At 63.1% G+C, this 57,010-nt stretch carries 57 protein-coding genes and 2 pseudogenes (1 of these 59 only partly in view); 41 read left to right on the top strand and 18 right to left on the bottom strand.

The genetic code is table 11. The features are described from left to right. On the top strand, positions 1-1,311 hold the 3' portion of the coding sequence (locus tag AB0H22_RS21940) for a glycogen debranching protein (RefSeq protein ID WP_180749550.1). It extends 30 nt beyond the left edge of the window; the window shows 1,311 of its 1,341 coding nt (coding positions 31-1,341); its start codon lies beyond the left edge, outside the window; its stop codon occupies positions 1,309-1,311. Here the strand turns inward: AB0H22_RS21940 and AB0H22_RS21935 are convergent, their stop codons facing one another. Then, positions 1,312-1,785, bottom strand: a complete 474-nt coding sequence (locus AB0H22_RS21935; protein ID WP_180749549.1) for an Lrp/AsnC family transcriptional regulator — start codon at positions 1,783-1,785, stop codon at positions 1,312-1,314. A 168-nt stretch (positions 1,786-1,953) separates the two neighbouring features. Here AB0H22_RS21935 and pdhA point away from each other — a divergent pair, with 168 nt between their 5' ends. The 8 genes from pdhA (at position 1,954) to AB0H22_RS21895 (ending at position 9,933) form a co-directional block, all read left to right on the top strand. Continuing rightward, positions 1,954-3,039 carry a pyruvate dehydrogenase (acetyl-transferring) E1 component subunit alpha gene (gene pdhA / locus AB0H22_RS21930; RefSeq protein ID WP_180749548.1) on the top strand — a complete coding sequence of 362 codons (1,086 nt, stop codon included), beginning with the start codon at positions 1,954-1,956 and terminating at the stop codon, positions 3,037-3,039. Between the two features lie 11 nt (positions 3,040-3,050). Next, positions 3,051-4,022 (top strand): alpha-ketoacid dehydrogenase subunit beta, encoded by a 972-nt coding sequence (locus AB0H22_RS21925; protein WP_180749823.1) that lies wholly within the window; start codon positions 3,051-3,053, stop codon positions 4,020-4,022. Between the two features lie 16 nt (positions 4,023-4,038). Further along, positions 4,039-5,322, top strand: coding sequence for a dihydrolipoamide acetyltransferase family protein (locus tag AB0H22_RS21920; RefSeq protein WP_358148933.1), 1,284 nt, complete (start codon positions 4,039-4,041; stop codon positions 5,320-5,322). A 109-nt stretch (positions 5,323-5,431) separates the two neighbouring features. Next, positions 5,432-6,112, top strand: a complete 681-nt coding sequence (locus AB0H22_RS21915) for a sensor domain-containing protein (protein WP_180749546.1) — start codon at positions 5,432-5,434, stop codon at positions 6,110-6,112. 79 nt (positions 6,113-6,191) lie between these two features. After that, positions 6,192-6,929, top strand: a complete 738-nt coding sequence (locus tag AB0H22_RS21910; RefSeq protein ID WP_180749545.1) for a glucose 1-dehydrogenase — start codon at positions 6,192-6,194, stop codon at positions 6,927-6,929. Then, on the top strand, positions 6,926-7,555 hold the full coding sequence (locus AB0H22_RS21905) for a TetR family transcriptional regulator (protein ID WP_180749544.1): 630 nt from the start codon (positions 6,926-6,928) through the stop codon (positions 7,553-7,555). The genes AB0H22_RS21910 and AB0H22_RS21905 overlap by 4 nt, the downstream gene beginning before the upstream one ends. Positions 7,556-7,594: 39 nt before the next feature. Continuing rightward, positions 7,595-8,884 carry an acyl-CoA dehydrogenase family protein gene (locus tag AB0H22_RS21900; RefSeq protein WP_180749543.1) on the top strand — a complete coding sequence of 430 codons (1,290 nt, stop codon included), beginning with the start codon at positions 7,595-7,597 and terminating at the stop codon, positions 8,882-8,884. Beyond that, entirely contained in the window at positions 8,884-9,933 is a 1,050-nt protein-coding gene (locus AB0H22_RS21895) for a phosphotransferase family protein (protein ID WP_180749542.1), read from the top strand. Before AB0H22_RS21900 ends, AB0H22_RS21895 begins: the two co-directional genes overlap by 1 nt. Here AB0H22_RS21895 and AB0H22_RS21890 read toward each other — a convergent pair. Then, positions 9,923-11,308 carry an amino acid permease gene (locus tag AB0H22_RS21890; protein WP_358148930.1) on the bottom strand — a complete coding sequence of 462 codons (1,386 nt, stop codon included), beginning with the start codon at positions 11,306-11,308 and terminating at the stop codon, positions 9,923-9,925. The two genes, AB0H22_RS21895 and AB0H22_RS21890, sit on opposite strands and share 11 nt — an antisense overlap. Positions 11,309-11,423: 115 nt before the next feature. On the opposite strand from AB0H22_RS21890, the gene AB0H22_RS21885 reads away from it, so the two are divergent. Then, complete coding sequence (locus AB0H22_RS21885; RefSeq protein ID WP_358149044.1) at positions 11,424-12,263, top strand: TIGR03619 family F420-dependent LLM class oxidoreductase; 840 nt, start codon at positions 11,424-11,426, stop codon at positions 12,261-12,263. A 53-nt stretch (positions 12,264-12,316) separates the two neighbouring features. Here AB0H22_RS21885 and AB0H22_RS21880 read toward each other — a convergent pair whose 3' ends face one another. The 5 genes from AB0H22_RS21880 to AB0H22_RS21860 all read right to left on the bottom strand — a co-directional run bounded on the left by AB0H22_RS21880 (position 12,317) and on the right by AB0H22_RS21860 (position 16,346). Next, complete coding sequence (locus AB0H22_RS21880) at positions 12,317-13,408, bottom strand: inositol-3-phosphate synthase (RefSeq protein ID WP_180749540.1); 1,092 nt, start codon at positions 13,406-13,408, stop codon at positions 12,317-12,319. A gap of 35 nt (positions 13,409-13,443) precedes the next feature. Continuing rightward, on the bottom strand, positions 13,444-13,989 hold the full coding sequence (locus tag AB0H22_RS21875) for a PadR family transcriptional regulator (RefSeq protein ID WP_180749539.1): 546 nt from the start codon (positions 13,987-13,989) through the stop codon (positions 13,444-13,446). Between the two features lie 101 nt (positions 13,990-14,090). Continuing rightward, positions 14,091-14,939, bottom strand: coding sequence for a DUF1707 domain-containing protein (locus AB0H22_RS21870; RefSeq protein WP_180749538.1), 849 nt, complete (start codon positions 14,937-14,939; stop codon positions 14,091-14,093). A 34-nt stretch (positions 14,940-14,973) separates the two neighbouring features. Further along, positions 14,974-15,765, bottom strand: coding sequence for a DUF1707 domain-containing protein (locus AB0H22_RS21865; RefSeq protein WP_180749537.1), 792 nt, complete (start codon positions 15,763-15,765; stop codon positions 14,974-14,976). A 62-nt stretch (positions 15,766-15,827) separates the two neighbouring features. After that, a complete protein-coding gene (locus AB0H22_RS21860; RefSeq protein WP_180749536.1) occupies positions 15,828-16,346 on the bottom strand; it encodes a hypothetical protein in 519 nt (172 codons plus the stop codon). A 131-nt stretch (positions 16,347-16,477) separates the two neighbouring features. Between AB0H22_RS21860 and AB0H22_RS21855 the strand changes: the two genes are divergently transcribed. From AB0H22_RS21855 to AB0H22_RS21800, 12 genes are all read left to right on the top strand, one after another. Then, complete coding sequence (locus AB0H22_RS21855; RefSeq protein ID WP_180749535.1) at positions 16,478-16,897, top strand: DUF5318 family protein; 420 nt, start codon at positions 16,478-16,480, stop codon at positions 16,895-16,897. Positions 16,898-16,916: 19 nt separating this feature from the next. Continuing rightward, on the top strand, positions 16,917-19,340 hold the full coding sequence (locus AB0H22_RS21850) for a transglycosylase domain-containing protein (protein WP_358149042.1): 2,424 nt from the start codon (positions 16,917-16,919) through the stop codon (positions 19,338-19,340). A gap of 55 nt (positions 19,341-19,395) precedes the next feature. Continuing rightward, positions 19,396-20,973: a glycosyltransferase family 87 protein gene (locus tag AB0H22_RS21845; protein ID WP_358148925.1), complete on the top strand. Its 1,578-nt coding sequence runs from the start codon at positions 19,396-19,398 to the stop codon at positions 20,971-20,973. A 120-nt stretch (positions 20,974-21,093) separates the two neighbouring features. Then, complete coding sequence (gene rpsF, locus AB0H22_RS21840; protein ID WP_180749533.1) at positions 21,094-21,384, top strand: 30S ribosomal protein S6; 291 nt, start codon at positions 21,094-21,096, stop codon at positions 21,382-21,384. A 72-nt stretch (positions 21,385-21,456) separates the two neighbouring features. Then, the gene (locus AB0H22_RS21835) at positions 21,457-21,954 is read left to right on the top strand and encodes a single-stranded DNA-binding protein (RefSeq protein ID WP_358148923.1); all 498 of its coding nucleotides are present in this window, start codon (positions 21,457-21,459) and stop codon (positions 21,952-21,954) included. Positions 21,955-22,001: 47 nt separating this feature from the next. After that, complete coding sequence (rpsR, locus tag AB0H22_RS21830; RefSeq protein WP_180749531.1) at positions 22,002-22,256, top strand: 30S ribosomal protein S18; 255 nt, start codon at positions 22,002-22,004, stop codon at positions 22,254-22,256. A 16-nt stretch (positions 22,257-22,272) separates the two neighbouring features. After that, complete coding sequence (rplI, locus tag AB0H22_RS21825) at positions 22,273-22,728, top strand: 50S ribosomal protein L9 (protein ID WP_180749530.1); 456 nt, start codon at positions 22,273-22,275, stop codon at positions 22,726-22,728. A 451-nt stretch (positions 22,729-23,179) separates the two neighbouring features. Further along, positions 23,180-25,804, top strand: coding sequence for a replicative DNA helicase (dnaB, locus tag AB0H22_RS21820; protein WP_358148921.1), 2,625 nt, complete (start codon positions 23,180-23,182; stop codon positions 25,802-25,804). Positions 25,805-26,026: 222 nt separating this feature from the next. Beyond that, positions 26,027-26,749 carry a TnsA-like heteromeric transposase endonuclease subunit gene (locus tag AB0H22_RS21815; protein ID WP_358148919.1) on the top strand — a complete coding sequence of 241 codons (723 nt, stop codon included), beginning with the start codon at positions 26,027-26,029 and terminating at the stop codon, positions 26,747-26,749. Next, entirely contained in the window at positions 26,746-28,917 is a 2,172-nt protein-coding gene (locus AB0H22_RS21810) for a transposase (protein WP_358148917.1), read from the top strand. Before AB0H22_RS21815 ends, AB0H22_RS21810 begins: the two co-directional genes overlap by 4 nt. Next, positions 28,914-30,038 (top strand): ATP-binding protein, encoded by a 1,125-nt coding sequence (locus AB0H22_RS21805; RefSeq protein ID WP_358148915.1) that lies wholly within the window; start codon positions 28,914-28,916, stop codon positions 30,036-30,038. The genes AB0H22_RS21810 and AB0H22_RS21805 overlap by 4 nt, the downstream gene beginning before the upstream one ends. Before the next feature lie 13 nt (positions 30,039-30,051). Continuing rightward, positions 30,052-31,281, top strand: coding sequence for a TniQ family protein (locus tag AB0H22_RS21800; RefSeq protein WP_358148913.1), 1,230 nt, complete (start codon positions 30,052-30,054; stop codon positions 31,279-31,281). Between the two features lie 26 nt (positions 31,282-31,307). Here AB0H22_RS21800 and AB0H22_RS21795 read toward each other — a convergent pair whose 3' ends face one another. The 5 genes from AB0H22_RS21795 to AB0H22_RS21775 all read right to left on the bottom strand — a co-directional run bounded on the left by AB0H22_RS21795 (position 31,308) and on the right by AB0H22_RS21775 (position 34,850). Next, entirely contained in the window at positions 31,308-32,447 is a 1,140-nt protein-coding gene (locus AB0H22_RS21795; protein WP_358148912.1) for an ImmA/IrrE family metallo-endopeptidase, read from the bottom strand. Next, entirely contained in the window at positions 32,416-33,090 is a 675-nt protein-coding gene (locus AB0H22_RS21790) for a hypothetical protein (RefSeq protein WP_358148910.1), read from the bottom strand. Before AB0H22_RS21790 ends, AB0H22_RS21795 begins: the two co-directional genes overlap by 32 nt. A 193-nt stretch (positions 33,091-33,283) precedes the next feature. Further along, positions 33,284-33,694 carry a hypothetical protein gene (locus tag AB0H22_RS21785; protein WP_358148908.1) on the bottom strand — a complete coding sequence of 137 codons (411 nt, stop codon included), beginning with the start codon at positions 33,692-33,694 and terminating at the stop codon, positions 33,284-33,286. Between the two features lie 36 nt (positions 33,695-33,730). Continuing rightward, positions 33,731-34,423, bottom strand: a complete 693-nt coding sequence (locus tag AB0H22_RS21780) for a hypothetical protein (RefSeq protein ID WP_358148906.1) — start codon at positions 34,421-34,423, stop codon at positions 33,731-33,733. A gap of 169 nt (positions 34,424-34,592) precedes the next feature. Then, positions 34,593-34,850: a helix-turn-helix transcriptional regulator gene (locus tag AB0H22_RS21775; RefSeq protein ID WP_358148904.1), complete on the bottom strand. Its 258-nt coding sequence runs from the start codon at positions 34,848-34,850 to the stop codon at positions 34,593-34,595. A 298-nt stretch (positions 34,851-35,148) separates the two neighbouring features. Here AB0H22_RS21775 and AB0H22_RS21770 point away from each other — a divergent pair, with 298 nt between their 5' ends. The 10 genes and pseudogenes from AB0H22_RS21770 (at position 35,149) to AB0H22_RS21725 (ending at position 44,430) form a co-directional block, all read left to right on the top strand. Then, entirely contained in the window at positions 35,149-36,072 is a 924-nt protein-coding gene (locus tag AB0H22_RS21770) for a hypothetical protein (RefSeq protein ID WP_358148902.1), read from the top strand. Positions 36,073-36,289: 217 nt separating this feature from the next. After that, entirely contained in the window at positions 36,290-36,643 is a 354-nt protein-coding gene (locus tag AB0H22_RS21765; protein ID WP_358148900.1) for a hypothetical protein, read from the top strand. Positions 36,644-36,702: 59 nt separating this feature from the next. Continuing rightward, entirely contained in the window at positions 36,703-38,052 is a 1,350-nt protein-coding gene (locus AB0H22_RS21760; RefSeq protein WP_358148898.1) for a hypothetical protein, read from the top strand. Between the two features lie 40 nt (positions 38,053-38,092). Then, positions 38,093-38,671, top strand: a complete 579-nt coding sequence (locus AB0H22_RS21755; RefSeq protein WP_358148896.1) for a hypothetical protein — start codon at positions 38,093-38,095, stop codon at positions 38,669-38,671. A gap of 193 nt (positions 38,672-38,864) precedes the next feature. Then, positions 38,865-39,560: a DUF4433 domain-containing protein gene (locus tag AB0H22_RS21750; protein ID WP_358148894.1), complete on the top strand. Its 696-nt coding sequence runs from the start codon at positions 38,865-38,867 to the stop codon at positions 39,558-39,560. A gap of 12 nt (positions 39,561-39,572) precedes the next feature. Then, complete coding sequence (locus AB0H22_RS21745) at positions 39,573-40,652, top strand: macro domain-containing protein (RefSeq protein WP_358148892.1); 1,080 nt, start codon at positions 39,573-39,575, stop codon at positions 40,650-40,652. Between the two features lie 316 nt (positions 40,653-40,968). Beyond that, positions 40,969-41,364: a hypothetical protein gene (locus tag AB0H22_RS21740; RefSeq protein WP_358148890.1), complete on the top strand. Its 396-nt coding sequence runs from the start codon at positions 40,969-40,971 to the stop codon at positions 41,362-41,364. A 264-nt stretch (positions 41,365-41,628) separates the two neighbouring features. Beyond that, a pseudogene (locus AB0H22_RS21735) lies at positions 41,629-41,838 on the top strand (flavoprotein); the annotation flags it as partial. Beyond that, a pseudogene (locus tag AB0H22_RS21730) lies at positions 41,835-42,978 on the top strand (MFS transporter). The pseudogenes AB0H22_RS21735 and AB0H22_RS21730, both read left to right, overlap by 4 nt. 348 nt (positions 42,979-43,326) lie before the next feature. Continuing rightward, entirely contained in the window at positions 43,327-44,430 is a 1,104-nt protein-coding gene (locus AB0H22_RS21725; RefSeq protein ID WP_358148888.1) for a hypothetical protein, read from the top strand. Here the strand turns inward: AB0H22_RS21725 and AB0H22_RS21720 are convergent. Further along, complete coding sequence (locus AB0H22_RS21720) at positions 44,414-45,073, bottom strand: hypothetical protein (RefSeq protein WP_358148886.1); 660 nt, start codon at positions 45,071-45,073, stop codon at positions 44,414-44,416. The genes AB0H22_RS21725 and AB0H22_RS21720 overlap by 17 nt on opposite strands. A 76-nt stretch (positions 45,074-45,149) precedes the next feature. Between AB0H22_RS21720 and AB0H22_RS21715 the strand changes: the two genes are divergently transcribed. Both AB0H22_RS21715 and AB0H22_RS21710 read left to right on the top strand, forming a co-directional pair. Beyond that, a complete protein-coding gene (locus AB0H22_RS21715) occupies positions 45,150-46,112 on the top strand; it encodes a hypothetical protein (protein WP_358148884.1) in 963 nt (320 codons plus the stop codon). A 116-nt stretch (positions 46,113-46,228) separates the two neighbouring features. Next, positions 46,229-46,453, top strand: coding sequence for a DUF2188 domain-containing protein (locus AB0H22_RS21710; RefSeq protein WP_358148882.1), 225 nt, complete (start codon positions 46,229-46,231; stop codon positions 46,451-46,453). Positions 46,454-46,516: 63 nt separating this feature from the next. On the opposite strand, the gene AB0H22_RS21705 is transcribed toward AB0H22_RS21710, so the two are convergent. Next, positions 46,517-47,041 (bottom strand): hypothetical protein, encoded by a 525-nt coding sequence (locus tag AB0H22_RS21705; protein ID WP_358148880.1) that lies wholly within the window; start codon positions 47,039-47,041, stop codon positions 46,517-46,519. 60 nt (positions 47,042-47,101) lie between these two features. Here AB0H22_RS21705 and AB0H22_RS21700 point away from each other — a divergent pair, with 60 nt between their 5' ends. The 5 genes from AB0H22_RS21700 (at position 47,102) to AB0H22_RS21680 (ending at position 51,083) form a co-directional block, all read left to right on the top strand. Then, positions 47,102-47,359: a helix-turn-helix transcriptional regulator gene (locus tag AB0H22_RS21700; protein WP_358148878.1), complete on the top strand. Its 258-nt coding sequence runs from the start codon at positions 47,102-47,104 to the stop codon at positions 47,357-47,359. A 167-nt stretch (positions 47,360-47,526) separates the two neighbouring features. Beyond that, positions 47,527-48,324, top strand: a complete 798-nt coding sequence (locus AB0H22_RS21695) for a hypothetical protein (RefSeq protein ID WP_358148876.1) — start codon at positions 47,527-47,529, stop codon at positions 48,322-48,324. Continuing rightward, positions 48,324-48,953, top strand: coding sequence for a hypothetical protein (locus tag AB0H22_RS21690; RefSeq protein WP_358148874.1), 630 nt, complete (start codon positions 48,324-48,326; stop codon positions 48,951-48,953). Before AB0H22_RS21695 ends, AB0H22_RS21690 begins: the two co-directional genes overlap by 1 nt. Before the next feature lie 106 nt (positions 48,954-49,059). Then, a complete protein-coding gene (locus AB0H22_RS21685; protein ID WP_358148872.1) occupies positions 49,060-50,166 on the top strand; it encodes a hypothetical protein in 1,107 nt (368 codons plus the stop codon). A gap of 92 nt (positions 50,167-50,258) precedes the next feature. Continuing rightward, complete coding sequence (locus AB0H22_RS21680) at positions 50,259-51,083, top strand: HNH endonuclease signature motif containing protein (RefSeq protein WP_358148870.1); 825 nt, start codon at positions 50,259-50,261, stop codon at positions 51,081-51,083. Between the two features lie 271 nt (positions 51,084-51,354). Here AB0H22_RS21680 and AB0H22_RS21675 read toward each other — a convergent pair whose 3' ends face one another. From AB0H22_RS21675 to AB0H22_RS21665, 3 genes are all read right to left on the bottom strand, one after another. Beyond that, positions 51,355-51,960 (bottom strand): dihydrofolate reductase family protein, encoded by a 606-nt coding sequence (locus AB0H22_RS21675; RefSeq protein WP_358148868.1) that lies wholly within the window; start codon positions 51,958-51,960, stop codon positions 51,355-51,357. A gap of 1,090 nt (positions 51,961-53,050) precedes the next feature. Continuing rightward, complete coding sequence (locus AB0H22_RS21670; protein ID WP_180749522.1) at positions 53,051-53,863, bottom strand: DUF1906 domain-containing protein; 813 nt, start codon at positions 53,861-53,863, stop codon at positions 53,051-53,053. A 127-nt stretch (positions 53,864-53,990) separates the two neighbouring features. Continuing rightward, positions 53,991-55,463, bottom strand: coding sequence for a serine hydrolase domain-containing protein (locus tag AB0H22_RS21665; protein WP_358149041.1), 1,473 nt, complete (start codon positions 55,461-55,463; stop codon positions 53,991-53,993). 183 nt (positions 55,464-55,646) lie between these two features. Here AB0H22_RS21665 and AB0H22_RS21660 point away from each other — a divergent pair, with 183 nt between their 5' ends. Continuing rightward, positions 55,647-56,222, top strand: coding sequence for an SRPBCC family protein (locus AB0H22_RS21660; protein WP_358148866.1), 576 nt, complete (start codon positions 55,647-55,649; stop codon positions 56,220-56,222). A 49-nt stretch (positions 56,223-56,271) separates the two neighbouring features. On the opposite strand, the gene AB0H22_RS21655 is transcribed toward AB0H22_RS21660, so the two are convergent. After that, positions 56,272-56,643, bottom strand: coding sequence for a helix-turn-helix domain-containing protein (locus AB0H22_RS21655; RefSeq protein WP_358148864.1), 372 nt, complete (start codon positions 56,641-56,643; stop codon positions 56,272-56,274). Positions 56,644-56,838: 195 nt separating this feature from the next. Between AB0H22_RS21655 and AB0H22_RS21650 the strand changes: the two genes are divergently transcribed. Next, the coding region (locus AB0H22_RS21650; RefSeq protein WP_358149038.1) for a pentapeptide repeat-containing protein at positions 56,839-57,010 on the top strand (172 nt) is incomplete at its 3' end.

Here is a 57,010-nt window from a genome sequence, read left to right as displayed (position 1 = left end):
CAGCTAGCCGCACGCGCGGCATACCTGCTCAGGGGGAATGACCGGGGGACGATGACCAGTGCCGCGCCCAAGCTGTACCCGCACATGTGGAGCTGGGATGCGGCATTCGTGGCGGTGGGGCTCGCGCCGCTGAGCGTCGAACGGGCGGTCACGGAACTGGACACGCTGCTCTCGGCGCAATGGGCCAACGGGATGATCCCGCATATCGTCTTCGCCAACGGGGTCGACGGGTACTTTCCCGGACCCGCTCGCTGGCGGACCTCAGAGCTGGCAGCGAACGCGCCATCGGGATACCAAACCTCGGGGATCACCCAACCACCCGTACATGCCATTGCGGTACAACGCATCTTGGATCACGCGCGCCGTCGAGGTCGTAGTGCGCGGGGTGTTGCCGAGGCATTCCTGGACCGGCGCTGGGCCGATCTCATGCGGTGGCACCGTTGGCTCGCCGAGACACGGGACCAGAACGGGCACGGTCGAATCACTCTGTATCACGGGTGGGAATCGGGGATGGACAACTCTCCGCGTTGGGATGCGGCCTACGCCAACGTAGTTCCGGGCGAGCTGCCGGCGTATGTGCGCGAGGACACCGCGATCGTCACCGATCCGTCACAGCGCCCCAAGGACTCCGAGTACGACGTGTACCTGTGGCTGCTGGAAGAGATGAAATCGGTGCGGTACGACGACGCGAGACTGCCCGACGCGATGAGCTTTGTCATGGAGGACGTGTTCGTCTCGGCGATCTTCTCGGTGGCCTGCGAAGTGTTGGCCACCATCGGCGAGGAGCACGCCCGGCCGCACGCCGATGTGCGAGAGCTGCACGGCTGGGCCGACCGGTTTCGACGCGGAGTTCTCGATACTACCGAGGAACGTAACGGTGCGGCAAGGGATTTCGACGTCAAGACCGGCAAGTGGGTGGCGACCGATACAGTGGCGATGTTCGCGCCGCTGCTCTCCGGCGGTCTACCGCGCCCGCGGGAGCTGGCACTGCTGAGACTGTTGGAGGGGCCGCGGTTCTGTGGCCACCCGGATCTGCGGTATGCACTGGTGCCCTCGACGTCGCCGGTGTCGCGAGACTTTCGTCCGCGCGAGTATTGGCGGGGCCCGGTGTGGCCGGTGCTCACCTGGCTGTTCTGTTGGGCGTTCGAACGGCGGGGATGGAGCGAGCGTGCGTTCCTGTTGCGGCAGGAGGGATTACGCCAAGCGGGCGACGGGTCGTTCGCGGAGTACTACGAGCCCTTCACCGGCGCGCCCCTAGGCAGCATGCAGCAATCCTGGACGGCCGCAGCAGTTCTGGACTGGCTCGGCTAGTCACTCAGCACCGGCGAGGCGCCTCAGCAGTGGTGTCATCCGGAATGCCACCAACTCGTGCATCGCAATCGCGATCGAGGTCCGGGCGATGCCGGGGATATCGAGGATGTTTCCGGCGATCCGGTACAGGTCGTCGCTGTCGACGGCCACCACCTTGATCATCAGGTCGTCGGCGCCCGCGAGGCCGTGCACCTGCACCACCTCCGGCACGTCGGCGAGGGCCACCCCGATGGCCTTCAGTTGGTGCTGGTCGATGCGCGCGGTGACGTACGCGGTCATCGGATAGCCCATCGCGCGCGGCACGATCTGGTGGTCGATCCCGGCCAGCGCCTCGTGTTGGTCCCAGCGGGTTAGCCGCGCCTGCACGGTGTTGCGCGACAGATTGAGCCGCTGCGCCAGCTCGACCCCGGACGCGCGGGGTGTTTGCGTGAGCGCGAGTAATAGCTTCGCATCAGTGGCGTCCAGAGTGGTCATAGCGCGCAGTATCGCACAGAATGGCCCAACAAATATGCGCAGAATGCTCAATGTGACACGCGTCGGTTGCGCAGTATGACTATCTGATGCACTGTGAGGCATGGCACACCCACAAGGTGGCAGTCATCCATCGGCGGTGCACCACATCGTTAGCGAGGCGAGGCGGTTATGGAGACCATCCAGCTTCTGGATCCGGACGGCAACCGGGTCGAGAATCCGGCGTACACGCCGCTGATCAGCGATGTCCTGGACGAGGAAGGTCTGGCCCAGCTGAGGGCGCTGTACGAGGACATGGTCGTGGTGCGGCGCATCGACACCGAGGCCACGGCACTGCAGCGGCAGGGCGAGCTAGCGCTGTGGGCGCCGCTGCTGGGCCAGGAGGCCGCACAGGTTGGCTCCGCGCGCGCACTGGAGCACGACGACTTCGCCTTCACCAGTTTCCGTGAGCACGGCGTCGCCTACTGCCGTGGTGTCGAACCCACCGCCATGCTGCAGTTCTGGCGCGGTTCCACACAATCGGGCTGGAATCCCCGCGACCACAACATCACTGCACCGGCGATCATCGTCGGGGCACAATCCCTGCACGCCACCGGATACGCGATGGGGGCCAAATTCGACGGCTCGGACACCGCAGTCATTGCGTACTTCGGCGATGGCGCCACCAGCCAGGGGGATGTCTCGGAGGCTTTCGCCTTCGCGTCGAGCTTCGGTGCCCCCGTTGTCTTCTTCTGTCAGAACAACCAGTGGGCCATCAGTGAGCCCGTCCGAGTGCAGAGCCAGCTGCCGCTGGCGGCCCGCGGCATAGGATTCGGCATCCCGGGAATCCAGGTCGACGGGAACGATGTGCTTGCCGTGATGGCCGCAACACGGTCGGCGTTACGGCGCGCCCGAGAGGGCAGCGGACCCACCCTTATCGAAGCCGTCACCTACCGTATGGGGCCGCACACCACTTCCGACGATCCGACTAAGTACCGCAACGCCGCGGAGCTCGACGAATGGCGCGCCAAGGATCCGCTGTCGCGGGTGCAGAAGTACCTGGAGAGCCATGGGGCGCTGAGTGAGTCGGAGAAACAGCGCATTGCGGCCAAGGCCGACACGGTGGCCGCGGACATGCGTGCCGGTTGTCTCGGCACGGTCGAGCCGACTGCCGCCGACATGTTCAACCACGTGTACGCAGAACCACATTCGCTTGTCGCCGCGGAACGGCGCGACTACCTGGAGTACCTGGCCGGATTCGAGGAGGCAGCATCATGACCAGAATGACCATGTCCGGCGCCCTGAATGCGGGCCTGCGGGCGGCCCTGGAGGACGACGACAAGGTGATCGTCATGGGCGAGGACGTCGGCAAGCTCGGCGGCGTCTTCCGGGTCACCGACGGGCTGCAGAAGGACTTCGGCGACCACCGTGTCATTGATACACCGCTCGCGGAGTCTGGAATCATCGGTACTGCAGTTGGTTTGGCGATGCGTGGATACCGCCCGGTGTGCGAGATCCAGTTCGACGGCTTCGTGTACCCCGCCTTCGACCAGATCGTCAGTCAGGTTGCGAAGCTGCACTACCGCACCAAGGGTGCAGTGGGCATGCCACTGACCATCCGCATCCCGTTCGGCGGCGGTATCGGTGCGGTGGAACACCATTCGGAGTCTCCGGAGGCCTACTTCGCGCACACCGCCGGCTTGCGGGTGGTGTCCTGCAGCTCGCCGCAGGACGCGTACGACATGATCCGCCAGTCCGTCGCGTGTGACGACCCGGTGATCTTCTTCGAACCCAAGCGCCGCTACTGGGAGAAGGGTGAGGTGATCCTGGATAGCGCGGGAGGGGCCGAACCGCTGCCTCTCTCCTCCGCGCGCATCGTCCGGCCCGGTACTGGGGCCACTATTGCCGCGTACGGGCCGATGGTCGCCGTTGCCTCCGCCGCCGCGGAAATGGCGGCCGAGGAGGGAATATCGATCGAGGTCGTGGATCTACGTTCTCTCTCACCCGTTGACTTCGACACCCTGGAAGCTTCGGTACGCAAGACCGGACGGTTGGTGGTGGTTCACGAGGCGTCGGTGTTCATGGGATTGGGCGCAGAGATCGCGGCGCGCATCACCGAAAGGTGCTTCTACCATCTTGAGGCGCCGGTTCTGCGGGTTGGCGGCTTCGCCCTTCCGTACCCTGCCAACAAGGTGGAGCACCACTATCTGCCCGACGCCGAACGAGTGATGGACGCCGTCGACCGGGCCATGGCAGCGTAGGGAGGGGACGAAATCCATGGCAGTCAAACAGTTTCTACTCCCGGATCTCGGCGAGGGGCTCACCGAAGCCGATCTGATCACCTGGAAGGTGAAGGTCGGCGACGAGGTGAAGCTGAACCAGGTGCTCGCCGATGTGGAGACTGCCAAAGCGATGGTCGAGCTACCGTCCCCGTACGAGGGGACGGTAGTGGCCCTGGAGGCGACCGAGAGCTCCACTATTGCGGTGGGTTCGCCATTGATCTCGATCGAGGTGGCCGGCGCGGAACCCGACCAGCCCGCCAACCTTGTCGGCTACGGTCCGTCGGAATCGAGTGGCCAGACGCGGCGGCGTCGTCGCGTGACAGGAGTGGGGTCGGCCGCTCTCGCCCTCGTGGAACCTGCCGAGGCGCCCGCGCCGGAGACTGTTCTACCGGCTGCCAAGCCGTCGGTCCGCAAGCTCGCCGCCGAACTGGGTGTGGCTCTCGAACACATCAGCGGGACGGGTATCGGGGGCAGCATCACCCGACAGGATGTGGAGGCCCACACTCGGAGCCTCACGGCGCAGGCCGTGCCGGAGCCTGTGATCCGGGTGTCGGCACCGGAGGTGGCCGGCCTTGCGGCTCCGGTGGGAGGGGAGACGCGGATAACCATCGCGGGCATCCGGAAGCACACCGCCGCCGCGATGGTTCGTAGCGCCTTCACCGCGCCGCATGTCACCGAATTCCTCACGGTCGACATGACCGCGACGATGGAGCTGCTCGCAGAACTGAAGGTCAAGTACCCGAACCTCAAACTCACGCCGACGACCCTGGTGGCGCGGATGGTGCTGCTGACTCTGCGATCGCATCCCTCGCTCAACTCCAGCTGGGATGAGCAGGCCGGTGAGATCGTCGTCAAGCACTATGTGAACCTCGGACTGGCGGCCGCCACCGCACGCGGCCTGGTGGTGCCGAACATCAAGAGCGCTAACGCGATGTCACTGCATGAACTGGCCGCCGCCATCGCACAGTTGGTGATCACCGCACGCGAGGGCAAGACCGCTCCCGCCGATATGACGGCAGGAACGTTCACGCTCACCAACATCGGGGTGTTTGGCGTCGACGCGGGCACTCCGATCATCAATCCGGGCGAGGCCGCCATCCTGGCCCTGGGATCTGTCGCCAAACGCCCCTGGGTGGTGAAGGGAGAACTCGCGGTCCGCGACGTCACCACGCTGGCGCTGTCCTTCGACCACCGGCTGGTCGACGGTGAGCAGGGATCGAGATTCCTCGCGGATCTGGGCGCGATGCTCACTGATCCGCGCCTGGCCCTGGTGGTGTAGCTACACTTCTAGCAAACCCGGTTCGAGGGTGCGGGGATACCTATGGTTCCGACAACAAGGTGGGTGACGTGTTGGACCGGTTGACGAAGAAGCTGTCGGAGTGTCGGTAATGCGCTGGGCACCAGGCGTTTTTCTCAGCATTGCCGTTCTCGCGTCCGGGTGTACCCACCCGGTCGGTGGTACTGCGGCGGCTCCCCAGGGCACCAAGCCGTTCTACTCGAAGGTGCAGCCCGAGCAGCGGATCATGGCGAAAAAGTTGCTTACCGCCGAGGAGATCGGCGAGGTGACGGGGATACCTCGGTTGGAGCAGGTGGTGCCGATCGAGACGGTGCTAGCCAACGGGAACATAGTGTCGGACTGTGCATTCGGTGCCACCCTGGCCACCCGTCAGCAGTACCTGAGCTTCACCGCCGCTCGCGTGCAGACCGCGACCAAGGTCGCCGACGGCGTCCGGGAGTACACGATCAGTAATGCACTGGTGGTGTTCGAGAGCGTGGCGAATGCGCAGCAGCAGTTCGAGCAGTTCTCCTCTCGGATGCAGCGGTGTGACGGGGTGCGCGGCGATCTCAACACCGCGACCGGCTCCGAAAGCTGGCACATTCAGGTGATCCACGCCGGTGACGATGAGGTGAATTGGACACGGAAGAACGATTCCGGAAAGTGGTCGTGTCGGCTGATTGCGCGGCCGCGCGCCAACTACATCGCCTCGGTTATGTACTGCCGATTGGTTGACGCCGACGACAAAGCCGAACAGGTCATCAGTCGGCTCCTGGACAAGCTCGCTGGCTGAATCGGGGCGGTGGCCCCTTGCGGTCCCAGTGCTCCCTCATTTAATGTATCGATCGCCACATTAAATGAGGGAGCACCGGATGCTGCAGGACAAGGTCGTCGTCGTCACCGGCGGAAGCCGCGGATTGGGGCGGGCGATGGTACAGGCATTCGCGGCGCACGGCGCCGATGTGGTGATTGCCAGCCGCAAGATCGACTCCTGCAATGAGTTGGCCGCCAAGGTGGAAGCCGAGCACGGCCGCCGCGCGCTCCCCGTCGCCTGCAATGTCAGCTCCTGGGAACAGTGCGATGGGCTGGTCGACACCGTGTACCGCGAGTTCGGGCGGGTGGACGTGCTGGTGAACAACGCGGGACTGTCTCCGCTGTACGCCAGCCTGGACCAGGTATCGGAGGCGCTGTTCGACAAGGTCATCGGGGTCAACCTGAAGGGCCCGTTCCGGTTGTCGGCATCGATCGCCACCAAGATGGCAGCGGGGGCCGGCGGTTCGATCATCAATATCAGCTCGATTGAGGCGGTGCGACCCGATGCGACGGCGTTGCCGTACGCGGCGGCCAAGGCCGGATTGAACGCCCTGACTCTCGGGTTGTCGCATAGCTTCGGGCCGACCGTGCGCGCCAACACGATTCAGTGCGGGCTGTTCAACACCGATATCGCGGCGGCCTGGCCAGAGGGATTCGCCGAGGCGCTGATTCCCAGCATCCCACTGCGACGAGTCGGCGAACCGGAGGATATCGTCGGCGCCGCACTGTATCTCGCGAGTGAGGCGTCGGCCTACTGCACGGGGAGCACGATCCGATTGGACGGCGGCATCCTGTGACGGAAACCGGCGCAAAACCGCGCCGGGGCCGTCCGCCCGCCTCCGACGGTGATGCCGCGGCGACTCGTCGGCGGATCATGGACGTGGCTACGGAGCTCTTCGCAGAAAAGGGGTTTCACGGCACGGGCGTCGCGGAAATAGGCTCGGCGGCCGGTGTGCGCGGCGGCGCGCTGTACTACCACATCGGGTCCAAAGAGGAACTCCTGTGGGAGATCCTGCGCAGCTACATCGATGAAATGCTTACCGAGGCAGCCCATATCGCTGGCATGAACACCCATCCGGCTAAGCGCCTGCGCACACTCATCGGCTCCTACGTCATCCTCATTGTCAAGTATCGCAAGCAGGTCGCCATCCAGGTCCGCGACGGTTCCGCGCTGACCGGTGAGCGCGCGGCGGAACTGCAGGAATTGCGCGACGAATTGCAGCGCTGCTGGCAGCGGGTCCTCGATGAGGGACACCAGGCGGGGGTGTTTCGTACGGCCGACCACGTGGTCACCAATGCCATCCTCGGCATGCTCAACATGGTCTCGGTGTGGTACCGCACGGACGGCAAGAGCCCGGCGCAGATCGCCAAACGTATCGCAGACATGATTTTGGACGGTGTCCAAATGAACTGTCCAAATTGACTTTCTAGATGAACCCCGAACCGACAGGAAGTGACTGACATGGCATGGGATTTCGAAACCGACCCGGAGTACCAGGAGTTGTTGGACTGGGCCGACGAGTTCGTCCGCACCGAGGTCGAACCGCTCGACTATGTGTTCGCCAACCCGTACGACAAGTCCGACACCGAAGCGATGGACTACGTGCGTCCCCTCAAGGAGGAGGTCAAGCGCCGCGGGCTGTGGGCCTGCCACTTAGGGCCCGAGCTGGGCGGCCCCGGATTCGGCCAGCTGAAGCTGGGTCTCCTCAATGAGATTCTGGGCCGATCAGTATGGGCCCCTTCGATATTCGGATGTCAGGCGCCCGATACCGGTAATGCCGAGATCCTCGCACATTATGGCACCGAGGCGCAGAAGGCCAAATACCTGCAGCCGCTGATGGACGGTGATATCGGCTCCTGTTACGTCATGACCGAGCCGCAGGGCGGGTCCGACCCGACGCTTTTCAAGACCACTGCGGTGCGCGACGGCGACGAGTGGATTCTCAACGGGGAGAAGTGGTTCAACTCCGAGGCGCGGCACGCGGCCTTCTGGATCGTCATGGCTGTGACCAACCCCGACGTCAGTGCGTATCAGGGAATGTCGATGTTCATCGTCGACCCGAATGCCCCCGGGGTCGAGATCGTCAGAAACATCACCGTGCACGGGTTCAGCGAGGACGAGGCGTATACCCGCTTCACCAATGCTCGGGTCCCTGCCGAGAACATGCTGGGTGCCGAGGGTGCGGCGTTCGTGATCGCGCAGACTCGCCTCGGCGGCGGTCGCGTGCATCACGCCATGCGGACGGTGGCCCAGGTTCGCAAGGCATTCGACATGATGTGCGAGCGAGTCATCAGCCGAGAGGCCCGCGGCGGCACCATCGCGAAATTGCAGATGACACAGGAGCGCATTGCCGACAGCTGGATCGAGATGGAGTCGTTCCGCCTGCTGGTGCTGCGTACCGCCTGGCTGATCGATAAGCACCAGGATTACCTCAAGGTGCGCAAGGACATCTCGGCCATCAAGGCCGCTATGCCCAAGGTCATGCACGATGTCGCCCAGCGCGCGCTGCACCTGCACGGCTCCCTCGGGGTGTCCGAGGAACTGCCGCTGGCCAAGATGTTCCTCTACTCGGAGGTGATGGGCCTCGTCGACGGCCCGACCGAGGTACACAAGGTCACCATCGCCAAGGAGGTGCTCAAGGAGTACGCCCCGTACGAGGGGCTGTTCCCGCCGAGCCACATCCCGGCGCTCACCGAGAAGGCCCGGGCGCATGTCGCGGCTCGGCTCGAGCACCGGGTGGGCAATCTGTAATGGCCGCACCGCAGCATGTGGATCCAAAAAGCGTTGATTTCGATGTTGTTTCGCGCTGGATGGATGAGCAGGGCCTGCCGGGGGGAGAGGTCGTCGATGTCGCCCCGATTTCGGGTGGCACCCAGAACATCATGGTGCGTTTTACCCGTGGTGGGCGCGAATACGTGTTGAGGCGGCCGCCAAAGCATCTGCGCGAGGCCAGTAACAATGTGATCCGTCGGGAGGCGCGATTGCTGGGAGCGCTACGCGGGCAGGGGGTTCCCGCACCGGAGCTCATTGCGGCGTGCACCGATGAGTCGGTGCTGGGAGGTGCGGTCTTCTACCTGATGGAACCGGTGGACGGCTTCAATGCCTCGGTCATCTTGCCGGAGTTGCATGCCGGCAGTGCGGATGTCCGACATCAGATGGGGTTGGAAGCCGTCAGTGGTATCGCCGCGCTGGGTGCACTCGACTATCAGGCGCTGGGACTTGACGGCTACGGCAACCCCGACGGCTTCCTGGAACGCCAGGTGCCCCGTTGGCTCAAGGAGCTGGATTCCTATGCCAAGCACGAGGGGTATCCGGGGGCCGATATCCCGGGCCTGCAATCGGTCGCGGATTGGCTTGAGCTACATCGACCCTCGCAGTGGAAACCGGGAATCATGCACGGCGACTTTCACCTGGCCAACATGATGTTCCGGAACGACGGACCCCAGCTTGCCGCGATCGTGGACTGGGAGATGTCGACGATCGGTGACCCGCTGCTGGATTTGGGTTGGCTGCTGGCGACCTGGCCGTCGGAGGCCGACGATGCGTCACTGGGTGGAGCGCTGGTCCAGGCCGGGAACCTACCCACCCCGGAGGAACTGGTCGCGCATTATGCGGAACGCACGGACCGGGATCTGAGTGCCATGGACTGGTACACGGTGCTGGCCTGCTTCAAGCTGGGCATCATCCTGGAGGGCACGCATGCCCGCGCATTTGCCGGGAAAGCGCCTGTGGCGGTGGGGGATTACCTCCATGGCCTGACGCTGCAGCTGTTCGCGAGGGCGGTGTCGATCACCGGGTAACCGGCTCCTCGGGTGCCGGCGCGCGCCGCTGAGTCAGTCGGAGCGCGCCGAAGAGGCACAGGATCACCGCCCAGGACAGCAGGCTGGCCCATAGTTGGGGGCGGGTCTCGTCCTGAAAGCCCATCTCCACCAGGATCGCGGCGATGGCGATGGCGGTGAGAATGGTGAGCCAGGGGTAGCCCCACATCTTGACGATCAACTTCTCGGGCGGCGTCCGCCTGCGCAGCACGAGCTGCGAGATGGCAATCATCAAGTACACGAACAGGATTACCGCACCCGATGAGTTGAGCAGGAACAAGAAGACTGTCTTCTCGAAGAAGTACGCCAGGATAACGCAGACGAAGCCGACCAACGAGGACGCGAGAATCGCGTGCACCGGGACGCCGCGAGAGTTCACCGTGAGCCAGCTACGAGGCGCTTCTCGACGGCCGGCCAGCACAAAGAGCATCCGGGATGCGGTGTACATCGCCGAGTTCAGACACGACAGCACGGCAGTGAGCACGACAAACCGCATGACGTGATCGGCCGCCGGGATTCCCATGGCGTCGAAAGCGGTCACGTACGGCGAGGTCCCCAGCTCCGGGCTGTCCCACGGCACGATCACCGCGATCAGGAAGATCGAGCCGACGAAGAAGATTGCGACGCGATAGATGACCGAATTCGTCGCGCGGCTAATGGCTTTGGCGGGATCCTTGGATTCGGCCGCGGCAATGGTGGCGATCTCGGCGCCGACCATCGAGAAGATGACGATGACGATGCCGCTGAAGATCGCACCCGGTCCGTGTGGCATGAACCCGGTCTTGGTGAGGTTGGAGAAGTCCATCTCCTTGTTGGGCCACCACCCGAGGACGTAGCACGTTCCGGCGATCAGAAACGCCACTATCGCAGCGACTTTCACGCTGGCGAACCAGTACTCGAACTCGCCGTAGGAGCGCACCGAGAAGAGGTTGGTGGCGGTCATCGCCATCATGAGGAGCAGTGCCACCAGCCATAGCGGGGCTCGCGGTAGCCAATCCTGGATCAACTTGCCACCGGCGACCGCTTCGAACCCGACCACGATCACCCAGAAGTACCAGTACAGCCAGCCCACCGAGAAACCCGCCCAATCGCCGAGGGCGCGGCGGCTGTAGTCGGCGAAGGAACCGGTGGATGGGTTGGCGACGGCCATCTCGCCGAGCATCCGCATCACCATGACGATGAGGACGCCCGTGATGGCGTAGGTGAGGAATGCAGCGGGCCCAGCGGATTGAATGATGGCTCCGGAGCCCACGAACAGGCCGGCACCGATCACGCCGCCGATCGCGATCATCGTCAGGTGGCGCTTCTGCAACGAGTGCTGCAGGCCGCCACCCTCGATGGGCTCATCCGCAGCCATGATGTGCCTCCTTCGGTCCGGGGGTAGCTCGAGGATGCACCCCGTAACCAGATTGTGCAGTGCGTTGCCTGGAATTCGCAGCGTGAGATGGCGGTTCCTGCTTGTCGTGACCCTCATTCCGAGCTTCGGCATCTCCACCTCATCCGCAGACGGATACGTGACCCCGGATGTGCTTGCCCGTGCTGTCGAGGAACGCGGATTCGACTGGCTGCTATTCGATGACCACTCCTACTTTCCGGTGGATACGCCGGGTCAGGACGAGATCGCGCCTGCTTTCCGTGCCCGATTGCCGTTGATCAGAGATCTGCCGGTGGTGCTGGCCTATGCACTGTCCGCGACGCGACGGCTGGTCATCGGTTCCGGAGTCGCCTTGCTGCCGCAGCGCGATGTGTTGCATACGGCGAAGGCCACCGCCACCCTGGCCACGCTGTCGGACGACCGGCTGGTGCTCGGCGTCGGTGTTGGGTGGAATCTGGGCGAGCTGAGTAACCATGGCGCCGACCCAACGAAGCGGGGCGCCAAACTCGATGAGCAGCTGACTGCGCTGCGGGCTATCTGGACCCAAGACCAGACTGAATTCCATGGCAAGCACGTCGATTTCGGGCCGATTGTGCCGCGGCCCCGTCCGAGCAGGCCGGTACCCGTTTACGTGGGCGGGGCTAGCAAGGCGGCGCTGTCGAGGACGGTGCGCCTGGCCGATGGCTGGCTGCCGCTGGCGCCCGGCACCACACCCGAGGATGTCCGGAATATTCGCGGCTGGTTCGCCGAACAGGGCCGCGCCGACCTGGGAGTGACCGTTACCGAGGTGCCGCCCGATGACAGGCTGGCCGCGAATTACCTTGAGGCAGGCGCAGATCGCGTGTTGTTCCACCTGGATCCGTTGAGTGAAGCGGAATCCATGGCAGCACTCGATGCGCTGGCCCAGATCGCGAATACAGCGCGAGCGCGCAGTTAGGCACCGATTTCTCACAAAACCTGTGCATAACTACGCGCTCGGCGCATAGGGACTTAACCCTCGATGAACTGCTCCAGCTGGGTACGCGCGATATCGTCGGGCAGCTGCTTGGGCGGGCTCTTCATCAGGTAGGCCGAGGCCGGCAGGATCGGGCCGCCCAGGCCGCGATCGAGCGCGATCTTCGCAGCGCGCACCGCGTCGATGATGATGCCCGCCGAGTTGGGCGAATCCCATACCTCGAGCTTGTACTCGAGGTTCAGTGGCACGTCACCGAAGGCGCGGCCTTCGAGGCGGACGTAGGCCCACTTGCGGTCATCGAGCCAGGCGACGTAGTCGGACGGGCCGATGTGCACGTTCTTGTCGTACACCTTGTCGGCCAGCGAGCCGCTGAGGTTCGAGGTGACGGCCTGTGTCTTGGACACCTTCTTGGACTCCAGGCGCTCGCGCTCGAGCATGTTCTTGAAGTCCATGTTGCCGCCGACGTTCAGCTGGTAGGTGCGGTCCAGGGTGACACCGCGATCTTCGAACAGCTTGGCCATCACGCGGTGGGTGATGGTGGCGCCCACCTGGCTCTTGATGTCGTCGCCGACGATGGGTACACCGGCGTCTTCGAACTTCTTGGCCCACACCGGGTCGGAGGCGATGAACACCGGCAGCGCGTTGACGAACGCCACCTTGGCGTCGATGGCGCACTGGGCGTAGAACTTGTCGGCTTCTTCCGAGCCCACCGGAAGGTAGGAGACCAGGACGTCAACCTTGTTGTCCTTCAGCGTCTTTACGACGTCGACGGGCTCAGCTTCGGAGATCTCAATGGTCTCGGCGTAGTACTTGCCGATGCCGTCCAGGGTCGGGCCGCGCTGCACGATGATGTTGGTCGGCGGTACGTCGGCGATCTTGATGGTGTTGTTCTCGGAGGCCGAGATCGCTTCGGAGAGATCGAAGCCGACCTTCTTGGCGTCCACGTCGAACGCGGCGACGAATTTTACGTCGCGCACATGGTACTGACCGAACTTGACGTGCATGAGACCGGGAACATTGGAGTTCTCGTCCGCGTCCTGGTAATACTGCACACCCTGGACCAGCGAGGATGCGCAGTTGCCAACGCCGACGATAGCGACGCGCACCTCAGATGTGTTGTTGGACATGGACGGTTCTCCTTTACCGATGGACATGCTTTGGGTCACTGCTCCGTGCCCCTGGCCTGAGCAGTGTGCTCGGCCGCGATTAAATCGTTGAGCCACTTCACTTCTCGTTCGCTGGACTCCAGGCCCAGCTGGTGCAGCTGCTTGGTGTAACGATCGAACGAGCTGCTTGCCCGGGTGACGGCCTCGCGTAGGCCTTCCCGGCGTTCCTCTACCTGGCGGCGGCGGCCTTCGAGGATCCGCATCCGAGCCTCGGCCGGGGTGCGGTTGAAGAATGCCAGGTGCACACCGAAGCCGTCGTCGGTGTAGTTCTGCGGGCCGGTGTCCGCCACCAGCTCGCTGAACCGGGCACGGCCGGCGGCTGTCATCTGGTAGACCCGCTTGCCGCGAAGCAGCACCGTGGTGCCTGCGGGGGCGGAGTCCTCCTCGATAAGCCCGTCGGCTTGCATGCGGCGCAGCGCCGGATACAGCGAGCCGTAGGAGAACGCTCGGAACGCTCCGAGCAACCCTGTCAGGCGCTTGCGCAGCTCGTAGCCGTGCATGGGTGACTCAAGCAGCAAGCCAAGGATGGCCAGTTCCAACATGAAGTCACCTCCCACCAACGTATATGTCGCCGGAGCATCTCTGTGCACCGATCGAGCAATAGTATCGCCGCGATATATGCGGGCGCCACACGGGGGAGGATCTAGTTCCCGGATGGATACATGGTGCGAATGGGTGTGCCGTCGGGATTGACGTAGATCGATCCGTTCTGGAACTCACCGCTCACCGAAATATCGATCTGCACGGTGTCCGGTGGCGCGGTTTTGTCCTCGCTGGGCTTGATGAAGAGGTAGGTGTTCTTCACCTCGGTCGCCTTGATGCCAAGGGTCTCGGGTGCGCCGCGCAGGATTCCGATGATGGTCTTGACGTCGAACTTGCCGAGATCCACCACGCGATCGTCGTGATCGGGGGAAGAGGATTCGTCGGGGTGGTCCCACCCGCCTGCGTAGCGGTACCGGAGCGTGCGGCGCGGTTCACGCGGATCCGGTCGGGTGAGAAGGGCATAGTCCCCGTAGATGTTCAGCTCGTATCCCGTGGTGTCACCGAACTTTTGGCGCATCTGATCCAGCAATCCGGTCAAACCACCCAGTGACATCAGTTGACGTGGGGGGGTCAGCACAATCGGTGCCACGCCGTCCGGTTTGGCGCCGGGGTCCGTGGTGAAGTCCAAGGGGGAGCTGGTGTTTCCATACGCGCCCCAACCGACGAGGACACCCACCAGAACCAGCGCGGTAGACACCCCTACGGGGATGTACCACCGCCGCCATCGCCGTCCTTCCGGCCCCTTGAGGACGCGCATGTCCGCGGACTCTTTGGCGTTCTGCAGGTCGGAGACCAGCGAGCTGAGCTGCGCCAGCGTGGAGGCGTTGGTGGCAGACGTGACGCGCTCCCGGTGCTCCTCCATGGACAACTGCCCGTCGCTCAGCGCGTCGTCGAGGAGCTTGCAGGTGTCGTTACGGTCGCTGTCCTTGGCCCGGATGACTGTCGCCATGCGAGGAATCGTAGAGCGGCCGGGATCTTGGTGGTCAGGGAGCGGGCGCAACCTCCTTGGGTTCACCGTTTCCCGCGACCACCATGCGGCCGGTGCGGTCCCTCTCCGAGACGGTGATGGTGATGTCGACGCCCTCGTCACTGGGCCGGATCACCATGACGGTTCCGCTCTCTCCGGCTGCGGGCACGTTCAGGGTCTGGGGTGCGCCGCGCAGCACGCCGACGATCTTGGTCGGATCGAATCGGCCCAGATCTCCGATTCGTACATTCCGCCAGGTGCCCGGCATCGCACCGCCGTCGCGGAACCCGCCCTGGTACGGGTACGTGATGGGCAGGTTCGGGTCCGCGGATTCGATGCGGACCAACGACGCGTTGTTCGAGCGGACGGTCAGCTCGATACCGGTGGTGTCGCCGAACTTCGCGTGCATCTGGTCCAGCAGGCCGGACAGGCCCGGGACGGAGAACAGTTTCGTCGGGGCGATCACCACCGGTGCGACGCCGTCTGCGGCAGCACCCGGGTCGGGAGGTACCGGTCGTGTCACATAGGTATTGGCCCCTGCACCGATTGCTGCCGCGGCGATTGCGGTGAGCAGCAGGGCGGGCCATATCCGGCGCCGCGGCGTGGGCGGGACCGCGGCGAGCTCAGCCGGGCGATTGGCCAACTGCAGATCGGAGACCACACCGTTGAGCTCGCCAAGGGTCTGCGCGCGGGTGGCAACGGCGATCCGCTGGCGGTGTTCGTCGGTGGAGATTTGGCCCTCGCCGAAGGCGTCGTCGAGCGCCTTGCAGGTGAGGTCTCTGTCGGAATCCTTGGCTCGGGTCGCCATGCGAGGAATCGTAGAGCGGCCCATCCGCGGTCGTGATCGTCAGGATGCGGGCGCGAGCACCTCTACTCGTAATACGAGAAGGAGCAGACGGGATTGGCCTTGTTGTCAAAGGAACCGATGCCATTGGTAAGCCCGCCGGCGGTCACCTTGATGACGCACATATCGCCGCCCTGCGCCTTGACCCCGGAGACGGCGTGTTCGATGACCTGGATCCGCCGGTTCCACGGCAACACCACATCGCGTTCGACATGCTCGGGCCCGTCGTTCTCCCGCCAGGTGATGGTGGCTCGGCCGGTACCGGATACCTCCATGACCGCCGATCCGACGACTTTGCCGGGTCCGGTCGCCGCGGCCGATGCCGACGGTGACGTACTGACTGCGGCGGAGGGCGATGAGGACGCCCGAGCTTTTGTTGTCGACGATGTCGATGAGGCAGTGGGCGCAGTCTCGTCTGGTCCGCCCTGGGTGATCGCAAGCATGGCGCCGATGAGGATGACGACGACAAGAAGACCGAGGATGACCAGCAGTGGTCGACGGTTCTGCGGTGGCGGGGCGGAGGGATGCACGGAGCCGTATGTCATCGGGGTCCTTTGGGGCCGGCGGACAGCCAAGCGTAACGAGCACGTCGCGGAGTCACCACGGTTTGCAAAAAGGACAGGCTGACTGGGCGGGCAGCGAGGGCCAGTTCCGAATCGGACGTACTCTGGTTACCGTGCGATTGCAGAGACAGGTGGTGGATTACGCGCTCAAGCGGCGATCCCTGCTGGCAGAGGTCTATTCCGGACGTACCGGTGTGGCTGAAGTCTGCGACGCGAACCCTTACCTGCTCCGGGCGGCTAAGTTTCACGGCAAATCCAGCGTTGTGGTGTGCCCGATCTGCCGCAAGGAGCAACTGACGCTGGTGTCGTGGGTTTTCGGTGAGCACCTGGGCGCGGTGTCCGGATCGGCCCGTTCGGCCGAGGAACTCGTGATGCTCGCCACTCGGTTCTCGGAGTTCGCCGTGCACGTTGTCGAGGTATGTCGGACCTGCAGTTGGAATCATTTGGTGAAGTCGTATGTCATGGGCGCCCTCCCGGCGCCGAAGGGGACCCCACGTCAGCGAACAACTCGTGCCCGGACGGCCAGTGAATAGGCAAACGGGTGACGGCGGTGTGGTTGGGGAGCAAAATCCGGTAGCGCCCAGCGGCCGCCCGGATGCACCGCAGTTGGATGCCGCCGGTGCGGCTCCGCGTACCCCCGGCATGGACGATCGCCCGACGTCGATCCTGGATCCCATCGAGGATTTGCCGTTGTACCGGCGCGACGAGGACGCGGTGGCCGCAGCGCGAGCCGCGCTGGAACGTGACGGCGATGACCACGACGGGGGTTTCGGACACGAGCCACCGCCTCCGCCGCTGGGCCCGCCTGGCCGGCCGGGCGGTTCGTCGCACCCGCCGCAGCGCCGCCGCAAGCGGAAGAGCAACGGCTGGAGGACCTTCCGTCGCATTGCGATCGCACTGGTGGTCCTGGCGATCATCATCCCGCTCGCGACGTTCGCCCTGGCGTATTCGGTGGTCGACATCCCAAAGCCGGGTGATATCCGCACCAGCCAGGTGTCCACCATCCTGGCGAGTGACGGCAGCACCGAGCTCGCCAAAGTTGTTCCGCCGGAGGGAAACCGGGTCGATATCAAGATCGACCAGGTGCCCCAGCATGTGCGCGCGGCGGTGATGGCCGCTGAGGACCGTGATTTCTACGGCAACCCGGGCTTCTCCTTCTCGGGCCTGCTACGCGCGGTCAAGAACAATATGTTCGGCGGCGATACCCAGGGCGGGTCGACGATCACCCAGCAGTACGTGAAGAACGCGATGGTGGGTTCGCAGCGCGCCGGTCTTGGGGGTCTAACCCGTAAGGCCAAGGAGATCGTCATCTCCACGAAGATGTCGCAGTCCTGGTCCAAGGATCAGGTGCTTGAGGCCTACCTCAACATCATCTATTTCGGGCGCGGCGCATACGGCATCTCGGCGGCGTCGAAGGCCTACTTCGACAAGCCGGTCGAGCAGCTCACGGTGTCCGAGGGTGCGCTACTGGCCGCGCTGATCCAACGGCCGTCGCGGCTGGATCCCGCGGTGGATCTGCCGGAGTCGACGAACCGTTGGAACTGGGTGCTCGACGGCATGGTCACCATCGGCGCGCTCTCCGCGCAGGATCGCGGCGGGCAGGTGTACCCGGCGACGGTTCCGCCCGAGCAGGCCGCGGCACAGAACGCGACGACGGGCCCCAACGGCCTCATCAAGCGTCAGGTGATGGCCGAGCTCACCGACCTGTTCAATATCGACGAGCAGACCCTGAACACCGAGGGATTGCAGATCACCACCACCATCGACACCAAGGCGCAGCAGGCCGCCGAGAATGCGGTCAACAGCACCCTGCAGGGGGAGAACCCCGATTTGCGGACGGCGGTGGTGTCGGTTGATCCGCGCACGGGCGCGGTCAAGGCGTACTACGGCGGCTCCAACGCGCAGGGACTGGACTATGCGCAGCAGGGTCTGCAGACCGGTTCGTCTTTTAAGGTGTTCGCCTTGGTTGCCGCATTGCAGCAGGGGATCGGCCTGGGCTACCAGCTGGACAGCTCGGAGCTGACCTATCAGGGCATCACCATCAAGAACAGCGAAGACGCTTCGTGCGGAACGTGTTCGGTGGCCGAGGCGCTCAAGCGCTCGCTCAACACCAGCTTCTACCGGCTCATGCTGAAGCTGAAGAACGGCCCTGATGACGTGGCCGCCGCCGCGCACACCGCCGGTATCGCCGAGAACTTCCCGGGGGTGTCGCACACCTTGTCCGAGGACGGTCAGGGCGGAGGGCCCAACAACGGTGTAGTGCTGGGCCAGTACCAGACCAGAGTGCTCGATATGGCTTCGGCGTACGCGACTTTGGCGGCGTCGGGCACATACCGCAAGCCGCATTTCATCCAGAAGGTCGTGAACGCCGACGGGCAGGTGCTTTTCGACGCCGGCTCCTCCGACAACACGGGCGAGAAGCGCATCTCCGATGATGTTGCGAACAACGCGATTTCGGCGATGAAGCCGGTCGCGGCCTACTCGCGTGGGCATGGATTGGCAGGTGGACGAGACTCGGCCGCCAAGACCGGTACTGCACAGCTGGGCGACACCAAGGACAATAAGGACGCCTGGATGGTCGGCGTCACGCCGTCGCTCTCGACCGCGGTGTGGGTCGGTACCGACGAGGGTAAGGCGATCCGGAACAGTTGGGGTGGGCCGATTTACGGTTCCGGTCTGCCCTCGGATATCTGGAAGAAGACCATGGATGGTGCGCTGGACGGCACCAACAAGGAGACCTTCCCCAAGCCGGGGCCGATCGGTGGTTACGCGGGTGTGCCGACCTACGTGCCGCCCCCACCGTCACAGGACGGTCCGCCGGGACCTCCACCTGTTGGCGGCGGAGATATGATGACCATCCAGCCGACCATCGAGATTGCGCCGGGTATCACGATTCCGGTGGGGCCGCCCACTGTGGTTCCGCGCGGTCCGGCACCGCCACCGGAGGGCGACGTTCCGCCACCACCGGGGCCGTAGGCAGGTGCCGGCCGAATCTCAAAGCCGCGTAGTCGGCGACATCCAGCCTGAAACGGTGTCTCCTCAAACACTCGCGGACGATTTGCGCAGTGCCGACGACCGGGACTTTCCCAGTCATACGGACGTTTTCGGTGCGGAGCTTTCAGAGGTCGTCGGCGGGCCGATAGGCCGACACGCGTTGGTCGGCCGACAACCGTTCTGGACACCGCTGCGGATCGTGTTCATCATCGCGCTGGGGTTCCTCATCTTGGGGTGGACCAGCAAGGCGCCGTGCCTGCAGCAGACCGGGAGTGGCAACGGTGCTCAGCGCGTGGCCAATTGGGACAACAACCGGGCCTACTACCAGCTCTGCTACTCAGACACGGTGCCTCTGTACGGCGCGGAACTGTTGAACCAGGGCCGGTTCCCGTACAAGTCGAGCTGGCTGGAGACCGACTCGGGTGGACATCAGAAGATCCAGTACGACGGCACCCCGGCGGTCCGGTACATGGAGTACCCGGTGGTCACCGGGGTGTACCAGTACACCGCGATGGCTCTCGCCAAGACGTACACACAGGCCAGTGATCTGTTGGGGCTGCCCGTCGTCGCCGAAGTGGTGATGTTCTTCGACATCGTGGCATTCGGGTTGGCGCTGGCGTGGCTGGTAACCATTTGGGCCAGTGCGGGATTGAGCCCGCGCACCCGCCCGTGGGATGTGGTGATGATCGCCGCGTCCCCGATCGTGATATTCCAGATCTTCACGAATTTCGACGCTCTCGCAACGGCTTTCAGCATGACGGCACTATGGGCATGGGCGCGCCGAAAGCCGTGGCTCGCGGGTGTGCTGATCGGGCTGGGGGTGGCCGCCAAGCTCTACCCGGTGCTACTGCTGTTTCCGCTACTGCTGGTGAGCGTGCGCAGCGGCAAGATGCACGAGTTCTCCAAGACCGCCGCGGCCGCACTGGCCACCTGGGTCGTGGTGAACGCGCCGGTCGCGATGATGTTCCCGCGGGGGTGGGGGGAGTTCTTCCGGCTCAACACCCGTCGTGGCGACGATATGGACTCGCTGTACAACGTCTTCAAGTCCTTCACGGGGTGGCAGGGCTTCGACGGCCCGCTGGGCTTCTGGGAGCCGCCCGTCGTTCTCAACGCCGTATCGGCGGCGCTGTTCGGAATCTGTTGCCTGGGCATCGGATACGTGGCGCTGACCGCTCCGCGACGCCCCCGGGTGGCGCAGCTGGCGTTCCTGGTGGTCGCGGTGTTCCTGCTGACCAACAAGGTGTGGAGCCCGCAGTTCTCACTCTGGTTGGTGCCGTTGGCGGTGGTGGCGCTGCCGCATCGTCGCATCCTGTTGGCGTGGATGACCGTTGATGCGCTGGTGTGGGTTCCGCGGATGTATTACCTGCTGGGTATGGATAACAAGGGGCTGCCCGAACAGTGGTTCACCGGCACCGTGCTGGTACGCGATATCGCGGTGATCGGGTTGTGCATGTTGGTGCTGCGCCAGATCTACCGTCCCAGTGAGGACTTAGTGCGCGCGCACGATGACGATCCGGCGGGCGGGCCCTGTGACGGGGCCGCCGACGCGGTTCCGGCTTGGCTGCCGGTCTGGTTGCGGCCGCGTAAGCCGGCGCCGCAGATAGCGCGCGCCTGAATCCACGATTTCGCCGGTCAGGGGGCTGTGCGGTAGCCTTGGCCGGTTGCCGACGCAGGCGACTCTCCTGCCACGGGTACGCCGTGGCCGCACTAGACCAAAGGAGGTGATGAGTTTCTCATGCGTCAGTACGAAATCATGGTCATCCTCGACCCCACTCTTGACGAGCGCACCGTAGCTCCATCGCTGGATACGTTTCTCAATGTCATCCGCAGTGATGGCGGAACCGTCGCGAAGGTGGAGATCTGGGGCAAGCGCCGTCTTGCTTACGAGATCGCCAAGCACGCCGAAGGCATCTACGCGGTGATCGACGTGGTTGCAGCCCCGGCCACTGTGTCCGAGCTGGATCGCCAGCTGGGCCTGAACGAGTCCGTGCTGCGGACCAAGGTCTTGCGGACCGGAGCCCGCTGACGCCCCACGGGAGTCAGTCGACTTCCGTAGGCTCCGGTTAACCACGCCAGCTGACAGATACGAGGAGGAACCGTGGCAGGTGACACCATCATCACGGTCGTCGGAAACTTGACCGCCGATCCGGAACTGCGTTTCACGCCGTCCGGGGCTGCCGTCGCCAACTTCACGGTGGCGTCGACTCCCCGCACCTTCGACCGACAGACGTCGGAGTGGAAGGACGGCGAGGCGCTGTTCCTGCGGTGCAATATCTGGCGTGAGGCCGCCGAAAACGTGGCCGAGAGCCTGACTCGTGGTTCCCGCGTTGTCGTCACCGGTCGGCTCAAGCAGCGCTCCTTCGAGACCCGCGAGGGCGAGAAGCGCACTGTGGTTGAGCTCGAGGTCGACGAGATCGGCCCGTCTCTGCGGTACGCCACTGCCAAGGTCAACAAGGCCTCGCGCGGTGGTGGCGGCGGCGGAGGCTTCGGTGGTGGGGGTGGCGCAAGCGCCCGTTCCAGCGAGCCGGCCGACGATCCGTGGGGCAGTGCTCCGGCCTCTGGTTCCACCGCCGCGGACGACGAACCGCCCTTCTGATTCGGGCGACACACCTACTTACCTAGCTAGAAAGAAAGAGATTCAGCATGGCCAAGACGACGAAGCGCCGTCCTGCCCCGGAAAAGCCGGTCAAGGCACGTAAGTGCGCGTTCTGCACCAAGAAGGCGCTGAACATCGATTACAAAGACACCAACCTGCTGCGCACGTATATCAGTGAGCGCGGCAAGATCCGGGCCCGCCGGGTCACCGGAAACTGCGTGCAGCACCAGCGCGATATTGCGATCGCAGTGAAGAACGCTCGTGAGGTGGCTCTGCTGCCGTTCAGCGCGGCGACGCGGTAGGACCGGAGGACATCTGATGAAGCTGATTTTGACAACCGAGGTCGAGCACCTCGGCACGGCCGGCGACGCCGTCGAGGTGAAGGACGGCTACGGACGCAACTACCTGCTGCCGCGCGGGCTGGCGATTGTCGCCACCCGTGGTGCGGAGCGCCAGGCCACTGACATCCGTCGGGCCCGGGAGGCCAAGGAGATCCGCGGCGTCGAGCACGCCAACGAGATCAAGCAGACCCTCGAGGGGCTGGGTGCCGTCAAGCTCACAGTGCGGACGGCTGGTGAGGGCAAGCTGTTCGGTTCGGTGACCGCCACCAACGTGGTGGCCGCCATCAAGGCTGCCGGTGGGCCGAACCTGGACAAGCGGACCGTCACTCTGCCGAAGGCGCACATCAAGCAGCTCGGTTCCTACGTACTGGATGTGCACCTGCACACCGGCGTGGCTACCAAGGTCACTGTGGATGTAGTCGCCGAAGGCTGATCGATCCGAAATACTGCCGGGTCAACGGCGTCGCGGGGTTCCGCGGCGCCGTTGCCGTATCTACTGGCGAATGTATTGGACGAGTGTGCCACTCCAGCGAAGCTACCTCTAGTTAACCTAGAGGGTTGATCCAGGTAACAGAACACGCCCGAGCACGCAACCTGATGCGACACGCCGAACGGATTCCCATCCACAGTCCTGTCAACTAGATCACTGGCCGCTATCTGGGAAAAGTGCAGGAATGTAGGTAGCTATCCCCAGGTTGTCCACAACCCCCTAACACCGTGTTGGACAGTAGTCCACACACCATGCCCAGGCTCATCCACAGGGTCGCTTGGCAGGGCCGCTAGCAACATCTAACGTCTACCGCGGCGCGCCGGAGTAATCCGTACTTGTCGGACCTCGCCGCGATCATGTGTTCGACTTGATTTGAGTAGGAGGACCGCGCGCCGTGGCGATAGTCGACGATCTGGGCCAGGCCGGCCCGGTAGCACCTCCTCAGGAGGAGTTCGGCCGTCAACCGCCCCAGGACGGGGCGGCCGAGCAGTCCGTGCTGGGCGGCATGCTGCTGTCCAAGGACGCCATCGCCGATGTGTTGGAGAAGCTGCGGCCGCATGACTTCTACAAGCCCGCCCATCAGAGCGTGTACGAGGCCGTCCTCGACCTGTACGGCAGAGGTGAGCCTGCTGACGCGGTGACGGTGGCCGCCGAGCTGGATAGGCGCGGGCAGCTGCGCCGTGTGGGCGGGGCGCCCTATCTGCACACCCTGATTTCAACGGTGCCGACGGCCGCCAACGCCGGGTACTACGCCGGCATCGTCGCCGAGAAGGCGCTGCTGCGCCGGCTCGTGGAGGCCGGGACGCGCGTGGTGCAGTACGGCTACGCCGGGGCCGAGGGCGCCGATGTCGCCGAGGTGGTGGACCGCGCGCAGGCGGAGGTCTACGACGTCACGGATCGCCGGATGTCGGAGGATTACGTTCCCCTCGAAGAGCTGCTTCAGCCGACGATGGACGAGATCGATGCGATCGCGTCGGCGGGAGGCATCTCCAAGGGTGTACCCACCGGCTTCACCGATTTGGACGAGGTCACCAACGGGCTGCATCCGGGGCAGATGATCATCGTGGCGGCTCGACCTGGTGTTGGTAAGGCGCTGGCGCTCGATACACCGCTGCCGACACCGACCGGGTGGACCACCATGGGCGAGGTCCGGGTCGGGGACGAGCTGCTCGACGCCGACGGCAAGCCGACCCGAGTGGTCGCCGCGACCGAGGTGATGGCCGGACGCCCGTGCTACGAGGTGGAGTTCTCCGATGGCACGGTGATCGTGGCCGACGAGCAGCACCAGTGGCTGACGGAGACTCGCGCCTCGCGGCAGTCCGCGCACGCGGCCGCCACCGGATACAACCGAACCCGGAATCAGCGCACCTTCGCGGACGTGCGCACCACACGCGACATCGCCGAGACCCTGCGTTGTGAGACGGCGGATCGTCGGCTGAACCATTCAGTAGTCAACGCCAAGCCGGTGCAGTTGCCGCAGCGGGACCTCCTTGTGGGGCCCTACACTTTGGGCGCCTGGTTGGGCGACGGGACAAGCGCGTCGGCCCAGATCACCTGTGCCGATCCGGAAATCGTGATGTACATCGAGGCGGAGGGCGTCGAGGCGCATCCTTCCCCGGCGGCGAAGTACCGGTATCAGCTGACGCTCCCTGATGTTCCTGTGGCGGAACGCAACTGCGCTGTCTGCGGCCAATCGTTTGTTCCAAAAACCAGCCAGGTCCGTACGTGCGGCCAATCGTGCGGTGGCCGTGCCCGGTTCATCTCGGAAGCCGTGGCCGCCCCGACATGTGTGCGGTGCGGGCAGGCGTGCGCGGGCGGGCACCTGTGCCAGATCTGTCACCGCTCTGTCGGAACGCTGCAGGGGCGCCTCCGGACTATTGGAGTACTGGGAGATAAGCACATCCCGATCGAGTACCTGCGTGCATGCGAGTCACAGCGTCGAGCGATGCTCGCGGGACTGCTGGACACCGACGGCACGGTGACCGCCGGGGGATCCGTGCAGTTCGCCGTAACCAGCGCACGGCTTGCCGCAGACGTGGCCGAACTGGTTGTCAGCCTCGGCTATCGGTGCCAAACCTCGACGAAGCGTGTGCGCGGGCGGAGGGAATCCTCCTCTATCGCGTACACCCTGACGTTCGCGTGCGAGGACGAGGTGTTCGCGCTGCAACGTAAGGCGTTGCTGCACAAGGAGCGTCGCGCGGGTAAGGGAACGGCACGATCCGGCTCGCGGTTCATCGTCGATGTGCGCCCGGTCGAAAGCGTGCCGGTGCGGTGCGTCGAGGTCGACAACCGAGACCACCTGTATCTGGCGAGTAGGTCGATGGTGCCTACGCATAATTCGACCCTCGGCCTCGACTTCATGCGGTCGTGCTCCATCAAGCACCAAATGCCAAGTGTCATTTTCTCTTTGGAAATGAGCAAGACCGAGATCGTCATGCGCCTGCTTTCGGCCGAGGCGAAAATCAAACTGGGCGATATGCGTTCGGGTCGCATGAGTGACGACGACTGGACCCGGCTGGCGCGGCGGATGAGCGAGATCAGCGAGGCACCGCTGTATATCGACGATTCGCCGAACCTGACCATGATGGAGATCCGGGCCAAGGCGCGTCGGCTCAACCAGAAGGCCGGGCTCAGGCTGGTGGTGGTCGACTACCTGCAGCTGATGACCTCGGGTAAGAAGCACGAATCCCGTCAGCAGGAAGTCTCGGAGTTCTCCCGAAACCTGAAGCTGTTGGCGAAGGAGCTTCAGGTTCCGGTGGTCGCGATCAGCCAGCTGAACCGTGGGCCCGAACAGCGCACCGACAAGCGCCCGATGGTCTCGGACCTCCGTGAATCCGGCTCGCTGGAACAGGACGCCGACATGGTCATCCTGCTGCACCGACCGGATGCGTTCGAGCGGGACGATCCGCGCGGCGGCGAGGCCGACCTGATTTTGGGCAAGCACCGTAACGGTCCGACGGCCACCATCACCGTCGCGCACCAGCTGCACCTGTCGCGCTTTACCAATATGGCGCGGTAGCGCGAAAGTGTAGATTCTCATTTCAAATGGCCAATTCTCAGTTCTGATGGCCACTGCTTGGCCAATTGGCCACAAAAGTGAGACGCGGCGTTGAGCGTCGGCGTGTCGGGTCCGTTCGCTTCTTCGTAGGGCGCACTCTCTAGTTGGGAGTACCCCGATCAGCGGAGAGCCGATGGGATGGTTACGGCCAGGGCGTTAGCGATAGCAGGGACAGACTCGGGTTTGGCCGAGCCTGAAGGGGTTGTCGTCAAGTTCCGGTCGAGCTTCGACGGTTCAGCACTGCAGCGGCCTTGGCTGGATGTGACGGCTCAGGATTTGCGAGCTGCAGCGCCGTGGCGCACGTTCCGGTGGTACAGGGGCCAGATGCACTATTCCGGAACATATTGGTCTGCCACATGTGGCGGTCACGTCATCTACGAATCGCGTTTGGAGTTGGCTCGTCTGCTGCTCGCTGACTTCGATCCGGCAGTGTTGTGGATTGTTCCGCAGCCGGTGCTGCTGGAGGCATCGGTAGATGGCGGCCTGCGCAGACACGTGCCCGACTTCCTACTGTTTACGAGCCATGGCCCGGTGGTGGTGGATGTTAAGCCAGCCCGGCAAGCGGCTAAACCGTTGGTAGCGTTTACGTTCGGATGGACGCGCGCGGTGGTGCAGTCACGCGGGTGGCGGTATGAGGTGTGGCATGAGGCGGACCCTGTCCATCTGGCCAATGTGCGTTTCCTGGCGGGCTACCGGCACCCCCAGCATGTCAATACACAAATTGTTGACGCACTGTTGGACGCTGAACTCGCGGGAATGACAATTGGAGGGGCTATCGACAGCGCGGGGCAGTGGCCTAGCGCGATGGTTCGGGCGGCATTGATGCACATGTTGTGGTGTCAGCGATTCACGGTGGATTTGATGCGGCCGCTGAGTCGCTCACACGTACTGGCAGCTGCGGCATGAACCCCGCCGGAGTGCCAGTAGGGGTGGGCACCCGGTTCCTTTACGACGGCGAAGTTGCCGAGATCACCGAGATGCATCCCAGTCCCGCTGGGTTGCAAGCGATCTTGCGTAGTACCCGCACCCGGCAGGTGTTGCGTCTGTCGATCAAAGAGCTACTTGCCGGTGAGCGGGCGCTGATCCTTCCGAGCGGGGCCGGCCCCTCTTCGGATGATCCTCACGATGTACCCGCGGTGGTGCTGTCCAATATGGATCGAGCTGAACGCGACGTTGTCCTGGACCGTGCCGCGCATGTGCGTGAGGTGCTGACGGGATACAAGTCGGGTCACGCGGCGACGGCTATTGCCGGTGAGCCCCGTGTTGAGTACGGGGCGGATGTGCCGTTGATGCAGCGGTATGAGGCCAAAGCTACCGAGTTGAGTTTGGGGATAAGGACTTTGCGGCGTTGGACTAGCCAATTCCAGCGAAGCGGTGAAGCCGGGCTGGTTGTTACCAAACCGGAGGTGGCGTCGACGGGGCGCGTGGATGAGCGGTGGGTTCAGACGGCGGTGGAGATAATGGTCGAGCATCGGGACCAGTCGAAGCCATCCCGATCGCTGGTGATTGACCGCACTAGCGCCCGCGTCATCCGACGATTCGGAGTTGACGCGGTGGCGTTACCGTCGCGTGCCAGCGCATTTCGGGTGTTGAGTGAATTGGAGAAGCAGCATCCCACGTTCCGGTTGAGTGCGAAACGCAATCGGGATATCGCCGATCGGCCCGCCGGGGTATACGGCAAGCTGCGCCCGACCCGCCCGGGCGAGTACGTCCTGATGGATACCACTCGCCTGGACGTGTTCGCCCTGGATCCCCTGACGCTGCGATGGATGCAAGCAGAGCTGACAGTGGCCATGGACTGGTACACCCGCTGCATCACCGGATTACGGGTAACACCGGTGTCCACCAAATCGGTGGACGCGGCCGCGGTTTTGTATCAAACGTATCGGCCGCCGCCAGCGGTGGACACCTGGCCCGCGCACGCCGTATGGCCCGAACACGGGATACCGCGGACGGTTCTGGTTGATGTGGAGGCGATCGAGCGGCCGACTACGGGGCGAGCGGGGCCAGTCATTGTTCCGGAGACGGTGGTAGTCGATCACGGAAAGATCTATGTCTCCGAACACTTGACGAGCACCTGCGAGCGTCTAGGGGTGTCGATTCAGCCGGCTCGGTTGCGCACGGGCAGGGACAAGGGGCCGGTGGAACGGTTCTTCCGCACGATCCGCGAGGATCTGCTGCAGGCGCTACCGGGATACAAAGGGCCCGACGTGTATTCGCGAGGTCTCGACGTGGAGTCGGAGGCATTTTTCTACCTCGATGAACTCGAGGCGATCATCCGGGAATGGGTGGCGGTGGTGTATCACCACCGCCCGCATGATGGCCTGGTCGAGACAGGGGTTCCCGGTCTAGCACTGTCGCCGGCAATGATGTTCGAACACGGGGTGGCCCGCGCCGGATACATCGAGGCACCCCGCGACCCCGACCTGGCCTACGAATTCCTCAATATCGCGTGGCGCACGATCCAGCCCTACGGCGTAGACTTCGATCGGCGCCGTTACAACGGACCCGGGCTGAACCCCTACCGGGAAATGACCAGCCCCTACGGTGGGAAAGCGAAGGGTCGCTGGCCAATTCACTATAACCCCGACGACATAACCCAGATCTTCTTCCGAGACCCCGACACCCGCAAATGGCACACCCTGGCGTGGGAACACGCACCGGCGATGAAGATGCCGATGAGCGAAGACGCACTACAGTTCGCGCGCACACAAGCGGCAGCCAAATACCGCTACCCCGACGACCGGCTGGCAGTCGCGGACCTACTGGAACGCTGGAACCTGGGTTTAGGCACCACCTTGGCCGAACGGCGCATTGCGCTGCGCCTGTCTCGGGAATCGGCCCAACTCGGCGCCGGCGTAGCCGGACAAGCTCCGGTATCCAGCCTTCCTTCGGTGGCCAAAGTACTGGCCTCGGTCAAACCCTCAATGCCACAAGCCGATCAGGACGTTGACGTTGACGTTGACGTGGGCACCGAACCTGCCGAAGAAGGCGACGATGACGCCGCCGATTTCGACCGCGATAACACCGGTGAATGGGGCATTTTCTACAGCGACGCTTTGGAGGATGTATGAAAACACTATGCAGTGATGACGAGCCCGAGCGGCCCGCACGGCTCGATAATTTGACCTTGGCCCGCAAAGAGGGCTGGCGCAAACTCGTCGATACACCCGCACGGATATCGCCGGAACCGTTGAACCGCAAGCAGCTTGAAGCGCTCAGCGAAGACGAATATGAGAACTACAACCGACACCGCCGCGAATGGCACGCCAACTTGGGCACCATCAAAACCCCGCAGTTAGAGGCGTTGCATGAAGACTTGTGGGACATCATCGACAGCAACGCCCAAGACGGCGACAAAGCCAAGGGCGCCGTGGCGATCGACGCCTTTCCTGGACTCGGTAAGACCACCGCGGTACTGGCATTTGCCCGTCAGTATCACCGCCGCGAAACCAAAGCCCTCGGCCACACCACGGGCTCCGGTGATGAGCGGTGGCCCGTATGCCGGGTCGGCTTGACCGGCAATACCGGTATGAAGGAATTCAACCGTGCGATGCTTGAATTCTTTGCCCACCCCGGCGCCACACGGGGCACCGCCGCCGACTACGCCCGCCGAGCCCTGGACTGCGTACTCACGTGCGAGGTGCGTGTCCTGATCATTGATGATCTGCATTTCCTACAGTGGCACAACAGCTCTGGCATCGCGATCAGTAACCACTTCAAATACATCGCCAACGAGTTCCCGGTAACGATGATCTTCATTGGGGTGGGCCTTGCCGCGCGCGGCCTGTTCTCGGAAGGACAGCACTATCAGGACGCCGTGCTCGCGCAAACCGGCAGGCGCACCACACTGCTCGATCTGGAACCGTTCACCGTGAACGACGAAAAAGGCCGCCGCCAATGGCGTCAGCTGCTACTGGCCATCGAAAACAAACTCGTGCTGACCGACAAACGCCCCGGCATGCTTGCCGATGAACTCTGTGAATACCTGTATGCCCGCTCTACAGGCCACATCGGCTCCTTGATGACCCTTATCAACCGAGGCTGCCAACGGGCCGTGCGCACCGGTGCCGAAGAGCTGACCGTCAAGCTGCTCGACAGCGTCAAAAATGACGCCGCCTCCGAAAAGGCCCGTCAGGAACTGGAACTGGCGATTGAATCCGGCAAGATCCGCGTCCGAGGCAAAGCCGGCTAGCCGCGTAAGGCCAGTGAAACCTACGAGTGTCCCGGCGCGCACACTGCCTATCCGGGTTGAACCTATTGAGGGTGAAGCCCTGGACTCCTGGCTCGAAGCGCTCGGCTACCGTTTCTCGGCGGCGTGGGGGGACATGGTGGCCGCGGCCGGACTTCCCGGCCAGGACCAGACAGGGGCGTTCTCGCCGCTGGCGTCGCTGAACGCTGCGCAGACCGATGTGCTTGGCACCGTCACCGGTGTGGCCCCTGCCCTGCTGCACCGAATGACACTGGCGCACCACCACGGAACCGGCCTGGCGATCCGCGCCGGAACAGACAAGGTGGACCGTGCGTTCCCGTGGTCACGGATGAGATACTCGCGATTTTGCCCGGACTGCTTACGCGACACCGGCGGTCGCTGGCAGCTCTTCTGGAGACTGGGCTGGGCATTCGCCTGCGAACAGCACCGATGCCTCTTAGTGGATGAATGTCCCGCATGCCGGCAGCGTCAACGGGAACGCCCTCTGCCAATCGAACTGGTGCCGCACCCAGGTCACTGCGCGACCCCTGCATCCCAGTCCACCGGACGGGCCCCGGCCCGCTGCGACGTCAATGATCTCGCGCAGAAATTGTCAGCCCGCCACCTAGAGCAGCTGTACCGCGAACAGAACCTCTCAGCACCCCAGATCGCTGCTCGATACGGCGTCAGCCGACAGACGGTGATCCGCCTGGCCCGCCAATACGGCCTCGAAATACGGCCAGCACACAGATACTGCACCCACGAAACAATTGGAGCGGACTGGCTATACGCCGAGTATGTAATCAACGGCCGCACTCTGCCCGATCTGGCGGCTGAGAAAGGTATGAGCACCGCCAACATGGCCCGCTGGGCCAAGGTTCACGGAATTGAGCTGCGTGGACGCGGGGGCCGCAGCCATTCCGCCAGTATGGAGGCGCTCAAAGCAGCTCGACACGCTCCAGAGATTCTGCGGCCCGCATTGGACCAAATCGGGGGCCACGAACGTCTCGCGCGTTTTGTCGCGGCGTCCCGATTCCCCACGCTGACGAGTGCCGCGCAGCAGCTTTCAATTGCGCAGTTCACCCTCGTCAACCAAATCAACCGCATCGCAAAAGAACTCGGTGGCCCACTCTTCGACCGTGCCCAGCGGGGCCGCCCGATGACTCTGACACCGTTGGGCACACGGGTTGTGGACGCCTGGACCGGGTGGACTACCCAACTGTCATGCGGAGAAGGCGCTAGATGATGCCAATGGCCAACACGGGTGAATGCTTAGACCAGTTGCAGGTGCCGCTGGGAGGCCGGTACGTGCGTGAGTTGGCGCCTGTGCGCATCGTTGGTTACTTCGATTGCCTGCGCGGGGCGTAACTGGGCACCGAAGGTCAATGCGTGTACTTCGCTGACGGGAACGGCAAGATCGGTGGCGATGAGCTGGGCATCTATCATCGAGTTGCGTGGACCGGCAAGTACCTGGGCAAAGACTCGCGATATCTCATAGTTAGGCATCCCGCCGGGCTCCGCAGTCCGGAATCCTTTCTGGGACAACTCAATACAGATTTGACGATATGCCCAGTCGGTGAGGCGGCCGCTGCTGTGCGCGGCGTACGCCAGAGCCATCGCTGACACCTTGAACTGACTGCGGGCCTGAAGAAGTTCGCGGACTGTGGCGTTGTAAGGCAAATACTCGGTCAGACTATCCGTGGGCATCAGGAACTCCGAAGCGAAAGCGTCTGCGTCGCGCTCAGCCGAGGGTGTTTCGGCAGGAGCGCCGTAGTGCAACACCAGATGCCCCAACTCGTGTGCGAGGTCGAATCGGATACGTTCCGGAGTTTTGCAGCGGGCAATAAAGATGTAGGGGATGTCGTCGCGCCAGATCGAGTATGCATCGACAGCGTCCGCAAACGGGGGCAAGGTATAAACCCGGATACCCCGAGATTCGCACAACTGCACCAGGTTCGGAAGCGGCTTTGTTCCCAATCCCCACATGCCGCGCAATACTCGCGCCGCGGTGCGTGGCTTGTGACCAACGAAGATCGGCAGATCCAGCGGTGGAAGCACGAACCGTTGCGATATCCACCGGTCGATCTCGACACCGAGGACACCTGCCGCCACAGCTGCCTCTCGCTGTTGCGCACTGGCCCGCCTCATTGCACGGAAGTTGACGTCCGCAGCCGCAAACGCCAGCGCATCGGGGCGCAGAAAGTAACCAGGCGGAAAATCGAGTGCGGCGCCGAGTACCGGTGCAGCCGATGCCGGGGCGCCATCATTCTCGTACTTGGTGATAGTGCGTGGCGGCACACCGATTTGCTGGGCCAGGGCGACTTTTGTCAGCCCTCGCCGCATCCGCGCAATGCGGATCCGGGTGGGGCTCAGGAGCGTGTTAGCCGACTTCTCGAACTTCGAAGTCGACATCTTGACCTCCCACATCCAGTGGCCTCTTGGCTGATTCCTTCGGCTTCCAGCTACGAAGGATCACTCGGACCCGCCAACCAGTGAACTGGCCGTCCCTGAACCCTAGCGGAAGGGACACTTCTAGCCGAATCTCGGAATTGGCACGATGATAGACCAGAAACCAGTTGCCTGCTGGTGGTACGGCGACATCCTCACTGAAGCTGCGTGACTGGGCGAGCAGCTTGTCGACCTCGATCAGCGCAAGTGTCCCGTTGACAGCTTCCTCGGTCGCTGAGCCCTTTTTGCGGGCTGCCTTAGGCCCTGTGGAGTGGTCGATGACACCGGTCGCATCCGTGCCTCCCACTGTCGACAGGGTGTAGGGCTTGTCGGTGTGCCGGGAAATCGGCCGATTCCGGGGATTGTCGCCGCGCCAACTGTTGCTGGCGGCCAGTTCGCCGCGTAATGACCCGACCACGTGAATCCAGCGGCTTAGGCCTGCTCCGGTGATGGGATGATGCTCGGTAATGTTGCCAGCTGCGATGTCGCCGGCCTCGATCGCGTCATGAATAACGTCGGCTGTGATGTCCATCCGGGCCAGGTAGCTCGGAGCGTCCTCGGGTCGGATCACCGTGGCGCGTCTCGGCGATTCTACGGGTTGAACCATGGCGATGCCGCCTTCCCTCAACGTGCGCCGTCCTCGAACGACGCGTCAAATTTTCGCATGAAACCCCGACCTTGCCTGGTCATAGGCTCAGCGTGTCGTTGTCATGATTAAGCTACCGGGAGGGTCAGACACTGCTGCGGCTACACGCGTCGGTAAGCTGCCGCGCTCCTCGTATGCAGCCTCGGTGGTTCGCTCAGTAGTCCGCCCACCGGCGTCCGTCCGATGTCAGATCGCGGGCATCGATGTAGATTCCGCGGATACGGAAAGCTCTTGGGCAGTGCGCCATTGCGAATAACTGGCCGGACCGTAGATCCGATGTCCACCAGGGTGTCTGCAGAAAACGATGCTGCGCGGTAGCCCACGGGGGGCAGGGTTCGCCAAGTTGGGTGGTGACAAGATCTGCCGCAGCGGCCACAAGGGAATCGAATCGGGGGTCGCCGATGGGTGCCGGTTCGTCGTTGACAAGGTGCAGCGCCGACAGGCCGGATTCTTCTGCGCCACGCATAAATTCGAAAAATATTCGAAGCCGGTCGGCTGTTTTCGGCCAGGCCTGCATTGCTTGGGCAGCTGCACGCAGTGTTAGTGCTGCCGGATCCGATGGCATGCGCACACCTCCTGTGGGACAGGACCGCGGGTGCGGTTACTGATCGGCGAGCGCTGTCAGTGACTGAGCTTCATGAAACCAGCGTGACATATCTTCGCGGCGGGCCATCCAATCCGCACAGATACCTACCCCTGCCGCGCGGTGCATCTCCCGCACGCCGCGCCGGGTGTCGTCGTAGTCTGCATAGCCGGCTTGCCGCACCCGATATCGAGCCTTCTCCTCGGGACTTGCGTGCTGGTAACAGCTCTGGCCGAACACGCCCGGGCTCACAGGGAGCGCCTTGGATCGACAGGGCTGTCCAGAAGACTGCGTGGACGCCGAACAGACCGGCTGCGTCCCATGGGACTTAGTCATCCCGGCTGCAGCGTCCAGCTCGGCCAGTTGTTTCTCGAGCTGTTCAGTACCTGAAGACGCCGGTGACATACGCGGCGCACCGTTGCGTACGGCGGCCTTGTGTCGCGCGAACACCGCCTGCGGCCTCGAGAATCCAGCGCCCCATGCCTGCGCCAGTGCTGCACCCTGATTCAAAAGGCTCGCCGCCTGGCGAGCGCTGCGCAGGGCAGCACACAACTCGGTCCTCAACTCATCTAAGTTCAGATCCACTTGGCCGGGTAGCGCCTCTAGGACAAGCAGACTCTCGATCATCGACACTCGTAACTCATCGAGCAGAGCCATTCCCATGGAAGAGGCCCACTCCACCCCGTAACCCGGCACACCGTCAGGCACCACCCAAGAAATGTACTACTAGTAGTGCTAGTAGCGGTTGGCTGCCAGCCCGTTATACAGCCGATCTCGGCGGGGTCTTTTTGTGTGATGGCGACAGTGGCCGGTCTGGCGCGTCGTGGTTCACGGACGAAGGGGGGCACCGTCGGTGAAACGCCATAGCCCAGTGGGCGAGTCACGGTTGATCCAGCAGATCGCTGGCCGGCACGCCGAGAGCCTCGGCGATATCGAACAGTCGCTCGTAAAGAAGCCCCCGGCGGCGGTGCTCGACGTCGATGAGGATGTTGCGAGTGACACCGGAGGTCAGCGCCAAGGCCTCCTGGGTCATGCCCCGCTCGATGCGCAAAGCCCGGATGCGGGAGCCAACCGCACGACGCACCTTCTGCCAAGCCGCCACACGCGCGGGGTCGTTTTGCTCGGGACGTGTGGGCACGCACCCCAGTTATGGGTCGCCCGTGCCAAAAGTCCGCCCCACTAGTAGTGCATACGGTGGTTGCTGTTGTCGCATCTGTTGCTGGGCACAGGTCGTGCGTGAGAGGGATTCGAGCCAGGAGTGGGCTGCGCGTTATGAGGTGATTGGATCTGAAAGTAGTTGCGCGAGAACCTGTGTGTGTCTTAACGGTGTGCCCTGGGCTGCGGGGGGCGGGTACCGCTGCGGGCGTGCGTGGGGGATTGGCGGCGCGTTCGGCAACGGTCAGGTGGCGGGCGTGTTTTGTGCGTCATACTCGGCTATGGACACCGCACGCGTTCGGGGTGGGGATCCCACCAAGCAGGTGGCCGCCCAACTGCTGCGGAGTTGGGACCCGAAGGTGGTTGCCGCCACGCAGTTCTATTGTTGGTCGTGTCCGGTGCGGGTATTTCCGAAGGCTTACGAGCCCAAACGCAGAGTCCAAGCGTATTTCTCGCTGTATGACGGGGAGCCCCACGCACCGGATTGCGAAGGGGTGACACCGGTGGCGGCTGCCAACGAGTCCGGTGGTCTAGCGGTGGGTGCGGTTCCTACGGAAGTGTACTGGCCGTCGCGGTTGCTGGATCGGCCGGCGGAACGCACAGTCCTTGACGAAGATGGCGGCCTTGCACCGGCGCAAGATCGCCGTCACAGCACCCGCAGCAGCACCGCGGGTGGATCGGGTTCGGCGCTGTCACGGTCGGGCCGCGTGTATTCGATATTGCCGTTCGCCGTGGCGTTCTGGCAGATGTCGCGGTCGCAGCGTGAACAAGCGCACATCGATCTGCCCGCTATCACTGATGCTGACCGGTACGCCTATGCCTTCAAACAGTTGCCCACGTGGGAGGTACTGACACTGAAGTACCCGCGGCGGGTGTTCTACGCCAAGCTGCGGTGGACCTCGCCGCTCGATGATGACGGGAGGGCCTTCAAAGTCGCGTTGCACGCCGGCGACTGGGACGCGGACACTAAAATATTTCATCAGCAGTGGCAGTTCCGGGTAGATCACACGCAGTGGACCCCGCAAGCCCGATCGAAGTTCCGTAAAGAGATAGACCGTGCCGTTCAAATTGCGCGGGAAAAACATTGGGTTCCATGGGTATTCGCCCTGGCCACCCAAAGCCGGATGCAACCGTGGATCTGCGAGGTTGATCAGCGGGCACACATCGCTGTCATCGCGGTAGATGCCGACAACATGGTCAGGTAAGACTAGGCCGATCAGCAAGGCGGGCACCAGATTCACCGTCCCGATAGCGGGCGGGAACTATCGCGCCGCGGGGGGCTGTGCCCGGATCGGCCGTCTGACCCAGAGACTCGGGTCGGGGCGGTATGTCCTGTGCCCGCGGTGTTGTCGGTGGCTGTGGCTAGCCTCACGTGTCCAGGTTGTGGCGGCAGTGCGCGATCTTCGAGAAGGGCAGAAAAATATGGCTGAAGCGGCATCGCGGGTTGGTGATGAGCGGCAGTACCGGGTGGTGATTGCCGTGGATTTCGGGACCTACTCCACGGGTTTTGCGTGGGCCGTTGTCGATGGTCGAAATGACGCGGCGGCAGGCCGTTTCGTTCAGCAGTACACCCAGTGGGACGGGCAGCCAGTGCCCTATCCCAAGACGTTGACGTGCCTGCTTCTTGACGGCAATGACGAAGCGGTGGCCTGGGGTTTTGAGGCCGAGCACCGGTGGCAGTCGATGCGGTCAGCGCGTAACAAACAGTTCAGGCTCGTGCGCGGCTTCAAAATGGCCCTTGCGCCCGGCAGCGGTCAGCTCCATCGAGGGCACTAGATGACACATGGCCGGCCGCGAGTGATCTGATCACCGCCTATTTGAAGCAGATTTACCGGATGGCAGTTGAGGAGGTCGCAAAAAGCGGGTTCGGGGAAGCGGACATCCGCTGGTGCCTGACCGTACCGGCGATCTGGGATGACTACCAAAAGCACGTGATGCGCCAGGCCGCGCAGGCTGCGGGTTTCCCGGCCGAGGAAGGCAGGTTGATGCTGGCGTTAGAGCCTGAGGCTGCAGCGCATTACGCGCGTATCGCGGGAGTGAAGGTGATTGGGGAGGAGGGCAGGGAAGCTCCGAGCCTGCTGACGCCGGGTTCGCGGTTTGTGGTGGCGGACTGTGGAGGAGGGACCATTGATCTGACCGCGTACAGAAGCGAAGCTGACGGCGGAATGGCGCAGATCGCGGAGGTTTCCGGCAATGGCTGCGGCTCGTACTATCTGAACCGTGCATTTGAGGACTTGGTCCTTGTTCCCCGTTTGGGCGGTGCTGACGAGTACGCGAGGTTGTGTGAGCAATGCCCGGAGGCTCTCGAAGAACTGCTTGACGGCTGGGAACGTGCCAAGCTGTCTATAGGGATGAATCGTGTTGACCCGGTGTATCTTTCACTTCCAGTGCGGCTAACTCGGCAAATGCGTCCGGAGGTGCTTGACCAGCTGCGGGAGGTACAGCTCGACGGCGAGAATGAAGCCATCGTGGTCACTGCCGCCGAGACGCGAGCTATTTTCGAAACGGTGCTGCCCCAGTTGGCTGAGCTGCTTGATCAGCAGTTGGCGCAGGTTCGTAAGGAGGTGGGCCGCCGCGACGGTAAAGAGGTCGTCCTTCTGGTCGGCGGTTTCGCGAAATCTCCTTATCTGCAAGGGAGGATCGCCGAGCATCTCGGGGATCGTGCGACCGTGGTTTTGGCTCCAGATCCGGCGGCGGCGGTGCTCATCGGCGCTGTGCATTTCGCGTATGACCCTCAGACGCGCAGGCGCCGCACCAAGTACACCTACGCCAAGGCTATTGCTACCGATTTCGACCATGATCGGGACAAGCCCGAAGATCTGGTGGTGAGTTGGGAAGGTGAGGAGTTGTGTGTCGGCCGCCTGGATGTGTTGGTGCGGGCTGGTGATTCGATTCACACTTCGGAGGTTGTTCGCTGCGAGGGGTATCCGATTTATAGCGATCAGTCCAGGATCGCTATTCGGCTGTACCGCACACCGAACCGTGAACCGCGGTATCGGTCTGACCAAGGATGTGAATTGATCGGATCGATGACCGTGAGCCTGGCCGAGGTGATGCATAAAGACATCAGCGAGCGGGGTGTCCTGACCGAGCTGCGCTTCGGCGAGACCGAAATCCAGGCCACCGCAACGCTTATCAGTACAGGGGCAGCCCAAGCGGTGACCTTCGATTTCTGGGAACAGTGACCTGATGAAACCGCATTTCACAGGGGCCCGGGAGAATGTCATGACTAGGATCCGCAGAGTGCGCCAATGGTGGCGCCGTATCTTCAACCAGGTCTGCCAGAGCGCTGCGGTTGTCCCCGAAGCTATGCCGCACCAGCCTCAGACAGCTGCCGCTGGGTCAGGCACACCGGTGGTGGAGGTGGCTGATATCGCCGCGCATGCCTTGTTGGCCGAGCAGTTCCGCAGCCTGGCCGAACAAGACATACAACATCTAGCACGCATGGGCATGCGCGCCGACGGGCTCAAAGGACGCTTGGCGGTGGCGCAGCGCACTGCTGAACTGTGCCGGCAGTTATGCGCGGGTCCATACATCATGGCGCACTCAGATGAGTTGCAGGACCATGAGTATCGAGATCGCAAGCAGCAGATCCAGACCCGACTCGATGCCCTTTTGGAGCAGGGGACTAGACACGGGGGCACGCTCACGTTTGATTTCACCGCCGCAACCGGTGTGTCGGTGACGCCGCGCCAGCAGCTGTGGTCGATGTGCGAGCAGAGCGGCGATGTTGCTTTCGTTGTGATACCCGCGTATTGCGTGGATGGTCAGCTGCTCAGTCAGCAGGTGGTGTACACGCACTAGGAGCGTTTTTCACGCTGCTGCCCAAAGCGTGGGTGCGAGCTCGGCTGTGTTCAGCTCTCCCCCCGTTAAAGAGCTGAACAGTCCGCTGTCCCCGCACGCCACTGAGAAGCCCGCGAAGGCCCGGGCTATTGTTCGAGAGTCCTAAAGCACCACCTAATACGACCCCGCAGACTAGTAGAATAAAAGCACTGTCATGGCGATGATGTTGTTTCCCGACTCCGGCTTTATGGGCCGCAATGGAGCCCCATGCCGCGAAGCACCCCGAGACTGGATCGTCTGGCACTTCACGCATATCGACAACCTCGCCGGGATCATCGGACAGGCTGCCCTGCTTCCTGATTCGATGATCACACCTGCCACCACCGTCGCCAACGAAGAGGTCAAACACCGCCGCCGTTTCAACCTTGTGATGCCGCACAAGGACTATCCGCCGGCCATGGTCAGCGCACACGTCCCGTTCTACATCGCTGCCAAGTCTCCGATGCTGCTGGTGGTGTGCAGCGGCCGCGGTGAGTACAAAGGCGGACACGGCCCCTTAGTTCACCTCGGGCTGGCGCTTGGCGACATCATCGATGCAGGTCTGACATGGTGTGCCAGCGACGGCAACGCCGCCGCCCAATTCACCCAGTACAGCTGCGACATCGAGACCCTCGGGCAGTTCGTGGACTTCGAGTTACTCTGCCAACGCGACTGGTTCAACACTGACGACGACCGCAATCGGCAAAGCCGCCGGTCGGCGGAAATTCTGGTCCAAGGACCATTCCCGATCAACCTGATCAGGCACATCTGCTGCTCGAATCAGCAGACACTGAACGCAGCGCACGGCCTGCTTCAGAATGTCGGAGGTATGCGTGACTATAGAGTCCAACCACAGATGTACTACCAGTAAAGGAGGAGGCCTGTGATCACCTACGGCGACGGCGACCTTCTTAAAGCCGACACCCAGGCCCTGGTCAACACGGTCAACTGCGTCGGCGTCATGGGCAAAGGCATCGCGCTGCAGTTCAAACGTCGCTACCCGGACACCTTCACTGCCTACGAAAAGGCCTGCAAACGAGGCGAGGTCACTATCGGGTCCATGTTCCTCACCCGAACAGGTCAGTTAGAAGGACCCGAGTACGTCATTAACTTCCCCACTAAAAAGCATTGGCGCGCACCGTCGCAGCTGTCATACATCGAGGAAGGCCTCACCGACCTCATCCGGGTTATTCGCGAACACAACATCACCTCGATCGCAGTCCCGCCGTTGGGTGCCGGAAACGGCGGATTGGACTGGTCCGACGTTGAACCACGCCTTATCGCAGCGTTCAATGCACTACCCGACGTACATGTGGTGCTATATCCGCCGGCCGACGGAATCCGCCTGTTGGCCCCGCCCCAGAACATCCGAATGACCTGGGGCAGAGCCATGTTGCTCGAAGCGTTACGCCGCTACCTGAGTCAGCGACGTGCCACGGAGCCCTGGGAGGACCCCGCCGGAGTCTCACACCTTGAAATCCAAAAGCTCATGTACTTCGCCGATGCGATCGAACCGCGCCTGGCACTGGCGTTCAAACCGCATCGTTACGGCCCCTACAGCGAGAAAGTGCGCCACCTGTTGCTCAACATGGAAGGCGCCTATACCCAAGGACTCGGCGACGCTACGGCCAGAGCATTGAGCTATGACCCGATCTCTATCACCGACAACGGAATCCAAGAACTGAACACTTTCCTTGAATCAGACCCGAACGCGGCACGTGTCACCACAGCGATCGACGCGGTCGTAAAAACCCTGGACGGATTCGAAGGTCCGTACGGCGTCGAACTATTGGCCAGCACCCATTGGGTCGCCACCCAACAGGAGGCCCGCGATCCGGAGACTGCTGCCACCGCGGTACGAAGCTGGACCCAACGCAAAGGCCGCATCTACACCGACGAGCGGGTCGCGGTCGCGCTCGAACGCATCCTGCAGACCACCACCGCCGGAGCGCACCCCAACTAGACCGGTGAGACCCAATCCGGACAGTTCGGAGTCCCGAACGCACCTAAAACGTATGTGGTGAGGTCTCGGGCGCTGTCCCGCCTCGAGCTGTCATGGCTGCCGTAGCTCGGCGAGCGTTGCGTGGAACAGACGCGCCGACGATCGGTGATCCCGTTTGTTTGCTGCCACGCCGGCAGCGAGCCGGCGGCGAGCATCGCGGCACCGTTGGGGCTGATCACCGGGCCGCGGCTGCAGGAGTCCCCCCGCTGAGTAATTTATATGGGATCACACGTGTGATTGTATTTGTGATTTACTGTGTGATTGGGAGGTGGTTGTTGTGACTGTTGATTCCACGTCAACCCCGGACCTCGCTGCGTATCACGAGGCCATCACCTTGACCACGGCCGCGTTGGTCTCCGAACTCGGTAGCCTGTTGGGCCTGAAATTGGTCGCTTACCTGGGCAATGTCAAGGAGACGCGCGCCGTACGGCAGTGGGCCGTTGGCAGCCGCGCCGTCAGCAGTGTCGAGGACGTTGAGCGGATGCGTTTGGCCTTCCGTGCGGCCCGGCTCATCATGTCGCGGGACTCTAAGGAAGTTGCGCAGGCCTGGTTCCAGGGCTTGAATCCATTACTCGGGGAGATCTCTCCAGCGCGGCTGCTGCGTGAGGGAGAACTCGCTATCACGGGCCCGCAGGTCTTGGCGGCTGCGCGGCAGTTCGCGGCGGTCGGGTGAGCGTAGGGCGCACCACGGCGTTGATCGAGACGCCGGCCGGGATTCTGTTGCGTTCGCACTTCTCGAGTGGTTTGGGCAATTCAACAGTCAGAGATCAGGAACTCAAAAGGGTTCCTGATCTCTGTGTTTGGTGGGATCGTAGTGCTTGGAACCGCCGGACAGACCGGCCGCACATTGCCTGATCTGGCCGCCGAAAAGGGTATGAGCACAGCCAATATGGCTCGGTGGGCTAAGACCCATGACGTTCCGCTGCGGGCGCGTGGAGCGATGACCGGCTACGAACAAGTCCGCAGCGTCACCGCCGAACTGGCCGGCGACCACGAAGCCGCCCGCCGCGTCGAACTGGTACTGCCCGACACCGGCGTCTGCGGAGGCGCGGGACTCTTCGATGACCCCGACAGCCAAGGCGCAGGCGGCTGCTGCAGCGTCACCCCAGAACCACTAACCATCGGGGCCCGCCCGCCCCAAGAATGAGCACCGCCGCCGCGCCGACACAGCCACACGCGGCCACCGGGCCGCGCGGCGTACTGATCACGCTGTGCCTCACCGAGATCACCAGCTGGGGCGTGCTCTACTACGCCTTCCCGGTACTGGCACCGCGCATCACCGCCGACACCGGGTGGTCCGCGCCGACGGTGACGGCGGCCCTCTCCGCCGCACTGGTGGTCGCAGCGGTGGCCGGTATCGGGGTGGGCCGCTGGCTAGATCGGCACGGCCCACGTTGGCTCATGACAGCCGGATCACTATGGGGCCCTGCCGCGTTGATCGGAGTTGCGGCGGCACCGAGCTACGGCTGGTTCCTTGCCGCATGGCTCATGGCGGGGATCGCGATGGCTGCAGTGTTCTACCCGCCTGCCTTCGCCGCATTGACCCGCTGGTACGGCCCCGGCGCGGTACGCGCACTGATGGTCTTGACCCTCGTAGCGGGACTGGCCAGCACAGTCTTTGTCCCGCTGACCAGTGTCTTGGCATCACGCATGGATTGGCGTACAACGTATCTGGCCCTGGCTGTGCTGCTGGCGATCATCACGGTCCCGGCGCACGTCATCGGCCTGCGCCGACGCTGGCCTCCGCTGCCGGCGATGCACCTAGCTGAGTCGCCAACCCGAATCGCACGAAGCAGACCGTTCATCGCCCTGGTCGTCCCCGCTGATGAACCAGCGCGGCCTCAGCAGCACCACTGCAGCTGTGGCGCCAGCTCTCGGTGGGGTGGGGCAGGTGATCGGCCGCCTCGGATATCCCACATTGGCCCAACGTGTCTCGGTAGTACCCCGCACCCTGCTGGTCATGGTCGCCGTGGCGGCAACCACTGCACTGCTCGGGGTTTTCGCATCTGCGGTGTCGCTGATCCTGATCGCCGTGGCCGCCGGAATGGCGCGCGGAATCATAACTCTTTTGCAAGCCACCGCCGTCACTGAACGCTGGGGCAGCATGCATTACGGGCATCTCAGTGGGTTGCTTACCGCGCCGATCATGCTTACTACGGCGCTCGCTCCCTTCACGGGTGCAGCGCTAGCCCAACTCATGCACGGGTATCCGGCCATGTTCTTGGTGCTGGGTACTGCAGGGGTCATCGGCGCTGCAGCCGCTGCCGCAACCAGCGCGGCCCGGTAATCTGCCTTGGCGAGTTGGCGGACACTCTGCCGTTTGTCACCACAGTCATCAGGGTCGTCGAATGCCGCGCCCATGGCTGAGGACGCTGCGCAGCGCCGCAACCCAATGAGCTTGTGGCTGGCCACCGGTGCACCCACTACTCGATGAGGTCCTGCGCGAGCGGAATCGCTGTCGGTGGCCGGTGGTAGTGCGGGACCCGCACCCGCCTGGTGTGCGGTGGCCCCGCGCGGGCGTGTTTCCAGAGGTGACTCGCAAACGAGTATGCGTGTCGTTCCCGTGCTGTCGGGGGTATGAGCGATCATGGGCAAAGGGCAGCGTGCTGCGCCGCCAGGAGCGAGGAGAATTCCGATGGTCACGTACACCGCGACAGCACGGATTGCCGTCGATGCCCGGTCGGCTTTGCGTGACCGTGTGTTGGTGGCGGTGAGTTCGCAGGATGCGATCGCTGTGGCCGCAGGTATTGCCGCCACTGGCGCCAGCGGCCTGGTTATCGTGGATAAGGTCGCCACCCGGTCGGTGCGCGTGCTCAAACAGATCTACGGGTCGGCTCTGACGATCGCGACGGACCCGGCGAGCTACATGCGGTACAAGGCGACTGTTGAAGCGCCGATGCAGCTGCCAGCCATCCTTGACTGGCCGGCGATGTCGCTCGATGAGTACATGCACGCTCAGCTCGCCGCCGGTCAGGACATCGCGTTCATGCCCGCGGGCCGCGTTACTGACCTGTCTGTGTTGGCCGCGGTGATCGCCGCAGCCAACACCGTCGATGCCTCCAATGTCGTGGTGCCGGTTGCGGTCTCGGCCGCCATGCTCAAACCGGAGATCATCGGACACTTAATCTCTGCGCTGTCCCGGTCCCGGCATCCGGTCGCGTTCGTGGTGACCGGACAGTTCGACCCGTTCGCCGATGAGGTCACTGCGGCTGGGTTGCGGACACTAACGGCCGCCACTGAAAGCTTTGTGCACCGCACGGATTTCGCTGCGTTCGAGGCTGTCGCCCATGGCGGTCTGGGCGGTGCGATCGGATGGTCCACCCGGCTGCGCCACGCGGTGCCGGGGTACAAGCCCGCCGACACCCGCAAGAAGCCGCCCGATCGCTCACCAGTGGTCCTTGTCCCCGACATCGACAGTTACAGGCACACAGCCGTCATCGAACCGTGGTTCCGCAACTCGCTGCCTCCGGTCTGCACGATCGCAGGGTGCTGTGGCCGCAACTTGACCCTGCTGCGCGACAACAAGGCCGATCACGCCGCAGCTTGCGAACACAACGTGCGCTCATGGATGCCGATCGCGAAAACCCTTTTGGCGCAGCCGCCTTCGCGACGGCGCGAATGGCTGTACAACTATCGGATCGATATCGAGATCGCCTACGGGCAGCTGCGGCGCCGCACGGGGGTCTTGACCATCGAAATGGACGAGGGACAAAGCACCTGGCTTAGCCTCGGGTTGTGAAATCGGCGTTCTGGGCGGCGGCCAACTCAAAGACCTGCTCCCGGAACAGCCAACCGCCCGGGGTGAAGTACTGCTGGCGCCATCGCGCGGGTGGCACGTGCACATCGATACTGTCCCCGGCCGACGTGCCGACACCGATCCCGTACTCGGCCGCCTCAGCCAGGTCCAGCGCCGCATCTGGCGGCAAGGTCGGTAGCACCAGCATCCGGGTGGCCACCGGTGCGAACACGCTTGCTGCCCGCAGCCCGCGTCGCCAGTTGTGGTCATAGACGACGGCCAATACCGATTGCGTCGGCGGGCACGCCAACCGGGTGACCGATTCGGCGCTCACATCCACCGAGCCTGCCGGAGCGTGCTGCAGCGTGGCCCGCTCGTCGGGGTTGAGTGAATGCAGTGGGACCGGCTCGAACTGCGGAAGCCCCATCAGGAACATCAAGACGTCGAAATCATCGAGCCGATCCGCGGCAGTGGCGGCGCGGCGGGCCTGCTCGGGCTCGTCCACGACAACCGCCAGATCAGCGGTGACGTCGAGAATCGACGCATCAAGGACCGCTGCCGCCGACTCCCAGCCCAGTCCAGCCGAAGCGCCCAGTAGCCGCGCCCGGCGTTCACCGAGGTCACCAGGCCAGGGGGCGGAACTCATAGCTGTAGACGGTACCCGCGGTGAGCGTCGATTTTAGACGTTGACACGTCCGAAATCGACGCTCACCATGAAGTTCATGCCGAAAGGGATCATGCGCCCGCCGCTGGGATTCGGTGGCGACGGTGATCCTGCCTGGCATCCCTCGGCCGACCATGACCCGACGGCGGTGCTCTCGACCCACGCCCTGCACCGCGTCCTGGCAGCTGTCCGCCACACCTGGCCCCGCACCTATCCCGGCGAGCGGTTCAGCGGACAGGCGCTGGCTGCCAAGCTCGGTGGATCAGTGCGGCCCGTGCAAAAACGCCTCGCCGGTGCGCAGCCACTGACATTGGGCGACGTACTGACATTGGCGGCGCTGTTCGGGGACGCTGTCCTGCAAGCACTCCCGCGCGAAGAGTCTGACCTGTTCCCGGCCGACTATGACCGGCTGCTGAGCCATTGGACACCCGGCGCGGGTGAGCTGCCGGTGTTCAGCGAACCCAACGGTGAGGCCATCAACTGGGCAGCGGCGGTGGATGAGTTGGCCGCCTACGACGCCGGCGAGTTCGCCTCGGAACGATCGCACTTGCTCACCGCGGACACCTATCGCTACGAGCTTGCCTCGGCTCTGGGCAGACATGGCGCGCAGGTCAGCCAAGTCGAATACAGCGACCTGGTCATCGACCACAGCCGTGTTATGACTCTGTACAGCCAACCCCGGGTCACGATCGTGATCTGCGACCTGCTCCAGGTCGGGACGCGTGCCCGCGCCGCGGCCGCGGTGGTGAACGTTCTGCATCAGACGGTCACCTGCGACACCGCAGAACGCGTCCTGATCCTGATCGCAGGAACCGCGGCAGTCGGCCAAATCCAGGCCCACCTGCCCGCAGCACTCGGTACCGCCGGCCAGCGATTCTCCCTGAGCTTTCAGCACGCCATCGCCGCCGGGCTCACCGTCGATGACACCCGCGAACTGCTGCCCGATATCGAACTCATGACTCTGGGTCACGGCGCTGGCGCCCCCCACCAACACGTGATCGCCCTGCGCGTCGGTAAGTGAGGGGCGCACGGGCCGATCTGTACCGCGAGGATGCGCATTCTGCCGGGTATGTCAGTGCAGGGTGTGAAAATTCATACACGAACAAACTTCACAGGCGCAGGAAAGAGAGCACGGACATGGCCAAAGGCGACATCTCCACTTACCACCAAGGCGGAGAGTGGAAATCAAAGGTTGAGGGAAGCAGCCGGGCGGCACACACCGGCGGCACCAAGGCCGAACAACAAGCGGTTGGGCGCCAGATGGCCAAAGACCGCCGCGTCGAGCACACCACCCGCAAGATGGACGGAACCATCGGCGAGAAAAACTCGTACGGAAATGACCCGAACCCGCCAAAGGGATAAACGAGAACTGCACGCCAGGCGCAGACTTTCGCGCCGTACACCCCTCCCGGCCGACTGCGTCCATCAGTACGGTGCAACTCCGGCGATTGCCTCGGCTTCGTAGTACCAGCGCGACATGTCTTTACGCCGCCGCATCCAGTCTGCGGAGATCCCGATACCGAGCGCGCGGCGCACCTCGTTGAGGCGTACCGCATCGTCGGGGTGGACGGTGGCGGGTTGTTTCCACAGCAGATCTTCGACCCGCTGGTTCTCAGCGGCCACAGGCGACACCCGTGATGCACCGCCGCGCACCGCTGTGTTGTGCCGGGCAAAAATTGCGTTGGGCCGCGAATGGCCTGCCCCCCACGCCGCATCGAGGGAAGCGCGCTGATTGAGAAGACTGGCGGCGCGGTATGCCTCTTGAGCGCTGCGGTGTGCCGTGTGCAACTCCGCGGCCAGGTCATCGAGATTCAAGTCCACGCTGCCCTCGGACAGAGACCCCACTACTAGCAGGCACTCGGTCATCGACACCCGCAGTTCGTCCAGGAGCGTCAGGCCCTCCGCCGAGGCCCATTCGACGTCGTAATCAGGTTCGTCCTCAAAATCCACCCCGGCAATGTACTACTAGTAGGGCAGACATTTGATACTGCCGCACCATAACTGGTGTAGGTGCCGACCCGACCCTCGCAAAACGACCCCGAGCGGGCAGCGGCGTGGGCGCGGCGGCGCCGTCAAGTCGGTGAACGCATTCGCGCGATACGAATCGAGCAGGGCATCACACAAGAAGCCCTTGCTCTCACATCCGGGGTCTCGCGCAACGTGTTGATCGATGTCGAGCAGGGCAAACGGGGCTTGCTCTACGAGAGACTGTTCGATATCGCTGCGGCGCTGGATATTCCTGTCATCGATCTCCTTGCCGAACACTGACAAGAGAGACAATGCGCCGCTTGGCCCTGTGGTCTAGTAGGTGTCATTGTCGAGTGCAGCGTGCGGGCTAGAAACACGCTTCGTTAAGCGCTCGCCCGGCACGTCGCTGCCCACTTGTCGGCCCTTGGACTTACGGTGACGTGCATGAGGATTGCCGGGGTGCTGATGTGAGTGACGGCCTCGGCTTAACTACCAAGTTGACCACCTACAAGACCGCGCTGTATGCGTTGCTCGTCGCAGCCGGTGGAGTGGCCCTGCTGTGGCTGTCGAACATCGCCTGGTTTGATAGCCATACGGCTCTTGAAGCGACGGCGAACCAGCTGGGCGGGCTGCTCATCACGATCGGCGGACTTGGCATCCTGTGGGACCTTCGCGGTAAGCGGGAAATCATGGACGAGGTGCTTGAGAAGGCACGGATCGCGTCCGATGTTAGTGCGGCTGGACTCGATCGAGTGACGATGAACTGGCTCGAAGTCCCGTGGGACGATCTGTTCCGGGACGCGAAGCATGTATCGGTGTTCATCTCCTACGGGAGTAGTTGGCGCAAGGTCCATTGGACCAAGCTGCAAGAGTTCGCGCAGGGAGAGAAAAACTCTCTGCGGCTGTTCCTCCCGGACCCAGAAGATGAGCCGACGATGCGGGTCCTTGCACAGCGCTACGACTACACGTTGGCGAAGATTCGCGCGAATATCCTTGAGACTGCGGAGGAAATCGCAAAGTTAGGAACCTCTTGCCCCGCCGACATCCGCATCTATTACAGAGCGGGTGATCCGGCCTACACCTGCTACCGCTTCGATGAAAAGGTACTCGTGACGCTCTACTCGCATAGGCGTGAGCGTGGCGATGTGCCAACAGTGTTGGTCAAGCGAGGAACATTCAGGGATTTCTTCATGCAGGACCTGGAAGCAATTGAGAGGCAGAGCACGCCGGTCGCATTGGCAGATCTCGTCGGAGGTGAAAAGTGATGATTCATACCCAAGAAGTCGATCTGGTCGTCGGCGACGTCTCGGCAGACTTCGAATGGGCAGTGAGGGACGCCAGAGTTGCGGCGTGGGACATCGAGACCAGCGGGCTCGACTGGCGGCTCGACAGCATTGCGACCTGCCAGCTGCACGTGCCAAACGTGGGGACGCAAGTGATCCGTATGGATGGTCATGAGCCTGAGCGGCTGCGCGAGCTGCTTGTGTCGGAGCGTGTTGTGAAGGTGTTCCATCACGCGCCGTTTGACCTGCGCTTCATGCGGCATCATTGGAAGGCTACGGCGCGAAGCGTGGCATGCACGAAGATTCTGTCCAAGATCGTTCGCCCGGACGCCGCCAGCGAAGAGCACAGTTTGAAACCCACACTGGAACGCTTTCTCGGTGTGGTGTTAGACAAGAGACAGCAAACGTCAGACTGGTTGTCGCCCTCGCTGACTCAGGAACAGGTGATCTACGCGGCGCGAGATGTCGAGTATCTAGTCCCTCTGTTGGACAGATTGATGGAAGAAGCGCGTGCTAGCGGAGTCGCTGATGTCGCGGAGCGGACGTTCGAGTACTTGCCAACCCGGGTAGAGACAGACATCCGTGGTTGCGGTGACGTTTTCGCGTACTAGTGGGCAAGGTCTTGCTGTACAGGGCGGCGGTGGTCACGAGACAGAGCGACCAGACGTACGCCGCCGGCGGCGGCTCGCTCCCGGCTACGGCTTCGCTGTAGGAACAATGACGCAGCCCGGCAGGAGTATTGACCAGCCGCTTGTCGGTTTCAACTACGGCTACTGGTTCGCCTGCGTCAACTGCGGCAACAGAATCGACATCTGTTCAACCGATTTCAAACAGCAATGTACTGCGGAAGCGCCTTTCACGGTTTGTGAATGTGGCACCGAAGTCGACATCACCGAGAGATCACCTACCCTGCGTAACCCCAATGACGTTGCACTGCAGGAAGAATTAGTGGGGGGCTTGTGGTGGTACCACAGCAGCCGCTACGAGCGCTGGCCCGACATCGAAGCGTATGCCGCCGACGTACGAGAAATGGTGACTCAGATACGGTTCGATTTCGTCGATCCTGAAAGGGTTTTCAGGAAGAAAACGACCCTCGCGCTGCACCTAGGTACTTATGAAGCGGCCATCGAGAACATGCTGCGCCGCATGCACGACCAAGATGTTGGCGATCGCGGGACCACCCAATACTGGTTGCACAGAGTCAGCCTTTGTTTAGAGCCCGGTGACCTGGACCCACATGTCGGCGCCGAATTCGCCACGCTCATGGGTGATGTCGAGCTTTCCGAGCTCCATAGTCAGGGAGCCCGCGCTGTCCGGTATATCAACGTCCACGAAGCCGTGGGCTCGGTGTCTGTGGCGGTCGACCCAGACGTTATAGGCGAAGTAGCCACGATTCCGATACTCGACGAGGCCTGCGCTGTCGAAGCGTCGATAACGGCGACCGAGGCAGCGGACTCTGCAACCACCGCGCTCGCCGAAATTGAGAAGCTTCGCCCGGACACGACCGGGATTGCCGACTCGTCGCTTCGCGTAGCTGGTCTTCGACCTCAGCCGAAGGACCCTGATGACCCAATCAGCGTGCGTATTCACGCCCTCGCAAGACAGCTGGCGATCTACGAACATCGCCGCCAGGAGATCTGGACCGAACTGACCGACATATTTGAGCGCGAGTACCTGCCGGACATCAACGAGCGGGTGCGCGACCGATTCCACGGTGCGGTCGTGCGTGGAGAGTATCCGGTCGACTACCACCAGAGATTTCGAGTGATGGCAGGGCTACTGACCCAACCTGGGCGCGTGATCGGCAGATTCACGTCTGGGTGACCAATCAGTAAGGCGTCTTATCGTGATGGCCTGGATTATTGATGTGCCGGCGCGGATCGCGGTTGTCGGTGCCGGGTGGGATATTCGCCTGTATGTCGAACGAGACGCTTGACGACACAAGGGGCGACCAGTGGCTTCGTGACCTGAAAAACCCGCGCCCTGACAGGAAGTATTTTGCTCTCACGCTGGGAGCGAATCGTCGAGGAAAGCCCTTCTGGGGAAGGCACACGCACTTTGTCGGCTGGTCGGAACGAAACCCTCGCTGGGAAATGAGGGAGGCCAGTCTCGTTGATGCGGACCAGCTCGTGTGGTTGTGGAAGGAAATCAATCAGAGCTGGTTCGTAGTACACGATGTTCTTGCGTACGGGTTCTTCTTTCGATGGGGCGGAAACGCACTGGTCGAAAAGGATTTTGCCGAGGACCACATACCCGACGTGATCAGTCCGTCCGAGTGCATGCGCGACGGCGGCGTGGAGGTTGCGGTTACCGGTTTCCTGGGAACTGGGCACATTTCCGATGACGCGATAGAACGCCGTGTCCCTAGCCGAAAACTTCGTATGCAGGTGCTGAAGCGGGACAACTACCGATGCGTGATTTGTGGCCGAAGGACGAAGGATCACGTTGACCTTGAACTGCATGTGCACCACCTCATTCCGTGGCGTATGCACGGTCCGACTGCGGAAGAAAACCTGGTTACCCTCTGCGGCGCCTGTCACAAGGGCCTCGACCCGGACTATCAGCCCATGTTGCGTGAACTTGCAGGGCTACCCGGTCCCGCAACGTCGCTCATGCAGGGCACAGCGGAATTCGATGAAGAGGTCGCGCGGTACCGCGCGTGGGTCGCGCAGGAGATCTCCAAGTACGAGAGCAGAGTAGGTCATGGTGCGTCGGACGCTGTCGCCGACGAGCAATCGTGAAAATTGGCCACGAAACTGAGACAAATCCGAGTGGCCACCGTGTGAGACAGCATCAAACGGCCAGTTCAGGCGGTGGGCATTGGCCAACGGAATTGAGAACCTACAAGTTGTTGTTGGGTCTCAAATCCGGCGCCATATTCGCATTTGCCGTGTCATGTCGATGTCATATATGGCACGAATCTGAGACACCGCGACGGTGACGATCACAGTGGCTCTACCAGTTCGAAGAGGCGGCGTGCAGTGGCGTTCGAAACCGGCGGACGGGGCGACGTCACGCAGGGGCGGCGAGGGGCGCGTGCTCGAGCACACGGGGCTTGTACTCGACCAGCTGGATGCGGCCGTCGAAGGTGCGGTGCTCGATCATCTCGAGGGCGACGTCCGGATAGCCGTCGTAGATGCGTTCTTCGCCCGTAGCCCCGGTGATCACCGGGAACATCACAACCCGGAAGCGGTCGACGAGTCCGGCTCGTAGCAGCGACCGGCACAGGCTGGGGCTGCCGATCGTACTGAGGAGCCCCGAGCCACTCGACTTCATGGCGCGGACCGCCTCGACGGCGTCGTCGCGGACGAGCGTGGAGTTGGCCCACGTCAGTGGGTCCTCGAGTGAGGAGGAGAACACCACCTTGGACGCTTGCGTGAGCTCGTCGACTGACGCCTCTTCGTCGGCCCTGAACTCGTCTTGGTCATTCGGGACCTCGCCGGCGGCGAAGCCCGACATCAGGCGGTAGGTGTTCGCTCCCATCAGGTAGGCGGCCTCAGGCTGCTCGCCGAGCCATGCGAGGTACTCCGGGCCCTCAAGGCCCCAGAACCCGGGCCAGCCCTCGCCCGATGCGTGGCCGTCGAGGGAGGTGATGAAATCGACGAGAAGCTCCGACATGGCAGCGTCCTTTCCTAGGGTGTCATGAGCTTGGACCCACAGGGAGCCACGAACTCATCGGCCCCCTGTGGGGTAGTGAGGAAACCATGACGCTGCAGCCGATCGTCTCGTCCGAGGGGCTGACAGACGCCCCGAGGAAATGACACGGATCTGAGAACAGAATCCGTATGGCGCGGTCTGAGACAAGTGGCATTGCCGCAGGCCGGGTCCCCCGCGATATGACATGCAATTTGAGGACCTACAGGACCTGTAGGTCCTCATCCTCCGTGTCGGTGGGTTAAGGGCCAGAGGCATTACTCGGGGCAGACTTCGACCCCGGGCGTGAATCATATTGTTGCGCAACCATTCTTCCTGAGCGTCGAGATCGGTCGGGCACGCCGCAAGCATGTCCCCGATTTCCTGGAGGCCGGCTTGGCAGTACGCGATCCCGCGGCCGCACTGCACAGGGCACACGCCGCTGGGTGTAGTAGGTGCTGGCCTGGTGAAGCAAGTCCAGGGCTGGGTCGCTGCCGCCCATGGGCAGAACCGTTCGCGAGGACTACCGTCGGTCGGTACGGACGAGCGACCAGCGGTTGACGATCACTCGGGGGATGGGGAATCCGTTCGAGGTGCCGTGGTTGGTGAGCTCGCGCGATTCGACTGCGCATGTCAGTGTGGTTGGCCAGAGCTGACGGGCGCGTTATCCCTCTCGCGAGCTGTGGAAACTTCGCTTACAGCAGCCCAGGACAAACGAGAAGCCTCCGTTCAGCCACCGCCCTGTAGACCCTAAACAAACCCACCTGCAACTCATGAGTTTGCGTACGGGCGAAGCAGGACCCCAGGACGATTGCCATCGTGGGACCTGAATTTTCAGGCGACGTCCCCGGTTCCGGACTGCGGCCGAGGTGCCCATCTCGCAGGCAGTCTCCGAGATGGCGCTACAGATCACTGTGATCGGCCGGATAGCCGCTGCCTGGTGCTCGCCCTATGGATACTCAGCACACGCCGCACACGAATGCGCCGGAGCATTCCACGTGCGCCCGCCGGCGCTGCTCACGGGAGCACGTGTCTCCCGGAAGATGCATATCTGCGCTGGGAGTGGTCTACGACCTCACTGATGGAAGTTCCACTGGCCGACATCCTGGGCCAGGGCGTCGCTGACGTCGACTTCGAGCCCGCCGACCACCGGGCCCGGATTGGACGCGGTGCTCACGATGCGTTGGTAGAGAACTGCGCCGGGGAAGACCTGGCCGCGAGACCATGACCGTGTCTGCCAGGCCCACACGTGGCCGGGTGAACGCGAATTGCCGATCACCCCATCGGCAGCGGCCCACTGGCATGGATTGACGCCCCCATAGATGCCGGTGCGCTGCACCCCCAGCACCGAATTGATACCCCGAAACCACGGCAGCGCAACGTCGTTCCAAGTCTCACGGTTGACGTCGTCATCGACGGAGAAGAAGACCGGTGCGCTCTGGCCGCCGCCGGCCGCGGTATGCAGCTGCCAGGCGGTGCGCGCGTCGTCGACGCCACCGGCGAATCCGCGCGTGAAGTCCGAAGGTGCTGTCCCGCCCGGCTTTCCGTATTGGAAATTGCTGACGATCACCAACCCGGCCGCGGTGAGCGACTGGGCGTAGGGCCGGGTGATCGGCTTGGCGCCCATGGACGAGCCCGGACGCGACGTTGAGACGTAGTTGATCACCCCCGAGTGCCCGGCGGCCTTGATGTGCTCCGCCGGAATCTGGCGCATGGCGAAGTCAATCAACGTGGGGGCGGCGGCGGACGCCGTCGGAATGCCGGCAACAGCTGATGCCGCACCCAGCCCGGCTAGCGCCGACACCGCTGTGGCGTAGCGCAACGCGTCACGTCGGGTTACCGAACGTGAGGAGCGCAGAAAGCTGTTAGTCCCCGACGAGTCTTGCATCGCAGGATGTTAACAATGTGACCGTTGTTAAAATTGTAGCCTCGCCGGTGCTTCCGATAACGCTCTGATATCAAGGCGAGGATCTCGTGATCGTCACGGGCGCAGTCGTTCTCGACTGCGGGCCTGGCTAGTTGCTGTAGAGATGCAGAACTTGTGCTGCCGTTGTGGCGATATCGCCGCTCAGCCTCACGACGGGCGGGCCGCCGCGCTGATGGATGACGTTCGCCAGGACGATCACGTACGTGTCCGAACCCCGGTCTATCCACAGGGATACTCCGGTGAAGCCGGAGTGGCCGAAGCTGCCGATGGGGAAGAGCATTCCACGCGGTTTGGACAGTTCGGTATCGATATCCCAGCTGAAGCCACGGAGGTTCTGTCCCGCAATTGCCGGATAGCTCGGTGCAAGCAGGGGATCTGTTGGGTTAGGGGTCTTTTCGATGGCCTGGCGGGTGGCGTTGTTGGCCGCCTCGAGTTGCCCGGCGGTATGGCCGGGCTGCTGCGGACTCGTCATCAGTTCCAGGGTGGATTGTTTCAGCGGGAACAGGCTCGGGCGCCCGGCGAGCCGATCGAGAAGTGCCTGCGAGTACCGGCCGATGTCGTCGGCCGTCGAGAACACACCGGCGCTACCGGCCACACCGCCCATCCGGCGCGCCGTCGGGTCGTGCACGGTGCCGCGAAGCAGACGGTCGTAGTCGGGGTTGACGCCCGGAGTGTCTTCGTCATGAGCCGTCGGCGCGATGCGTGTCAACAGATCAGTACTCCAGGTATCCGCCGAGCACGGCGCAACAGTGTGTGCTGTTTTGTCGAAAGCAATTGCCGTACCGATGATTTGGTGCGGACCGCACACCTTGGCTGCGGGAAGGTACCGAGTGTCGGCCATGCCCAACGGCGCAAAGACGTTGTCCTGCACATAAACATCCAAAGGCTCGCCGGTGATTCTTTCGATGAGTGCACCGAGGATGATGAAGTTGATATCGGAGTAGTGGAACGTCTTACCGGGGTCGAACGCCAACGGGGCGGTAAGTGCGCGATGGATGCCGTCTGCTTTGTCCGCCTCCGTCAGTCCCCAGGCGCCCTGATGGCTCAAGTCGCCTCCGACGCCCGAGGTGTGCGTGAGCAGCATGCGAAGTGTCACCTGGGCGCGTCGTGGGTCGTTGGTGGGGTTGAAGTCCGGCAGGTATGTCTGCACGGGTTCGTCGACTCGAATCAAGCTCCTTTCGTACAGCTGGAGAAGGGCCACGCTTGTCGCGAGCGGTTTGGTCAGCGACGCCAGGTCGAAAATAGTGTCTTCGGTCATCGGCTCGGCGGGTGCGGGCGACCCGTCGAGGCCCGGTTCGTCGGGGAGCTTGCGCCACCCGAAAGCCTGCCGGAAGACGATTTTGCCGGCGTGCCCGATTTCAACCACCGCACCGGGCAGCCGAGGTGCCGACACGGCATCATTCACAAGGCGAGTGACGGGCGCGAAAGGGCCTTGGGGAACCACGCTCGGCGCAGAGATCGGATGCGCTGAATGTCCGCACGAAGGCGCCCCCGCCAGGGCAAGCAAAACTGTTCCGACGGCGCAGGCCCGGGCGACGCACGATCCTGACACCTTCACCAGATCGACGGTAGTTGAGGAGGGCATGGGTCGAGGGCAACGGCGCCTCTCGTGACCCGCAACAACGTTCGCTGGGTCCTTTCACACACTTCGTGCGGGTCGCGCCGGGTTTCCGTCCCCAGATCGGGGCGTCCCATAGGTTCGTTGCAGTGGGGTACGACGCAGTACGGACACGCTAGGAGCACCATGTTGAAAAACCCGCTTCGGCGCCCGGCAGCGGTACTACGCACGGAAACAGCCGCAGGTGTGCGCGACGAGTACTCGGTGTCTGTGTCCGCACCGCGGGAAGAGCTGTGGGACATGGTTTCCGATATCACCCGTATGGGTCGTTTCAGTCCGGAGAACCGCACCGGATGGTGGCTGAAACCCTCCGCGGTACCCGCTGTGAACTCATGGTTCGTCGGTTTCAATCGCATTGGACCGGTCATTTGGGCGACGCCGTGCCGGGTGACGGCACTGGAGCCTGGCCGCCATTTTGAGTTCAAGGTCTACCTCGTCGGCACGGTGTGGGGCTACTACCTGGATTCCGCTGAGGACGGCGGTGCCATGGTCACCGAGTACCGAGAGTGGCCCCGCTCGGCATTTCTTCACAGAGTGTTGCGCTGGTCGGGCACAGTCGGCAGGCCACGTGATGTCCTTGCACTCGAGGGACTGCATCGCTCGTTGCAACGAATCAAGGAGACCACTGAGGCTGGCTCCTCCGGAAAGCACAGTGCGAGAAGACCGATTGCGACAGCTCGGCGCCTTCGTCACCGCACGTAGGAGCCCGGATACCCGGGGCCTTGTGGGGTCTCGTCCTCAGGATGGGAGTTCAGGGCTGGGGGTCTTCGCCGGAACGGGTGTGCCGGTCATTGAGGCTGCGGTGGAGTTGGGCGTTGATGGCTTGGGCTTCGGTGAGTTGGTCTTCAAGGATGATGATGCGGCATGCCGCATCGAGAGCGGTACCGTGCTCGATGAGTTCACGGGCCCGGGCCGCGATCCGCAGTTGATAGCGCGAGTAGCGGCGGTGCCCGCCCTCAGAGCGTTGCGGGGCAAGTAGTTTGGCCTCATCAAGGCTACGCAAGAACGCTGGGGTGGTTCCCAGAATCCGGGCGGCGCTACCCATGCTGTAGGCGGGGTAGTCCTCGTCGTCGAACTTCTCATTCGGGTTACTATCGGCAGAATCGTGCTTCTCTTTTGCCACAACACCTTTCGAACCTGCAGCAAGGCCACCTAGCAGGCTCACTACACACTTGTTATATAGCCGGGGCCCGGCACCTGAGGCAAGTCGACACCTCGCCAGGTAGGAGGGCCGGCGCCCCCGGGCACATAATCGCACCGGGGCCGCCGGCCCTGAGGAGATAACTACCATCTATCGACACTGCTGTGAAACTGCGGCATCGGCCCGATACTGACGATCACGGGCGATCCGACGGCAACTGACTCCTTCCTCTTTATCCTTACTGGTACTGCACTTACTGGTACTGCACTTACTGGTACTGCACTTACTGGTACTGCACTTACTGGTACTGCACTTACTGGTACTGCACTTACTGGTACTGCACTTACTG

It is taken from the genome of Mycobacterium sp. NPDC050853, assembly GCF_040653875.1.
GTDB lineage: Bacteria > Actinomycetota > Actinomycetes > Mycobacteriales > Mycobacteriaceae > Mycobacterium.
This window is presented reverse-complemented; position numbering and strand designations above follow the sequence as displayed.

What these genes read in the sequence shown, in the direction of transcription:
- AB0H22_RS21935 (WP_180749549.1), bottom strand. Translation starts at nt 1,785, where the DNA reads ATGACCACTCTGGACGCCACTGATGCGAAGCTATTACTCGCGCTCACG.
- pdhA (WP_180749548.1), top strand. Translation starts at nt 1,954, where the DNA reads ATGGAGACCATCCAGCTTCTGGATCCGGACGGCAACCGGGTCGAGAAT.
- AB0H22_RS21925 (WP_180749823.1), top strand. Translation starts at nt 3,051, where the DNA reads ATGTCCGGCGCCCTGAATGCGGGCCTGCGGGCGGCCCTGGAGGACGAC.
- AB0H22_RS21920 (WP_358148933.1), top strand. Translation starts at nt 4,039, where the DNA reads ATGGCAGTCAAACAGTTTCTACTCCCGGATCTCGGCGAGGGGCTCACC.
- AB0H22_RS21915 (WP_180749546.1), top strand. Translation starts at nt 5,432, where the DNA reads ATGCGCTGGGCACCAGGCGTTTTTCTCAGCATTGCCGTTCTCGCGTCC.
- AB0H22_RS21910 (WP_180749545.1), top strand. Translation starts at nt 6,192, where the DNA reads ATGCTGCAGGACAAGGTCGTCGTCGTCACCGGCGGAAGCCGCGGATTG.
- AB0H22_RS21900 (WP_180749543.1), top strand. Translation starts at nt 7,595, where the DNA reads ATGGCATGGGATTTCGAAACCGACCCGGAGTACCAGGAGTTGTTGGAC.
- AB0H22_RS21895 (WP_180749542.1), top strand. Translation starts at nt 8,884, where the DNA reads ATGGCCGCACCGCAGCATGTGGATCCAAAAAGCGTTGATTTCGATGTT.
- AB0H22_RS21890 (WP_358148930.1), bottom strand. Translation starts at nt 11,308, where the DNA reads ATGGCTGCGGATGAGCCCATCGAGGGTGGCGGCCTGCAGCACTCGTTG.
- AB0H22_RS21880 (WP_180749540.1), bottom strand. Translation starts at nt 13,408, where the DNA reads ATGTCCAACAACACATCTGAGGTGCGCGTCGCTATCGTCGGCGTTGGC.
- AB0H22_RS21875 (WP_180749539.1), bottom strand. Translation starts at nt 13,989, where the DNA reads ATGTTGGAACTGGCCATCCTTGGCTTGCTGCTTGAGTCACCCATGCAC.
- AB0H22_RS21870 (WP_180749538.1), bottom strand. Translation starts at nt 14,939, where the DNA reads ATGGCGACAGTCATCCGGGCCAAGGACAGCGACCGTAACGACACCTGC.
- AB0H22_RS21865 (WP_180749537.1), bottom strand. Translation starts at nt 15,765, where the DNA reads ATGGCGACCCGAGCCAAGGATTCCGACAGAGACCTCACCTGCAAGGCG.
- AB0H22_RS21860 (WP_180749536.1), bottom strand. Translation starts at nt 16,346, where the DNA reads ATGACATACGGCTCCGTGCATCCCTCCGCCCCGCCACCGCAGAACCGT.
- rpsF (WP_180749533.1), top strand. Translation starts at nt 21,094, where the DNA reads ATGCGTCAGTACGAAATCATGGTCATCCTCGACCCCACTCTTGACGAG.
- rpsR (WP_180749531.1), top strand. Translation starts at nt 22,002, where the DNA reads ATGGCCAAGACGACGAAGCGCCGTCCTGCCCCGGAAAAGCCGGTCAAG.
- rplI (WP_180749530.1), top strand. Translation starts at nt 22,273, where the DNA reads ATGAAGCTGATTTTGACAACCGAGGTCGAGCACCTCGGCACGGCCGGC.
- AB0H22_RS21810 (WP_358148917.1), top strand. Translation starts at nt 26,746, where the DNA reads ATGAACCCCGCCGGAGTGCCAGTAGGGGTGGGCACCCGGTTCCTTTAC.
- AB0H22_RS21805 (WP_358148915.1), top strand. Translation starts at nt 28,914, where the DNA reads ATGAAAACACTATGCAGTGATGACGAGCCCGAGCGGCCCGCACGGCTC.
- AB0H22_RS21795 (WP_358148912.1), bottom strand. Translation starts at nt 32,447, where the DNA reads ATGTCGACTTCGAAGTTCGAGAAGTCGGCTAACACGCTCCTGAGCCCC.
- AB0H22_RS21790 (WP_358148910.1), bottom strand. Translation starts at nt 33,090, where the DNA reads ATGGTTCAACCCGTAGAATCGCCGAGACGCGCCACGGTGATCCGACCC.
- AB0H22_RS21785 (WP_358148908.1), bottom strand. Translation starts at nt 33,694, where the DNA reads ATGCCATCGGATCCGGCAGCACTAACACTGCGTGCAGCTGCCCAAGCA.
- AB0H22_RS21770 (WP_358148902.1), top strand. Translation starts at nt 35,149, where the DNA reads ATGGACACCGCACGCGTTCGGGGTGGGGATCCCACCAAGCAGGTGGCC.
- AB0H22_RS21765 (WP_358148900.1), top strand. Translation starts at nt 36,290, where the DNA reads ATGGCTGAAGCGGCATCGCGGGTTGGTGATGAGCGGCAGTACCGGGTG.
- AB0H22_RS21760 (WP_358148898.1), top strand. Translation starts at nt 36,703, where the DNA reads ATGGCAGTTGAGGAGGTCGCAAAAAGCGGGTTCGGGGAAGCGGACATC.
- AB0H22_RS21755 (WP_358148896.1), top strand. Translation starts at nt 38,093, where the DNA reads ATGACTAGGATCCGCAGAGTGCGCCAATGGTGGCGCCGTATCTTCAAC.
- AB0H22_RS21750 (WP_358148894.1), top strand. Translation starts at nt 38,865, where the DNA reads ATGGCGATGATGTTGTTTCCCGACTCCGGCTTTATGGGCCGCAATGGA.
- AB0H22_RS21725 (WP_358148888.1), top strand. Translation starts at nt 43,327, where the DNA reads ATGGTCACGTACACCGCGACAGCACGGATTGCCGTCGATGCCCGGTCG.
- AB0H22_RS21720 (WP_358148886.1), bottom strand. Translation starts at nt 45,073, where the DNA reads ATGAGTTCCGCCCCCTGGCCTGGTGACCTCGGTGAACGCCGGGCGCGG.
- AB0H22_RS21715 (WP_358148884.1), top strand. Translation starts at nt 45,150, where the DNA reads ATGCCGAAAGGGATCATGCGCCCGCCGCTGGGATTCGGTGGCGACGGT.
- AB0H22_RS21710 (WP_358148882.1), top strand. Translation starts at nt 46,229, where the DNA reads ATGGCCAAAGGCGACATCTCCACTTACCACCAAGGCGGAGAGTGGAAA.
- AB0H22_RS21690 (WP_358148874.1), top strand. Translation starts at nt 48,324, where the DNA reads ATGATTCATACCCAAGAAGTCGATCTGGTCGTCGGCGACGTCTCGGCA.
- AB0H22_RS21685 (WP_358148872.1), top strand. Translation starts at nt 49,060, where the DNA reads ATGACGCAGCCCGGCAGGAGTATTGACCAGCCGCTTGTCGGTTTCAAC.
- AB0H22_RS21680 (WP_358148870.1), top strand. Translation starts at nt 50,259, where the DNA reads ATGTCGAACGAGACGCTTGACGACACAAGGGGCGACCAGTGGCTTCGT.
- AB0H22_RS21675 (WP_358148868.1), bottom strand. Translation starts at nt 51,960, where the DNA reads ATGTCGGAGCTTCTCGTCGATTTCATCACCTCCCTCGACGGCCACGCA.
- AB0H22_RS21670 (WP_180749522.1), bottom strand. Translation starts at nt 53,863, where the DNA reads ATGCAAGACTCGTCGGGGACTAACAGCTTTCTGCGCTCCTCACGTTCG.
- AB0H22_RS21660 (WP_358148866.1), top strand. Translation starts at nt 55,647, where the DNA reads ATGTTGAAAAACCCGCTTCGGCGCCCGGCAGCGGTACTACGCACGGAA.